The sequence below is a fragment of the Bradyrhizobium sp. UFLA05-112 genome (assembly GCF_053572325.1).
In genome coordinates this window covers 1-45,383 of sequence record NZ_JBANBK010000071.1, presented here as the reverse complement: position 1 = coordinate 45,383, position 45,383 = coordinate 1, and the positions used below count along the sequence as shown (strand labels likewise).

Sequence of the window (45,383 nt, the reverse complement as noted above, 5' to 3'; positions counted from 1 at the left end):
GATGGTCGCACCATACGCTACGATCTTGAATATCGCAGCGGAACATCGGCACCGAGAAATCTCATACCGGTTACCAACCCCATCGAAAGCACCTTCGCTACCGTGCGCCACCGCACGATCCGCTCAAAGGGCTGCCTGTCGAACAGGACAGCCCTCGCGATGGTCTTCAAACTGGTCGAAGGAGCCCAGAAAAGCTGGCGCCGTCTCGATGGTCACAACCAGTTGCCAAAACTCGTTCTCGGTGTGACATTCAACGATGGGGTCGAGGTCATCGCCAAACAGATCGACCGTCAGCCCGCAACCGCCGCCGCCTGACCGGCCCGGCCGTCACCAAAATTTGGCGATAGCTCGCATGTTAGCGAAAAAGACTACAAGCAATCTGACGGTGGCGGGCTTTTCATGCTCGCGACGAGCAGACTTGGATTCAGGGAGCGACCTCTGTTGGCGAGGTCGCGGACGAAAAATCCTCCTGTTCCGATTGCTCCCTGTCCTCTCTCCTGTGGCCTTGGAATGGACTGTCGGCCCGGCGGTCGGACTTTCTTGCCATCTTTCGATCCAGCCATGATGTTCGTATCCCATGATCAGGGGAGCGGCTTGTCGTCGGTTGGATCATATGCGGTTTCCCGACTCCTTGTTAGGCTACCAATAGGTTTTAGGCTCGTCACTTCATGATGTCGGCGTGACCGGGAGGCGATTCGTGCCGTTTTGCCGTGCTCGAATAAACACTACCGATTCGTCATAGTCCTGATGCCCCAATTGACGTCGCATCGTGGTGCCGGCGGCGGCTTTCGTTGAGCCAGGTCGATGCCGTTGAGCGGAAGCCCCGTAAAGGCGGCGGCGGCGAAATCACGCGCGCGTTGCGATGCATCGGTTGAATCTTTGTTCGGCGCCACGCGCAGGCCAGACTTTGGTGAAGGACGTTAGCTTGGATATGGCGGCGGCGCGAACAGCCGGCCAACGCCTACCCCACGAAGCCGCCGTTCCTTTCTTTGGCTACGCCAGACTACTCTTTTGATTTTCCTGGAATTGAAACAAGCAGCTGTCCTGCCCTTTGTGTCGTCCCATCATCGGTGGGGCAATCACTGTCATTTCGAACCGATTTCGTCGCGCTCAGCCATGGGCGCGCTGGGCCTTTTTTGTATCCGGGAGGAGCGGCATGAGCTTCGAAACAGCGTTCGTAGAAGCGAACGAGCCAAATTTGCAACAAGCCGATGCTGCCGAGGGAACGGAGCAACAAAGCCCTGCCGTAACGAGAAAGGTCAGCGTCCAGCTTTCCGACCAGATTTTCCGCCGTCTCGAAGTCGCAACGAGTCGGCCTGGAGTTGGCAAGAGCATGGTCGTGGAGGCTGCTCTTGAACGCTTTCTTGATCCAGCGCCGCCGATCGAAGGTCTCATTCATGAGGCGCTCGATCGGATAAACGGACAACTTGAACGTCTGGACAATGACGTCCGTATCATCGCCGAGACGGTTGCACTGCACGCCCGCTATCACCTCACCGTCACACCTCACATGCCGCAATCACAGCAGCGTGAAGCGTGTGCACTCGGCCAGGTGCGATTCAAGGCCCTGGCCGAACAGGTCGACCGGCGCGTGCGCTCGAACCGGCCCTTACTGCGAGAGACGATCGACCAAATCAATACCACTAATGCTTTCGGTTATGCGGATGACAATGTCTCGCAAGTCTTTGCGGATTCTGCCCAGGAACGCCCCGCGGCCACCATTCTAGCAACTGCCGATACGAGCGCTGCCGCCGAGGAGGGCGGCAGCAACCGTAACTTTCAAAATCTGCCAAACGCGTTCTGCTAAACCGGCCGATGATCGCGGAATCCGCAAACGAGAGGCAGCGAACGGCCCATCCAATCTCAATCCATCGCAATCCGATGGCAGCCGCCGACTTCCGACTTGGCGGCTGATCGGCTGTGTTTTTCTTCCTTTCGTCGCCGGCTATTACCTTTCCTATCTGTTCCGTACCATCAACACGCTGATTTCGGGACAGCTCTCAGCTGATCTGGGCCTCGATGCTGCCAATCTTGGCCTGCTGACGTCGATCTATTTCCTGGTCTTCGCAGGCGTCCAGATTCCGATCGGGGCACTGCTGGATCGTTTTGGCCCACGTCGGGTCCAGAGCGTGCTCCTATTGATTGCCGGCGGCGGGGCTGCTCTGTTTGGGGCGTCGACAGGATTTCTGGAGCTTCTGGTCGCGCGTGCGATGATCGGCATCGGTGTCTCGGCTGCAGCCATGGCTGGCCTGAAGGCCATTGTCACGTGGTTTCCAAGGGAACGTATTGCCCTGGTCAATGGCTACATGATGATGCTGGGTGCGCTGGGTGCGGTGACTGCAACAACGCCAGCCCAGTGGCTGTTGGAATATACGGGCTGGCGTGGGCTATTTGAGCTCTTGGCCCTTGCGACCTTCGCTTCGGCCCTCCTTATCTTTTGGACGGTTCCTGAGGTCGCGCGACCAACGGTGACCCAACCGACCGCCATAAAACTAAGTGCGATCTACAGAGATCGGCGCTTCTGGCGCATAGCACCGCTTTCGGCAAGCTGTATTGGGTCAGCCTGGTCATTGCAGGCCTTGTGGGCAGCACCTTGGATGACGAACGTCGAAGGGCTCAGCCGCGAATCCTCGATCACGCATCTCTTCATCATGGCACTCGGGATCAGCGGCGGCGCGTTGCTACTTGGTACGTTGGCTGATCGGCTACGCCGACGCGGGATAGGGTCGGAAGCTCTGTTCGCGGCAGTGACAGCGCTGTTTGTGGGGGCTGAGCTTGCATTGATCTTGCGGGTGCCATTGCCATCGCTATTGCCATGGATCGTCATCTCGATTGTCGGCGCAGCGACGGTCCTCAGCTATGCGATCGTAGCGGAATATTTCCCAAGAGAGCTCACCGCCAGAGCAAATGCCGGCTTGAATGTCCTTCACTTCGGCTGGTGTTTCATCGTCCAATATGGGACCGGACTCATCCTTGACCAATGGCCCGTTCAGGAAGGCAACTATCCGATCATTGCTTACCAGGTCGCGTTCGCAACCGCCGTTGGGGTGCAGGTTCTGGCGCTAGGCTGGTTCATGATCCCATGGTTTGGTGACTTGGGCCGACGGCTCGCCAAATTCTTTCTGTGCGCTCCCGAAACAAAGAGAGGCGCCGTTGAGTCATCCGTGACGTCAGAAGAGGCCGGCATACTCAAGCCTGAGGACGAGGAATGGTAGTGCGAGCCGCATGCGCTGCCACTCCTCGTCTAACCGTGAGACCATCAACGATTCCGGTGCGTCCAGACATTCCGATCGATCTTTCTTTTTCTACGCCAACGTACGATCACCCCGATCCGCTCGTTGCGCCAATGAAAGACCTGCTTTTCTAATCATACCCATCTGAGGCCGCTTGGGGTGCCTCAGCTCTTGGGACATCGATGACAATCCAGCCGTTTCAGCCGGAGGTGATCTCGCGTGGAGCACGTATGCTGCGCACTGCGCTTGGCCCTGCGATCGCACGATTCTTGGAAGATCCCTCGATTATCGAGGTGATGCTCAACCCCGACGGGCGGCTGTGGATCGATCGGCTGTCGGGTGGCCTGATCGAGACCGGCGAAGGCCTGTCCGCTCTTGACGGAGAACGGATCATTCGGCTGGTCGCTCACCACGTCGGCGCCGAGGTTCATGCGGGGGCGCCGCGCGTCTCGGCCGAGCTACCGGAGACTGGTGAGCGATTTGAAGGACTGCTGCCGCCCGTCGTTGCCGCCCCGGCATTCGCGATCCGCAAGCCGGCCGTTGCTGTGTTCTCTCTGGACGACTATGTCACCGCCGGGACGATGACCAAGGAGCAGGCTGGGACTCTTCGAACTGCCGTCGCCGATCGCCTCAACATTCTGGTCGCTGGCGGTACCTCCACCGGGAAAACTACCCTCACAAATGCGCTTCTCGCTGAGGTCGCCAAGACGTCGGACCGCGTGGTTCTCATTGAAGATACACGAGAGCTTCAATGCAAGGCACCGAACCTCGTTGCCTTGCGCACCCGGGACGGTGTGATCTCGTTATCCGATCTTGTCCGCGCCTCGCTGCGCCTGCGGCCCGATCGTATTCCGATCGGCGAGGTACGTGGGGCCGAAGCTCTTGACCTCCTCAAGGCCTGGGGGACGGGCCACCCCGGCGGCATCGGGACCATTCATGCTGGCACTGCACTTGGTGCGTTGCGCCGGCTTGAGCAACTCATCCAGGAGGCTGTGGTCTCGGTCCCACGCGCGCTCATTGCGGAAACGATCAACGTCATCGCTGTTCTTGTTGGCCGCGGCGCCGATCGCCGCCTGGCCGAGCTTGCTCGCGTCTCGGGGCTCGGACCCTCCGGTGACTACTGCCTTTCAGCGATAGGAGATGAACCATGAGTACTCGAGCGCCGAACAACGCGGGGATTATTGCGGTCGCGGCATTTGCCTTCAGTTTGAGCAACGCACCTCTCGCCTGGGCTGCTGGCTCGAACATGCCGTGGGAGCAGCCGCTCAATCAGATCCTGCAATCGGTTGAGGGGCCGGTCGCCAAGATCCTTGCAGTCATCATCATCATTGTGACCGGACTATCGCTCGCATTTGGCGATACCTCGGGCGGATTTCGGCGGCTGGTGCAGATCGTGTTCGGTCTATCAATCGCCTTTGCGGCCTCGAGCTTCTTCCTGTCGTTCTTCTCCTTCGGCGGCGGAGTGGTGATCTGATGGATGACGTTCCAGGATTTGTCGCACCGGTCCATCGCGCCTTGACGGAACCGATCCTCATGGGTGGTGCGCCGCGGTCGGTCGCGATCCTCAACGGTACCCTGGCGGCGGCGCTTGGCTTGGGCTTGCGGCTCTGGATCGCGGGTCTCCTGATCTGGTTCATCGGCCATATGGCCGCCGTCTGGGCCGCCAGGCGCGATCCCGATTTCGTCGAAGTCGTGCGCCGCCACGTCCGCATTCCCGGTCACCTCAACACGTGAATTGTCCCATGATGAATCTTAGCGAGTACCAGCGCTCAAACGCACGTCTTGCCGACTTTTTGCCCTGGGCGGCGCTCGTCGATGAAGGGGTGATCCTCAACAAGGATGGCTCGTTTCAGCGGACGGCGAGATTCCGGGGGCCAGATCTCGACAGTGCGGTGCCGGCCGAACTTGTCGCGGTTGCCGGCCGGTTGAACAATGCCCTGCGCCGTCTCGGATCCGGCTGGTCGGTGTTCGTCGAGGCCCAGCGCCATGCCGCAGGCGCCTATCCTCCGACCACCTTTCCCGATGTAGCATCCGCCCTCGTCGATGCCGAGCGAAAGGCGCAGTTCGAAGAAGAAGGCGCGCACTACGAGTCGAGCTACTATCTGACGTTCCTCTATTTGCCGCCGGCCGAGAGCGCCGCGGTCGCGGAACGGCTGCTGTATGAGGGCGGTCATCGGACGGCCGGTGCAGATTCGAAGGAAGTGCTGAGCGGCTTTCTCGATCGCACCGATCGCGTGCTTCAGCTCGTTGAAGGGTTCATGCCGGAATGCGGCTGGCTGGATGACGAGGCCACGCTGACCTACCTGCACTCCACCATTTCGACCAAACGGCATCGGGTCCGAGTGCCCGAAATACCCATGTATCTTGATGCCTTGCTCGCCGATCAACCGCTGACCGGCGGGCTCGAGCCGACGCTGGGCCACGCCCACATCCGTGTTCTGACCGTGGTGGGATTTCCAACTGTGACGACGCCGGGGATTCTGGACGATCTGAACCGCTTGGCGTTCCCATATCGCTGGTCGACCCGGGCCATCATGCTCGACAAGGCCGACGCGGCAAGGCTTCTCACAAAAATCCGGCGTCAGTGGTTTGCCAAGCGCAAGTCGATCGCGGCGATTCTCAAAGAGGTGATGACCAACGAGGCGTCGGCTCTCCTTGATACTGACGCGAACAACAAGGCGATCGATGCCGATGCGGCCCTCCAGGAATTGGGCTCGGATCAGATCGGAGAAGCCTTTGTCACCGCGACTGTTACCGTGTGGGATGCCAATCCGCGCGCAGCCGACGAAAAGCTGCGCTTGGTCGAAAAGGTCATCCAGGGCCGCGACTTCACCTGCATGATCGAAACCGTCAATGCAGTCGAGGCATGGCTCGGCAGCCTACCCGGACACGTCTATGCCAACGTCCGCCAGCCGCCGATTTCGACCCTTAACCTTGCTCATATGATCCCGCTATCAGCCGTGTGGGCTGGGGAGGTGAGGGATCATCACCTCAAGGCGCCGCCTCTGTCCTTTGGCAAGACGGAAGGATCGACGCCGTTCCGGTTTTGCCTGCATGTCGGGGATGTCGGGCACACTCTTGTTATAGGGCCGACCGGCGCCGGCAAGTCCGTTCTCCTGGCGCTGATGGCCTTGCAGTTCCGCCGCTACCCCGGGGCACAGATCTTTGCCTTTGACTTTGGCGCCTCGATCCGGGCCGCGGCCATCGCAATGGGCGGTGACTGGCATGACCTCGGTGGCGCAGTCGCCGGAGAATCCTCCGATGTCGTTGCGCTGCAGCCGCTAGCCAAGATCGACGAAGTCTCCGAACGCGGCTGGGCGGCCGAATGGATTGCCTCGATTCTCTCCCGCGAACGGATCGAGCTCACGCCTGAGCTCAGAGAGCACATATGGTCCGCGCTCAATTCCTTGGCTTCGGCTCCTGCCCCTGAGCGCACCCTTACAGGGTTATCGGTGCTTCTTCAGTCCAATATCCTAAAGCGCGCGCTGCAGCCTTATTGTCTGGGCGGTCCATATGATCGCCTGCTCGATGCGGAAAGCGAGCACCTCGGTGGCTCCTCAGTCCAGGTGTTTGAGACCGACGGCTTGATCGGGACCGCGGCTGCTCCTGCCGTCCTTTCCTATCTGTTTCACCGGATCGAGGAGCGGTTTGATGGCCGACCGACCCTACTCATCATCGATGAGGGCTGGCTCGCGCTCGATGACGCCCACTTTGCCGGGCAACTGCGCGAATGGCTAAAGACGCTTCGCAAGAAGAACGCCTCAGTTGTCTTTGCGACCCAGTCGCTTGCCGATATCGACGGCTCGGCCATTGCGCCGGCCATCATCGAAAGCTGTCCGACCCGGATCCTGCTGCCCAACGACCGCGCCATTGAACCGCAGATCACGGCAATCTACCGCCGCTTTGGGCTCAATGACCGGCAGATCGAGATTTTGGCCCGTGCGACACCCAAGCGGGACTACTACTGCCAGTCCCGTCGGGGCAATCGCCTGTTCGAGCTTGGTCTCGGCGAGGTCGCGCTCGCGTTCACAGCAAGCTCCTCCAAGGCCGACCACGCTCTGATTGACCGTGTCCTAGCCGAGCACGGCCGGGAGAATTTCGTGACAGGTTGGCTCAAGGCGCGCGAGCTCGCCTGGGCCTGCGACCTAATTCCGCAACTTGCAAAGATGGGGAGCCTCTGATGAGACGTCTAACTCAGCTCTTAGCAGCGGGCTTGATTGCTGCTGCCGCGGTCCAAATGCCACGCGAGGCACCGGCACAGTGGATCGTATTCGATCCCAACAATTACGCGCAGAACGTGCTGACGGCAGCCCGCGAATTGCAGCAGATCAATAACCAGATCACATCACTGCAAAATCAGTCGATGATGCTGATCAACCAGGCAAAAAACCTGGCCAGCCTGCCGTATTCCTCATTGCAGCAGCTCGAGCAGTCGATCCAGCGTACCCAGCAATTGTTCGGCGAGGCCCAGCGTATTGCCTATGATGTCGGGCAGATTGATCGCGCTTTTTCATCCACCTACGCACCGGCTTCTGGCGGTCAGTCCGGCCAGGCGCTGATCGCGAATGCGCAAACACGCTGGCAAAACGCTGTTGCCGGATTGCAGGACGCCATGCGCGTGCAGGCGACTGTGGTCGGCAATCTCGACACCAACCGTACCCAGATGTCGGCTCTCGTGAGTGCGAGCCAGGGCGCCTCCGGTGCGCTGCAGGCGAGCCAAGCCGGCAATCAACTGCTCGCGCTTCAAAACCAGCAGCTCACAGATCTCACTGCGGCAGTTGCAGCGCAGGGGCGTGCTCAGACTTTGGAGCAGGCGGGGCGCGCGGCCGCCCAGGATCAGGGTAGGGAGCAGCTTAGGCGCTTCCTGACGCAGGGGCGTGGCTACCAATCCACAACAGTGGAGATGTTCCACTAATGTCGACGAACAGACTTGAACGGCTCCCGATGGTACTGGCGGTGACGCTTGCTGTCCTGGTCGTTGTAGCTTGCGCGATCCGGCTGCACGGCGATCAAGATCAGGCTGTGTCCGAAGCGTCCATCGCGAAAGGGGCATCTGACTCGGTCGCCGCAAAGCTTGAGCAATGCCGGACGGTCCAATACGAGCAGAAAGATGCTCTGCTCGCGTGCCAGAAACTCTGGGCCGAGAAGCGCCGTCAATTCTTAGGCTTTGGCCGCGGATCCTCAGGAGCGAGTATTAGCCAAACTAATCCAGACGCATCATCGCCTTTGCGCGGCAAGGACGAGAGCCGTCTGCCATCCGGCTATCCCACCATTCCAGACAATGACGAGTGACCGATGGGTGGTACTGGCGTCATCGACCAATTCCTCGAAACCTTCACCCGCTACATCGACTCCGGATTCGGACTGGTCGGGGGAGAAGTCGGATATGTCGCGACCACGCTCGCCGCAATCGACATCACGCTCGCCGGCCTGTTCTGGTCCTGGGGCGCTGACGAGGAGATCATCGCCCGCCTTGTCCGAAAAACGCTCTTTGTCGGTGTCTTCGGGTACCTCATCGGCAATTGGAACAGCTTGGCTCGGATCGTGTTCGAGAGCTTCGCCGGTCTTGGACTGAAAGCATCCGGGACCGGCCTGTCATCGGCGGATTTTCTAAGGCCAGGAAAGATCGCTCAGGTTGGACTTGATGCCGGGCGGCCGATCCTTGCATCGATCTCGGGGCTGATGGGCTATGTCAGCTTCTTCGAAAACTTCGTACAGATCACGGTCCTGCTCTTTGCCTGGATCGCGGTGCTGCTCGCATTCTTTATCCTGGCGATCCAACTATTCGTCACCCTGATCGAGTTCAAGCTGACGACGCTCGCAGGTTTCGTGCTGATCCCATTTGGCTTGTTCGGAAAGACGGCATTTGCGGCCGAGCGGGTACTTGGCAACGTTATCTCCTCCGGCGTCAAGGTCCTGGTGCTCGCGGTCATCGTCGGCATCGGATCGACGCTGTTTGGGCAGTTCACCGCCGGCTTTGGAGGCAACCAGCCGACCGTCGAGGACGCCATGGCGCTGGTCCTTGCAGCATTGTCGCTGCTGGGGCTCGGGATTTTTGGCCCGAGCATTGCGAACGGCATCGTTTCCGGCGGTCCGCAGCTTGGTGCAGGGGCTGCCGCCGGCACGGGTCTCGCCGCAGGAGGAGTGGTTGCTGCCGGAGCTGGCCTTGCCGCAGGTGGAGTTGGACTTGCGGGCGGCGCCATCGCCACTGCGGCAAGAGGCGGGGCGGCCATCGCGAGCGGAACCTCTAGTGCTTTTCGCGCAGGAGGTCTGGCCGGTGTTGCTCAAGCCGGCGCCTCTGCCGCGGCAAGTCCTTTGCGTTTCCTCGCCGCGCGCCTTGGCGCAAGCGGCGGTTCGGCCCGCGACGTGAGTAACGAAAATGCGTCAGGCGCAGCATCCGAGAACGTGCCTGCCTGGGCGCGCCGGGCAAAGCGCGCACAAGCAATCCACCAGGGCGCGACAGCCGCCACAAATGCGGTTCGTGCCGGCGATCACGGAAGTGGTGGCGCATCGGTCGATCTCAAGGAGAAAGACTAGCGATGGCGGCGAAGACCTCTTTCATCCTTTCCGGCCGACGGCACTCAAGGCGGCGCTTTTAGCTTCAAGGAGATCACTTCATGTTCAAACGATCGGCCGTTCACTATGGCCGGACGCCCAAGCCGGTCACGCCCTATCAAAGGGCAGCCCAGGTTTGGGACGACCGTATTGGCTCGGCGCGGGTGCAGGCCAAGAATTGGCGACTGATGGCGTTTGGCTGTCTGTTCCTGTCCGCAGGATTTGCGGGCGCCCTCGTTTGGCAGTCGGCGCAGGGGACGATTACGCCTTGGGTCGTTGAAGTTGATCATCTGGGCGAGGCAAAAACCATCGCGCCGGCAAACGCCGCCTACCAGACGAGCGATCCGCAGATTGCCTTTCATCTGGCGCGTTTCATGGAGCATGTGCGCGGTCTTCCGCTGGATGCGATCATCCTGCGCCAGGATTGGCTACGTGCCTATGACTTCACCACCGACCGTGGTGCTGGCGCGCTGAATGACTATGCCCGCAACAACGATCCCTTCGCCAAGGTCGGGAAAACGCAAGTTGCCGTGGAGGTCTCGAGCGTCATACGAGCCTCACCGGACAGCTTCCGCGTAACCTGGACCGAGCGGCACTACGACAACGGGCAGTTAGCTGCAACCGAGCGCTGGAGCGCGATCCTCACAATCATCATTGAACCGCCCCGCGATATCGAGCGGCTGCGCAGAAATCCGCTCGGCATTTACGTCAACGCGATCAACTGGTCAAAGGAGTTCGGATCGTGATGCCGCAAGTTCTCGTGCCGGCACTTCGGAGCGTCCGACAAAGCGCCATGTCCGCACTCCTCATCAGTGTATGTATCCTTGGTGGCTGCACCACATTCAAGCCGCCGCAGATCAGCTATGATGAGGACATCCCGCCTCCTCCCGATCTGCCGGCATTGGGCGATGACCGACCAAAACCGCTCCACGTCCCGCCGGCCTGGACGCCGGCGCGCGGCGGCAAAAAGACCGAAGCCAAGGAACCGGTCGAGCGGATCGAAACTGCCAATGATGCTGCGCGCGTCGAGCCACGCAAGGCCGGGTATTTCAATGCAGTGCAGGTGTTTCCCTATAGTCCTGGCGCGCTTTACCAGATCTATGCGGCGCCGGGACAGATCACCGACATTGCGCTCGAGCCGGGTGAACAACTGATCGGCTCGGGTCCCGTGGCCGCCGGTGACACCGTGCGCTGGGTGGTGGGCGATACCGAGAGCGGCGGGGGCGATACGCGACGCGTCCACATCATGGTCAAACCAACACGCCCGGCGATCACGACCAATCTCGTCGTCAACACGGACCGCCGGACCTATCTGATTGAGCTCCGCTCTCGCGAAAAACCCTACATGCCTTCGGTTGCCTGGTTCTATCCGAAAGCTCGATCCGCTCCCGGCCAAACGATGTCGCCCACACCCTATATTCCGGATCCGGCCGAGCGTCGCTATCGCTATACGATCGGCGGAGACAGTCCGCCCTGGCGCCCGGTTAACGCCTATGATGATGGGCGCAAGGTCTACATCGAATTCTCGGTAGGGATCACTCAGGGCGAGATGCCGCCGTTGTTCGTCATTGGACCGGACGGTAAGAGCGAGATCGTCAACTACCGTGTCTACGGCAATATCCTCATCGTCGATCGGCTGTTTGCGGCCGCCGAACTGCGACTGGGCGGTGAAGGCCAGCAGAAGGTCCGTATCGCAAGAAGCGACGGGAGGCCGCTATGAGCGATACCGGAGAAGATCACGCCGCTCGCGAGCCGGCGAGGGCGGATGCACAAGGTGACATTGCCCAATCCTTGCGGCTGCGACCAGAGCGGCCGCGAGTAACGCGCCTCTCCCGCAGGGCGCTTCTTGTTGGCACCGCTTTGGCTCTGGCGGCTATCTCCGGTGCGGCCTTTTGGGCTTTGCAGAGAACTGAAAAGCGCAACCCCACCTCTGAAGAGCTCTATTCGACCGACCACCATAACGTGGCCGACCAACTTTCGACCCTACCAAAGGATTATGCCGGAATACCTCACGACGTGCCTCGGCTCGGACCACCCTTGCCGGGAGATCTGGGTCGGCCAATTCTCGCAGCTCAAAGCCGAACGGAATCAGGCTCGCTCGCGGCAGACGCCGAGCAGCAGCGCCTCAATCAGGAAACCGAGGCCGCCCGCACCAGCAAGGTCTTCGCCTCGACCAATGTCCGTCCACTGGCCGCAACAACCCCCTCCAGCGAGGCGTCTCCCAACACGACGACATCTTCCGATGAAGCATTTGCGCAGAATGGGCAGGATCGCAAGCTTGCGTTCGTCAATGCGGCAGTAGATCGTCGAATGACGAGCCCCGATCGCCTCGTCAAGCCGGCGTCCCCCTTTGTGGTCCAGGCAGGGACGGTCATTCCGGCGGCTCTCATTACCGGAATTCGCTCTGATCTGCCCGGCCAGATCACGGCACAAGTGACCGAAAACGTCTTCGATACTCCAACGGGTCGGGCGCGCCTGATCCCCCAGGGTGCGCGACTCATCGGGACCTACGACAGCCAGGTCGCATTTGGACAGTCGCGCGTACTTCTCGTCTGGACGCGTCTGATTATGCCCAATGGACGTTCCATCGTGCTTGAACGACAGCCGGGAGCGGACGCAGCCGGATACGCTGGCCTCGAGGATGAGGTCGACAACCATTGGAAGGAGCTATTGGGCGCCGCCGCACTATCGACATTGCTCGCCGTTGGGACTGAGGTGAATTCCGGGGCAGACGCCAATAGCTCCAACAGTGACATCATTGCGGCACTGCGCCGTGGCGCAGGGGACTCCCTCAATCAGGCCGGACAACAGGTGGTCCGGCGCAACCTCAACATTCAGCCGACATTGACCATCCGGCCGGGATTTCCGGTGAGGGTCATTGTGAACCGCGATCTCGTGCTCGAACCGTATAGAGGATGAAACGATGAGACTGAAGATCGGAGCGATTCCTGATGACAAGCCTGTTCGGATCGCCGTCGAATTGCCTGCTGGTGTGCATCGCGACCTGATATTGTACGCGGAAATTCTCTCGCGTGAAACCGGCCAGAAGATCAGCGATCCGAACAAACTGATCGCACCGATGGTGGCGCGCTTCATGGCAACGGACCGGGCCTTTGCTAAGGCGCGAAAGCGCCTTCACAGGACAGACGGCGAAGGGTAGCGTTCGGCCAACAATTTGAGGAAATTGGCCAAGGCTGGATTTTCGTTGTCATGGCGCCAAACCGCGGAAAAGCCAATGCGACTTGGTCCAATGCCGTCGCGCAATTCCCGATAGACCAAGCCAGAAACATTAGCGTCCACGTCGGATTCCAGCACGAGGCTGATGCCGAGGCCCATACTCACGAGATTTTTGATTTCTCCGCGGCTGACGTCGCGATGCTCGATCCACGGCCTCTCTGTCGAGGTAATGAACTTTGCACTGACCAACGTTTCGAGGTCGCACCCCGCGTCGTATTGGCTCGTCAGAATCATCTGGTTCTTCAAGTCGACCCATGAAATGCCGTCCTGCAGAGCCAGGGGATGACCGTGAGGAAGGGCAACCAAAACCCTCTCGCTCCAGAGGGGAGTGCTCCTGCTGCCGATATCGATTGGATCTCCTCCTGCGACATAGAGATCAATCATGCCATTGCGGAGCGCGGTGACCAATCGTGCTCTGGAGCGTTCGACCACTCCAAGCTCTACCTGAGGAAATCGCGATTGGTAATCAAGCAGTATTGCACGCAAATGACCATCGGTAAACGACGTGCAGAATCCGATGACCAGGCGGCCGCATTCCCCACGGCCGGCCGTCTTTATCCTCGCGACGAGCGTATCCATCTGTTCGAGGATGGAGCGGGCAGTTCGCAGAACATGATGTCCGGCCGGTGTGGCTCTTACCCCGGCGGTCGATCGCTCGAAAATGGTTACTCCAAGTGAATGTTCCAGTAGCCGGATAGAGCGACTGAGCGTTGATTGCGTGATTGAAAGACTGTCGGCGGCTCGACGAAAGCTTCCATAGTCCGCTGCAGTAACTGCCAACTGAAGTTGACCGAGATCCAATTTAAGGCGTCGAATTCCTGCCGTTAAACCAGCAAAGCTTGCGTGTCGCGCCATTGCAGCACCGTGGAAATCCGGAAAATGGAGTTAAGCTGGTGCATAGACAACTGCATCTATTGCAGCTTTGAGTGGCAATCACCGACCAGTGAGATCATTATCAGGGGGACGAAAGGCTTCGTGCGCTTGTCTCATGATCTTTGGTGATCCGCGTAGGTGGTCTGTTGCGTCGACATAATCATTTATCCGCTTGCAACTGACCAGCTCGCCGTGGTGATCATATGCACCCATGATGCTCCGTCTTCCGGCGATGCCCATGCGTGGCTCACGATGTCCTGGAGAGCAAAATATGAAACGCGTGCGAGCCGCGAGGACTTTGCTCTCGCTCAATGCGACTGATCTTGGACATGGGAGATCCGAAAATGACTTGGCGAGTTCAAAATGGGCGCAAGGACTGGGGTGCTCACGCGGCCTCCGACAAAACTGGTGCCCAGAGAACCGGTCCGAAGAGACCGCCAGAGTCGCGCTTCTTCTGAAGAGCATCCGCAGAAATTTCGAGATGTCCTGCTACATCGTGGGTGTTTGCGATGCTGCAGGGAACGGCGATACGGCGAAGGGCCCAGCCCGCGCGCTTCAGTATTCTCTCCATCCGAACGTCGGTAACCGCGACGATGTTGTTAAGTCTCGACAGTCCGAATTCGATCATCCCTGCGAAAAGCTGGTACGCCATCTTTGCCAGCCCATGCTCGCCCTTTGGAGCATCGGGAGAAGCATCAGCTGCGAACCGGCTGCTCTCCCAGACCAACGGGTCTGCCGGAGCAGGAAGTCCCCCAAGAACCACGGGAGACGTATCGCGCACCATCGTCGGCCCCACGGCCGGCAAAAGACGAACCGAACCTTCTACACGGCCGTCAAGAGACGTTTGGACCAGGTAGGCCTGATGCAGCGCATCGAAATTATCGATTTCCAGGTCGCCGCAGCTCTGAACGCTCCACTCCAACCGTTGCTTAAAAACTTGATAGCGTAACTTATACATAGATGCTAACGCGCAGAAAAATGCGTTGTACGACGACTCCGTAATAAGCTGAATCATAGCCCGCTCCCAAAGGAGGCCAGACTCTGGAGGAGTTGCCTGCCAACATCATCCCCCATAACTATGCGGGATCAGAGTCTTAATCTTGCCTATCTCGTTTGGCAGCGGCCAATCGCATGGCGGCCTGAACGACTTTACGAACTCCCAGCTTGTCTCTCGCGCTCCTTAAGTAATAAGCGACGGTATTGTGGGATATGCCGAGGATCTGGCCAATTTCCCAAACGCTTTTGCCCTTTGCGACCCAATCCAAACATTCGACTTCGCGGGGAGACAGCACGATTCCGTCGATCGTCAGTTGATGCAAGAGCTTGCTGCGCACCTGCGAATGGAAGCATCTCGCCATCAGCTGAAGGACAGGAGCATTGAGATTGATGCACTTCTCGAACTGCGGACGCCGTTGGTCAGCGGCAAAAGTCAGAGCAGCAACCGAGCCGTCTTCATCGTGAATTGGGATGGTGAAACCTAGCCGAATCCCGAATTCGCTAGCTTCCTCGAGAAATCGTCGTTGCGTCGGAGAGATTGGTCTCGAAGGTACGTCTAAACCCCATTGAAATGGATCGGTATTCTGCAACGAGCGCGAGATAATCGGATCCAGACGTTCGTAGTGACTGCGCACATAATGTGCGACCCAGTTGTGCGGATACGTTGATATTATTAATGGCTTCTTGCCAGCCAGCTGGGGCATCGCAAGATAAGCAAAGCTAGACAGATCAAGCGCAGTCGCTGTGATCGCCATCGTGTTTGAAAAGGCCTCCGCATGTTCAGCGGTCGACAGAAGATCAATGAATTTCTGAAAGGTGCGATGCATGGTCATATACGATCGTTGGGAGTTGCGTCAGCATAAGCGACAGTACCGAAATATCTCGACAGTTAAGTCAAAATCGACCAACAGGTCGAGAGTGAAGATCGGGCCAGCTTATAAACCTACTGCGTGATCCTATGAACCGCGCCGGGCTGTGGCGCCCGTGGTTGCGCTTGCCCATCTGCGAAGCCGTCGCCTATTTCCAGGTGTATGCTGAGCCGTTCGGTCCTTCCCCTTGGCTCAGCTGCCGTACAGCCAGGCCCAACCATCCTGACCGTAGCGCCCGGCGACGCCCTGAGTACGTTCATCGCCTGCGGGTCTACAGGCCAGCTCCCGACACGTCCTGTCAGGTCGCTTCGCCTCGGATGGTAGCCGCCAGCAGCTTCACTGAGGTGTGTGTCCCGAGCAAGCCAGTGATGATGCTCACGCTTTCGCTCCATCCGTTCGTGTCGTGCTCAGCAGAGATGGCATGCAATTGTCCGCGCTTAAATGCGCTGGCGGTCCCAGATCTGGAAGAGGCAAGCCGGTAAGAGGTGGCGCTAACTCGGAAGTCGTCGAGCTTATGTTGGTAAGCGGGAGGCAGAACTTTGAGCGAAAATATGAACGTGCTCGAAGTTCTCTACTTACGTGCCGGCAATGATGCTTCCGATGTGCTGCTCGGCACGAGCCGCCACGCCGGACTGCACGAACGTGTCGGCCACGTTGGACCTAGCGGGTCATGTCAAGATGACGCTTCTGGACGCGATCTCGCGGCTGATCCGCCCGCGAGCAGGGAATGTACGCTTCATGGGCAAGGCGATCGATCAGCTTGCATCCCATAGAGTCGTAGCGCGCGGCTTGATTCGCGCAGGGGAGTCTCTCTTCCTTGCTATGCAAATCATAGAAACACTCGAACTGCTGCATTCACCCAACGCGCAGGAGGCGCGGAAGACGAATCTCGACTACCTGCTCGAGCATTTTCCCCGCCTTGACAAACGCCGTCGGCGACAATGCAAGACGCTAGCGGCAGATGCTGGCAATCGATGTAGGGCTCATGGGCGCGCATACTGATGCTCGATAAACCGACCCTTGGGCCGTCGCCCAAGCTCAAGGACGAGCTTGCGGAAGTCAAGGAGCTGCATGTGATCGCCGTCATCTCTTGGATGGCGGGCATGCTTTATCTGCCGCGGCTGTTCGTTTATCGCTGCGAGGCTCCGAGCTCGGCTCAATGCACTCGGAAACCTGTCAAGGCGATCATCAACCCTGCGATGATCGTGACCTGGCTCGCCGGGCTCTATCTCGCGTGGTCGGCCATTGGTTCACCTCGCCCTGGTTGGACGTAAACTGGCACTGGTGCTGGCGATGTTAATCGCAGAGATGGCGCGGCATTCCGCTCGTCGAACAGGACATCGCCTTCATCCTCAATTGGTCCACCGCGTCGATTACGGCCAATTCAGCCGAGAAATCAAAACGCGGCACAGGCGTCGACCATGAGGAGATCATGGAATGTATTTTCGGGCCGGAACACGCGTGATCATGGCCGACATCTTTAGCGCCATTCTTGTCAACGGTGGCGTACTTGGCTCGTCCATCTGCTTTGATGGCGAGCGGACTGTCCCTGGTGTGGTCGACCGTATCGCTAGTGTTGAGCGTGGTACTCGTCGGTGGCACGTCTACCATCTATGGTCCCCTATTGCCGCGCTGCTCCTGACTTTTGTCTCCGAAGGCGTGGCCAATATCAAACAACTTTGCCGAAGCGCGCATGTTGATTGCGGTGGCGATGATCGTCGTTCTCCTGTTCTTCCCGAAAGGGCTTGCCTCTGCCTTACCAACTATCTGGGAGCGAAGGGGCAAGAAGCGCTGCCGCAGCCAGGAAGAGACTACAATGGAGCGCTGGTCGCGCGGAACGATAGGACGAATGGGACTGAGTTGGCTTATGTTATTATCGACGTGAAGAACTTCCCAAGCTGTTGATTAGGAGTCGATTTCCATGGGCACGCATATTTTAGATTGCAGACTTTGGAGTGTCAGACCTCAAGAGCTTGCAACTTCGCTTTCGACTTCTGACGAATCAGGCTTCGCAATTGCTTCGCTCGCATCAGTAGACGATGCGACCGAAGGCACAAAGCAACAGCGGACATAACGATCTCTTGCGCTCGCGCGTGGACACTATTGTAATTCGTCTCGGTCTCCGTCCGGCATGCTTTGTGTAATTTCCTCTATCAATAACGGCGCAGGCGACCAAAACGTCTATGACGTTCGGACTGGGATCACGGGCGTCTGATTGGATCTACGACAGCCAGGTCGCGTTCGGAAGTCGCAGTCCCAAGTCTAGCCTGATCATGCTCAATTGCGTTGGATCGTGGAAGGACAGCCTGGCGGGACTGGCCGGCGACGCAGGCCTCGAGGAAGAGGTCGACGAGTCATTGAAGGAGTTGCTGGGCGCTGCGGCACTTCGATGTAGCTCGCAGTTGGGACTGAAGTTAACTCCAGGGCAGACGCTAATAGCTCATCAGTGACATCATTTTGGGGGCAGTGCTTTGGCCTAATCTCAACATTCTGCCAACTTTGACCACGCGGTCGGGATTTCCGGTAAGGTCCTGCTCCTGTGCATCGCGATCTGATATCCTATGCGGAAATTCTTTCGCGTGAAGCCGGCTAGAAGATCAGAGATCGTAAGAACCGAGGTGCCGCGCTTCATGGCAACGGACAGGGCCTTTGCTAAGGCGGCGAAGCCGGCCAAACGCCACAGATGGCGAAGGGTAGCGTTCCGCCCACAACTTGACGAAATTGGCCGAGGCCGGATTGTCATCGCGCCAGACCGCGGAAAAGCCAATGCGACATGGTCCATGCCGTCGCGCAACACATAGACCAAGCCGGAAGCCGACGTCGGATTCCAGCACGAGACTGATCTCGAGGCCCATGTTAACCAGACTCTTGATTGCCCCGCGGCTAACCGGTGACAAGATTTACATTCCGCGACCCTTCAGGTTCGCGCCTCGGACCGGATTGGCAGCAAGACGGTCTAGCTCCTCAAATCAGTCCAGACGTCTTAGAAGTCAAGGATGATCGTGCGCGAGAACAGCAAAAACGGCTCGCTCCAGCGCCGAGTGCAACCTGCCATCCTATCGGCTCTCCTGAAGGGTAAAGGTCAATCACGCACTTGCGGAGCGCGGTTATCAATCGTGTTCCGGATCGTTCGACGTTCGACCTGCGGATCGCGGTTTGTAATCCAGCAGTGTCGCGCGAAGATTTCCGTCGGATAGTGAGGTGCAGAACCGAAGACGAAGCGGCCGCCCTCGCCATGGCATGGCCATGGCCCTATCGTCGCGATCAATGTATCATCTCGCTCAAGGATTGGAGGCGCTGCCAGAGAAAATGACGTCATGCTGCTATCGCCGCTCTTATCTCGTCGCTTGACCGCTTCAAGATTGCGAGGCGCAAGAAAGTGGGCCGCGAAATTCGGTCGGGTAGCACCTATCTCATATTCCGAAAGCGACGAAGTTGCCGCATGGCGTCCCGTCGTACCATCCGAGCAAAAACAACGCGCCCGCGGTGATAGGAATCGGTGGTGCGAAGCACGGGTAAGCCGCGGGGGTCAGCGCGGCGAACCCGCTCGAGTCGCTCGTGGTTTCGTCACCAAGTCCAAGGCTATTCAGGCGTACAACATGATTCCTGGTCAAGCTAACATTGACCGGCACCGACCCTCGTAACTGTTCAAGGCGGTGACCGGTCCGCTTAATCGGACGGCGAAATGGGAGTCTCTCAAGGCCTCGGGAATGAGGTTTGCCAAACGAATTGTAAGAAGATGAGGGTGGCCATCGACCAGAAGATGGCTCTGATCCACTGCGCAGACAGCGAGGCGAAGCCGGCCGCCTGGCCAAATCCTGAAAAGTATCTAGCTCGCTCCTCGACGGACCGCCGATGTCTCGCTGGGACAGTGATTGTCGGTCTATCGGCTGGTAGCAACTTATCCCACTCCGCTACACACATTGAAGCGATCCCGCCATTCTCATGAGGCGGCATCGAAAGGCAGATGACCAGTGCGATGGCATCAGGCGACCGTCGTTGTTTCATATACGTTGTTGTCGCGTTCCACTGTGGGCGGTTAAAGACGGCTATGTCTGGAGCCTGACACTAAGGTGTAACTATTCTGCCGGGGCGTCATGAAACACATGGATTTGCGGCTGTTTAAGCAAAAATCGCACTGCGTTTCTTGCGGCACACGGATTGCTGGGGAAAGAGTCGTTACCAGACTCGAGGCTTCGTAGTACGGCTCCCAGGAGGTCAAATGAAACGTCTCAATTTATCCGATCAATTCCATGGAGCAGCAATGTTGAGTGCGGTTCCGCCAATTGAAGTTGGCCACATCCATCGCGGCGAAACAGATGGACGAAACATGGGCCCAGAAGCGCCGATACCGTCACTACGACGACGGTTGAAAAGAGCCCGATCCGGAATCTCGAGATTTTCGGGTTCATGGTCGCGATATCCGGAATGACGCCCAAAAAACCGAAGACGTGTCAATGTACAATAGCCAGATCGACCTGCTTGCCATACTCGACCTCGAACCGATCGAGGAGAACCTGTTTCGCGCCTATAGTCCGAAGACGAGCCGCCAACGGGTCTTCGGCGGCCAGGTTGTCGGGCAGTCTATGGTCGCGGCTTGCCGCACCGTGGAAGCGCGGCTGCCGCATTCGCTGCATTGCTACTTCATCGAGCCTGGCGATCCGCAGGTGCCGATCATTTATCAGGTCGAACGGCTGCGAGATGGCAAGAGTTATTCAACGCGGCGCGTCACCGCGATCCAGCACGGCAATGCGATCTTCTCCATCATGGTGTCATTTCACGCCCAAGAGGAAGGTGCCATCGACCATCAGGACAAGATGCCCGACGTGCCGCCGCCGGAAAGATTCAAGCCGGAAGAATTGCCCAACCGGCAAATGTTCTCTGATACGCCGGAAGCTATCCGTTGCAATTATGCGATCGAGTTGCGCCCGATCGAGCTCGGCCGTTATTTCGGTCAAAAGATCGACGATGGCCGAATTCATATCTGGATCAAGACCGCCGCGAAGCTGCCCGACGATCCGGCGCTGCAAATGTGCGCGCTGGCTTATGTCTCCGATTTCTCTCTGTTTGATGCGGTGATGGCGCGCTATGGCCGCACTCCGTTCGATAAGCGGATGATCTCCGCAAGCCTCGATCATGCGATGTGGTTTCACCGCCCGTTCCGAGCCGACGACTGGCTGCTTTACGCGCATGATTCGCCGAGCGCACAGGACGGGCGCGGCCTCACGCGGGGACTGCTTTTCAAGTCCGACGGCGCGCTAGTGGCGTCCGTTGCGCAGGAAGGTTCGGTGCGCAAGCCACGCTAAACCGTCACGTACGCACAAATGCGTCTCGTAATCAGGGCCACATCGACAAACCGCGTTCGCGGTGGTCGACAGTCATCCTGTACTCGCAGGCATTGTGCAATCGCTTTTCCTAACCACAACCGACAGCGTAGTAACCAATCAAAAACTAGGCATTGCGAAGCACGTGCCGAATGCCAAGCGGCTGGAAAGTCTGGGTGCGCACTTATGGCCCGTACTCAGCGGGTATGAGGAAAAGGGCAAGGAAGCCGCAAAGCGCCGAGGGCTGATGCTGCATCAAGCGAACGTCTAGCTGCAGGGCTTGCAAGAGCTTGGAATCCGTACGAGGAGCCACCAGCCGTGCGCGCTGCGAACATCACTATCGGTCGAGCCTGATCGACGACGTGAAGATGGAGTACATCAAGGAACGCCAAGGAAAATCCGGCGTCCGGACGCGCTCAAGCCGCCCCAGACCGCCGTGCCGACGATGTGGGGCGGCCCTCTATCAGCAGTGCCAGCCGCTGAGTAATACCTAGGAATAAATAGCGCCGGTCTTCGTTCAGTACGAGCCAGACCGCATCATCCTTTCTGAAAGACGTTCACTTTTCCCTTAGATGGCGACCTTGGGACCCCGCAGAGCATGTTAGAAAAAAAGAGTACTACTATATTGATCCTGATCAATGGCTTTGCTCGGGTAATGTCCGTTGACCTGTGAGGGCTTGGTTACCGCTACGGCTCACCCGGACAGCTCTCATTCGATCGAAGTCCCGATACTCCTTCAAGCTCGAACGGGGGAGTGTGGTCGAGATCCCTAGCATCGAGCCGGACAGCCAGCTCTCGCGACAACGCTGCAAATTACAGCCGTTCGCGCGCAAACGACCGCTGATCCTTGTCCGATTTCCGACAGCGGTACAGCTGCTTGTCATGTTCAAAACACTCCGTCCGTTGCGGCGTCCGAACGCTTTGCAAAACGGATCAGACGCTTAATGTGCTTGGACGCCACTGGCACGGCCGTTGCTACGTTGTTAAGAGGCGGCAGGTGGAGGACCGAGTTGGGTTCGGATGCGCCAAGCGCGTGCCCATTTCCGGAAGAGAACGAGCGTGCGGGAACAGCTGCGCAAACGGTCGATGGAGAGCAAAATGCCTTCAGGGGAACGAATCACCTTTTTACCGCAAGGATGGCGTCAACAGGTCGAGTTCGTCGCAGAACATGTTAGCAGCCCTAAGCCGCCATGGACAGAAGGCGCGTTCGATGCTTTGCATCGTCCCGGAAAATGTTCGAAAATTCGGCGCATCCTGCCCCTCCAGCTCCGCCTATTCGTTTCCGGTTCGGTTTCGCGCTGTTGAGACCCGCACAGGCGTCCGCGGAGAGAGGTTGTCGGCTATCTAGGTACTGATTGTCGCGTGCGCCCCGGAAAAACGATCTCGATGCTTCACTACTGAATTTGCTCAAAGGAGAATCCGATGGATCTCACATTTACAACAGAGGAGGAGGCGTTCCGCGTAGAGGTGCGGCAGTTTCTACGCGACAAAGTACCTGCGGAGATGCGGGGCAAGGTACTCGAGGGCTGGCATCTATGCAAAGACGAGGTGGTTGCCTGGTGGCGTATCCTTAATAAGAAAGGCTGGGCCGTCGGCCACTGGCCGAAGGAATATGGCGGCAGGGGCTGGACCTCGGTGCAGCAGTACATCTTCACAGAAGAGCTGAAGACGTATCCAGCGCCGACGCCGCTTGACTTCGGCGTCTCCATGGTCGGGCCGGTCATCTACACCTTCGGCAATGAGGCCCAAAAGCAATACTATCTGCCGCGGATCGCCAACGTCGACGACTGGTGGTGCCAGGGCTTTTCGGAGCCGGGCTCAGGCTCCGACCTCGCGTCGCTGAAGACCAAAGCCGCGCGCAAGGGCGACAGATACATCATCAACGGTCAGAAGACATGGACCACGCTGGCGCAATATGCCGACATGATCTTCTGTCTCTGCCGCACCGATCCGGCTGCGAAGAAGCAGGCCGGCATCTCCTTCATCCTGGTTGACATGAAGAGCAAGGGCATAACGGTGCGCCCGATTCAGACCATCGACGGCGGCCATGAGATCAACGAGGTGTTCTTCGACGACGTCGAGGTGCCGGTCGAAAATCGCGTCGGCGAGGAGAACAGGGGTTGGGACTATGCAAAGTTTCTGCTCGGCAATGAGCGCACTGGCATTGCGCAGGTCGGCGCCTCGAAGGAGCGCATCCGCCGTATCAAGGAGCTGGCGTCGAGGGTCGAGTCCGGCGGCCGCCCCGTGATTGAAGACCCCGCTTTCCGCGAAAAGGTCGCGGCCTGCGAGGTCGAACTGAAAGCGCTGGAGCTGACGCAGCTGCGCGTCATCGCGGACGAAGGTAAGCACGGCAAGCGCCAGCCGAATCCGGCGTCTTCGCTGCTGAAGGTCAGGGGCTCGGAAATCGAGCAGACCACGACAGAGCTCCTAATAGAAGTGATCGGACCATTCGCCGCGCCTTATCGCCAGTATCCCGATGGTAGCAGTGAAGCGATGGGGTGGACCGTGCAGATCGCGCCGAGCTACTTCAACAACCGCAAGGTCTCGATCTACGGCGGGTCAAACGAGATCCAGCGTAACATCATCAGCAAGGCGGTGCTGGGGCTTTGAGCTGGTGTCGTCCCCCGCGCATGCGCGAGACCCAGTACGCCGAGGCGGTCGTAGTTCGCAATATCGCCCGCTGAGTATTGGAACCTGCTTTAGCGGCGATGACGATCAAGAGATCAGGGCAGGTGCCAGCGCGATTTTGGAGAGCAGATAAAATGGATTTTGATCTGTCCGAGGAGCAGCGGCTTCTCAAGGGAAGCCTTGATGGTCTCCTGGCTGATGCCTACGCCTTCGAGGCGCGCAAGAAGTACATGAAGGACGAGGGCGGCTGGAGCAAAGCCTTCTGGGGCAAGCTCGCCGAGCAGGGCCTGCTCGCTCTGCCCTTTGCGGAGGCCGATGGCGGCTCTGGCGCCAGCGCCGTCGAGACCATGATTGTGATGGAGGCGCTGGGTAAGGCGCTGGTGGTTGAGCCATATTTGGCTACCGTCGTGATCGCCGGCGGTTTCCTGCGGCATGGCGGTTCGGCTGAGCAGAAGGCCAAATTCATCCCAGGCATCATCGACGGCAGCAAGACCTTTGCCTTTGCGCAGCTCGAGAAGAACTCGCGCTACGATCTTCACGATGTCACCACCTCTGCAAAGAAGAAGGGCGACGGATGGGTGATCGAAGGCGAAAAATTCGTGGTCGTCAATGGCGAGAGCGCTGACACGCTGATTGTCACCGTGCGCTTCAAGGGCGGCCAGCGCGACAAGACGGGTATCGGCGTGTTACTGGTGCCGGGGAACGCAAAGGGTATCTCGAAAAAGACCTATCCGACCCAAGATGGCCTGCACGCCGCCGACATTACGTTTACTGGTGTCGCGGTTGACGTCAACGCCGTGCTCGGTGATCGCGAAAACGCGCTGCCGCTGATTGAGCGCGTGGTCGACGAAGCTCGCACCGCGCTTTGCGCGGAGGCTATCGGGTTGATGGATGAATCGCTCAAGACCACCGTCGAATATTTGAAGACGCGAAAGCAGTTCGGCGCGGCAATCGGTTCCTTCCAGAGCCTGCAGCATCGCGCTGCCGACATGTTCGTCATGCTCGAACAAGGGCGCTCAATGTCGATGTTCGCGACCATGGCGGCGGATTTCGATGATGCTGTCGAGCGCGCAAGGGCGATCGCAGCCGCCAAGGTGCAAATCGGCAAGTCTGGCAAATTTATCGGCCAGCAGTCCATCCAGCTCCATGGCGGCATTGGCATGACCATGGAGGCCAAAATCGGTCACTATTTCAAGCGGCTGACGATGATCGAGAGCACGTTTGGCGACACCGAGTATCACCTCCGCCGTGTCAGCGAGAGTGGCGAGCTCTTGTGATCTTTGGTGGTTACGAGGAAATAATCACGCAATGATCGTCACGCCGGCCTTGTTCGGTCTCCGCACTTCGGCCCGATCGACCCTACAACCGGTGACGCATTGGCGAAGATGGGTGCGGGGCATCCACATCTGGCCGCAAAAAGAACGCCAATGGCCGGGATCAAGTCCCGGTCCGAGGTGCAGAAGGTCCGCAAGCCCGCTTGCCCGTTGCGGAAATGCCCGTCGGCTGCTTCCGCCACCACGCCTCGTCGTCACTATCGCCCAGATGACTCGAGCCGATTGTGAGCAACGGCGATAGCCACAACCATCGGTCGAGGCCGTTCACGCAAAGCTTCGGTCCAGCTGCTTCCGACTCGCGAGCGTGCCTTTGGGTACCGAACGACGTTACGTGCTTCGATGACAAGAAAGTGCCTAAAATTGGGAATCGCCCCGTTTCGCTATCCGGCCGAGCCGATCGTTCACTGGTGGAATTCTGCTTAGGCGTCAAGCCAAGCCAGGCCGCAAACTGTCGTACGGAGCGAAACACGGCCGGCTCCGGCACGATCGCTGTGGCCATTATCGGACCAATGCCGGTTTCCTCTCTGGATGCCAGCCAGCTTACGCTGATGGCATCGACTTGCTGGTCCAATTCCTTCAGTTACTTCACAAGAACAGGGCTGGCAGGCGCCATTAGCTCCTCGTCATCGAGCAAGTCGCCCAGGCCATCCACACCTTTTGCCCAACCTGCCCGATAATGATCAGCAAAGTGGGCTCGGATAGCGCAACACCTCATGGTTCTCTGGCGAAGCGGCAGGCCTCTTGCGCGACGAAGCATCAATAAGCCCTGGTTTTCAACGCTTCTTGATTGGAACGACCGCATATTGGGTACGGGTGACCGCTTCGCAGATCGAGGGCCCGCGTCAGAGGCGTCGTTCTTGGCTCCTCGCCACACGCAAGGTTGAACGCGTTTCGAATCTGTTGCGACACGAAATATAGGAATTTCGCTGAAAACCTGCACCCTGTGCATGTTACAAGATGCGCAGATAGCGCACCTGGACTATCTACGACCGTTTCCGCCGCGCAGAGGAGGGAACGAAGAACGAGAAAAGATAGAGACAATGAAAATCGTCCAACCCCCTCTACTACCGCTCTCGCCCGAGCTGATTGCAAAATTCGCAGCGGTCGTTGGCGACAAATATGCGGTGACGGACCAATCCGACATTGCGTCCTATCTCACAGAGGGGCGCAACCTAACCCACGGGTTCAAGCAGGTATCATCGTGAGGTCATGATCTCCCTCAAGCGGATGGACAAGGTTCGCGAGGTTGATCTCGCCTCAACCACCTTAACGCGCGATGCCGGCGTGCTGCTGCAGGCTGCGCAGCAGCAAGCCGAGGAAGCCCACCGGCTCATCCTGCTATCATTCGGCCCTGAGGATAGCTGCACCATTGGCGGCAATCTCGGCCGACGCCAGCGGCACCACGGCGCTCGCCTATGGTTGCACCCGAGATGGCGGGGGGCTGGAGGTCGTGCTAACAGATGGCTGGGTGCTCAACCTGCTGTCAAAGCTGAAGCAAGACAATTGCGGAGGGGACGCTTGGCATTATCGCTATGGCGACGCTCAAGCTGTTTTCGAAACCGCGGACGATCGAAACGGGCATCCTCGGGCCAGAAGCGGCGCTGAAGCTGCTGTCGATCGAGCGGAGCGAAGCCACAGGCGCGCTGACGAGCTTCGGTCTCTTGAGCTGGGTTGGGTTCAACTTCTCGATCCGCAACGGTGGCCGACGGGGCTAGCACGATGTCAACGCGGCGGTGTTTGCGGTCTTGCTCAAACTTGGCGACTCAAGGTCAGCCGAGTGCGGCATCGGAGTGCTCAAGCGCGACAAATTGCCTAAAGTGAAGGACAAATGGCAATCGATCTCAGGCGCTCCGTGAAAGCAATGCTGGATCCACTACGACGGACGCGGCAAGCACGCCGCCGCGAAGAGTAAGGCGGTCCGATCTACCGGTAGGCACGGTATCTGCATGCAAATTGGCCTATTCGAAACTCAACAGAAGAACCCATTTTTTCATGGAAGGAGTTGATCCAATGGCAATGCCGAAGAGTTCGCAACCGTTCCCCCGGTCTGAATATCTGCGGAGATTGACCGCCGTTAAGTCGGAGATGAAGCGACGGGAAACTGAAGTACTTTTGGTCACGACCCCAGCCAACATTACATACCTGTCGGGATACACATCAAAATCCGGATATATACCTCAAGGCTTGGTCATTTCATTAAAGGATCAAGAACCGACCTTCATTACGCGCCGTATGGACGAACCAGCGGCAATCCATCAGATGTTTATCGATCGCAGTCATGTGATTGGCTACCCAGAAGCCCTCATCGCCAATCCCGACCGGGACGGATACGACACAATATTCGATTTCATTTTGGACCAGGGTCTTGGCCGTAAAGGGATCGGTCTTGAAGCGAAGTTCTTGCCGCCCTTGACCGTTGAGAAGTTTAAGTCTCGAGCCGTCCAAGCGAAAATTGTCGATTGCACGAACGCCGTTACCTGGATCAGAGGCCTAAAATCTGACCTGGAAATTGCGATGATGCGCGAAGCCGCCGCTATTTCTGACGCCGGAATGCTTAGGGCGAAGGAAGTTATTCGGCCCGGCGTGCGCGAAGCCGATGCATCCGCGGAGATCATTGCGACGCTGGTGCGCGGCGCTAACGGTAAGCCAGGGACCGATACCGCAAGCTTTTTTCTGTGCGCTACGCCGCGCACATCTACGTGCCACATTCGATGGACCGAGGACGTTTTCCAACACGGTTCACAGATCAACCTCGAATTTAGTGGCGTGCGCCACGGCTATACATCCCCGCTGATGCGTACGATGTCGATTGGTAAGCCGTCTAAACATATACGGCAGCTTCATGAAGGAGAGGTCGCTGGTTTGGAAGCCGCACTTGCCGCCGCAAAGACCGGGGGGACCTGTAGCGATGTCGCATTGGCATTCAACACCACGCTGAGAAAGCATGGTTTTGAGAAAGAATCGCGGTGTGGCTACGCCGTTGGGATCGATTGGACAGAACCTACAGCCAGTCTAAAGGAAGGCGATATGACGGTCCTGAGGCCAAACATGACTTTTCACCTCATGCTTGGAAACTGGATCGATGAAGATATTGGCTATGTGATCAGCGAAACGTTTCGCGTTACCGATGCCGGCGGTGAATCATTCACGAAGTTGCCGCGCGAATTGTTCGAGATTTGATTTCGTGACGCATTTTCGCAATTGGTCAGGCAGGCACTACGATCCCGACACTGCAGGCTTTGCATTGAAGATGGCTTAAATTCAAATACGGGAACGGGCTAGCTGCTTTCGTGCCTCACGTTTTCGGTCTGTTGAAAAGGTAACGTCGCCACGGCTTCTGTGGAGGCATCAGCATGATTGACGCTCGACAGAAGCAAGCTTCCGAAAGATGCGGTGCACGGTCATGCAGACAATCCGGGTAGTGGCAGATCAAGAGATGGGGAACGTTCGAAATCTGATCGTCAAGCCGAGGAGGAGTTCTGAAACACCGTGAACGGGATCGTGGTTGAGGCCAGATTGGTTCAGATCAAGGACTGCCTGAGCCAAAGTCCTAGTTGGTCTGCTCAAAGTCTGGCTCGGCTTAGCTGATCACCGTTGGTGCTCTTTGTCTGAGGGCTGACTTACCCATACTGTCTGGAATCCTGCGCTAAGCGCGAAAGATCGCTAAAAAACTGCGCTGTTTCAGCTTATTTGTACGGGCTCAGACGACTTTTGTGATTAGAAAAGAATAAGAATATTGAATCTGGAGATTGCAAATGAAGGTCGGAGTTCCCAAGGAGATCAAGACGCACGAATATCGCGTGGGTCTGACGCCAGGAGCCGTCCGCGAGTACGTCGCCACCGGCCATAGCGTAGTGGTCGAGACTAATGCCGGTGCTGGCATTGGGGTGACGGACGAGAATTATCGCAAGGCTGGCGCAAAGATTCTGGATACCGCTCGCGAGGTATTTGCCTCGAGCGAGATGATCGTAAAGGTTAAGGAACCTCAGCCTTCCGAATGGATCCAACTGCGAGAAAATCAGATCCTGTTCACTTATCTGCATCTGGCGCCAGACCCGGAGCAGGCCAAGGGCCTCATCAAAGCCGGATGCACGGCAATCGCCTATGAAACGGTGACTGATGCCCATGGCGGCCTTCCGCTGCTCGCGCCTATGAGTGAGGTCGCCGGCAGGCTTTCGATCGAGGCAGCCGGTGCGGCCCTGAAGCGATATGCGGGCGGTCGCGGCCTGTTGATCGGTGGTGTGCCGGGTGTTCAGCCAGCTCGCATTATCGTGATCGGAGGCGGTGTTGTTGGTACGCACGCAGCAAGAATGGCGGTGGGCTTGGGGGCCGAGGTCACAATACTTGATCGTTCGATTCCTCGCCTTCGCGAGCTGGATGAACTGTTTGAAGGGCGGGTTCGTACCAGGTTATCGACGATAGACGCCATTGAGGAAGAGGTATTTGCGGCGGACGTCGTAGTCGGGGCCGTGCTCGTTCCCGGCGCAAGCGCGCCGAGGCTGGTCAGTCGCGGCATGTTGAACTCGATGCGCAAAGGCTCAGTTATCGTTGACGTTGCGATCGACCAAGGTGGATGCTTCGAGACATCGCGTCCGACGACACACGCTGATCCGACCTACGAAGTAGACGGCGTGATTCACTATTGTGTCGCCAACATGCCGGGAGCTGTCCCGCTCACCTCAAGCCAAGCTTTAAATAACGCAACGCTGCCTTTTGGTTTGGCCCTGGCCAATAAAGGATTTGCAGCTGTGCTTGAGAACCCGCATCTCCGGGCAGGCCTCAACGTCTATCGGGGCCGGCTCACTTATAAGGCCGTGGCGGAGAGTCTCGGTTTGCCATACTCACCGATCGAACAGGCTGCGGCCTGATCCTAGAGGCTCTCTAGGGGAGCGTTTCCTTTCTGATCCGGGGGCCACTCGCTTGGGGGTGATCCCTTCTTTCGAAACTGGTACAAGCGAAATTCCAAAAATCGGCATTTCGCTCGCCGCTTCGAATTGTTCTTGCTCGTTGGGCTGCGGAGTAACTTGAGTTTTTTGACAAGCTTGAACGTCGATGCGCCATTCAGTATCCAATGTCTGCCGCGTCGCGGCTAAAAGTTCCGCGCCTCTTCAAATGTCTGAACCTTCTGCTATCCGAATCTTCTCGGATCGGCCTCAAACTGTGGCTCAGGCCCAGCCTGAAATCCCAGTTCTTCATGGAAGAAGTAAAGTTTTTCGTTCCAGCACTTTGCATGTCATATCGAGCGTGCTTCGATCAGGTCGTTAGCAGCAGTGAAACGAAGCTGGCCAACTTTAGAGAGCTCTTCCACGACAATACGGGCGTAATCCTGTTCGTGCTGATTCCAGTACCGGTGGCGGCCTTTATGCGGCCTAACTTTATCGCGCGGAAAACTCTGATCCTTTTTTGTCGCCCGGCGCGTCACTAGAATTGCAAATCGGATCGCAGTTGAATAGGTGTCATTCGTGGAGTGAGAAAGAGTGCCGCCATCGCTCGCCTGAACGGCGTCGTAGCGTCTACGACGAATGCCCAGGTGCTCGAGCTATCGCGATCACCCCATTTATGTGGGCTGCCCCTTAAGTGAGTGACACGATAATTCCTGTGATAGGCATTCGATCTGCATGCCACTGGGCGGTCGTCGCCCGGTACTCCAACCCGCCGCTGCGGGTGGCTGCATTACGCCGCAGTTCACGGGAGATTGTCGAGGCAGCTCGCCCGAGGCGGCGTCCAATCTCCTGTATGGAATGGCGCTGTACCTTGAGAAGCGCAATCTCCTCGCGCTCCACCAATGACAGGTATCGCCCAGAGAGCGGCTTTGCCGAAGAGCTGAACATCGCTGGTGGCATGCCGCCCGCCTTTCGGAACCATCTGGTTCCGGCAGGTTGCGATACTCCGGCTTCAAGCGCAGCATCTTCGCTGCTCAGGCCCGTGGCTATCGCCCGCCAGAACCTATTCTGTTCATCGCGCCCTGCAGCAAACGGCCGCCCTGGCGATGGCAATGGCACTCGTCCTGACCGAGCCGATCGCCGCTTTCGAACGTTCATCGCAACCTCCAACCTCAGAGTGTTGCGACGACCGTTTGAATCCGCCTTGCTTGCCGTGGTCGGAGTGATGGATCAAGCTGCCGGGCGCCGGCTTTCGAGCGTTGAGGGCTTTCTCCAGCGGCGATGGCTAGCGAGGCATCGAGCGTGTTTTCAAAGCCCAGCCGACGGCTTTGCGAGAGAACGCATCGAGAATGACCGCGCGATAGGCGAACGCCTTGGCGAGATGGACATAGGTAAAAGTCTGCGACCCAGATTTGATCGGGGGCGGCGGACGGCACCAGGCCGCGCACCAGACTGGGGACGACGAGAACGTCCGCTGGTCGCTCCGCAGGAGGCTTCAGAAACGGCGCCCTACGCTGCGTGAGAAGACTGTCCTCGCGCATAAGCCTGAGGACTTTCTTGGCATTTACTAACATGCCTTGGCGCCGGAGGGTGCTATTACCCGTCGATAGCGGTAGAGAGGGATGCTTGAGGCAAATGCGCTGCAGCTGGTCGCGCAGCTTGCAGTCCGCCGTTTCACGACAGCGTCTGTTGACATGGCAGAGGCGTTGCACGTCGGCGTGGGAATCGGTTGCCTCCGATGTCACGGCTTGGATAACTTCGATGATGCAGATGCCGGGTCGGCCTTGCGCTGTCGACCGCTCCAATGCGCACAAGGCTTTCCTAAAAAAACGATGTCCATCTGCTGGCAGCCCACCAGCCGTTCGAGTTCGGCGATGCGGGCATTCGCGCGCGTGAGCGCAGAGCGCTGTCGTTATACGTGTGTAGAGGATGTGTACGCAGGCGAGGCAAGGGCTTTGTCTCGCCGGAGATCATGATCAGTGAGCGCCCTGCTGAAGCGGCCGATCGAGCGGTGCCGGGACATTGGGAGGGAGACCTTATCCTCGGTCTTGGCAGCTCGGCAATCGGGACGCTTGTCGAGCGCACGACGCGCTTCACAATGCTATTGCACCTTCCCCGATTGGCGGGGCATGGCGAAGCTCCGCGCGCGAAGAACGGGCCTGCGCTCGCGGGACACGGGGGCGAAGCCGTGCGCGACGCGATCACGCGCACCATCATCACCTTGCCCGAAGAACTCCGTCGTTCGCTGACCTGGGATCAGGGAGCCGAAATGGCTCAGCACGATCGTCTCAAGGTCGATGTGGTATCCAGGTTTACTTCTGCGACCCGCAAAGCCCTTGGCAGCGCGGCACTAACGAGAACACCAATGGGTTGCTGCGGCAGTACTTCCCGAAAGGTACAGACCTGAGCATCCACAGCGCCGACGAGATATCCGCCGTGGCAGCGGCCCTCAATGCCCGGCCGAGAAAGACACTGGGCTGGAAAACGCCGGCGGAGGCGCTTGACGAGCTACTGTCATGAGTGAAAACATTTAGTGTTGCGACGACCGTTTGAATCCGCCCATCGCCTATCGCCAACCGCTGACAGATTGCGACATCACCATCAGCATGAGCGGACCCGATCCCTTCGACAACGCCAAGGCCGAAAGCTTCATCAAGACGCTCAAGGCCGAAGAGGTCAACGGCAAAGCATTCACCGACCTCAATGACGCTCGTCGCCCCATCGACAGCTTTGTCGCAGACGTCTACAATTAGGAGTGCCTGCACTCGGCGCTCGGATATCAGTCGCCCCTCGAGTTTGAGCCTGCATTCTCGCGGAACAAATCGCGATAACGACCGTGGCAACCGCACTGTCACAGGAATTATCGTGTCTCACTTTAAGGACTGCAGTGCTATTCAAATTCGTGGACTTCCGGCACTACCTCGAGATGCGCCGATAGCAAATTCAGAAATTGCGTCCTAAGTAGTAGTGCCATTGCAGACGGCGGCAATTGATCCGTACCTTCATCAAACTGCACAACAACAACCCGAAGCCCTTCAAATGGACCAAGTCGCAGACGAGATCTTGCCTTCTGTCAAACGCTTCTGTCACAAAGCTCAGCAGACATTATGTGGCGAACTTTAGATTAACGTGACTAGGTTTTGCTGGCCGAAGTTTCATCAAGCATAGCATGTGCGAGAACGGCCGTAATCCGTCAAAGAGCGTGATCGGGCTTCTGGGTGCTGGCGACTAGTCCTCGTGCGGCATCTCTACTGGAATCGCAAAGCCCGCCTTCACCCGGTCCATCACGACCATTGTCTTGAACCCCTTAATGTCCGAGTTCTCATAGAAGAAACGTCGAGTGAACTGCTCGTAGTCTTCCATCGTGCGCGAGGTAATGTAAAGGACAAAGTCAGCATCGCCGGTGACGTAAAATCCATTCACGACCTCAGCAGAGGATTTGATTGCTTTCTTGAACTTGTCGATTATGTCTGAACGCTCGCGCTCGAGCGTCACTAGCACAAGCATTTGAATGGGGCGTCCTACCGCCTTCGCGGAAACGATAGAGACATCGGCCTCGATGATGCCTTCCGAGCGAAGCCTCTTCAGCCGTCGCTGGCACGCCGTAGCAGAAAGCCCAGCCAGTTCGCCGATCACCTCGGAAGTCAGACGGTTGTTCTTCTGCACGATCTCCAGAATGCGAGCGTCAGTCCGGTCGTAATGCATAATTCAACTCCAGGTGTATTTCGTCGCGAAATGGCTAAGCGATGCAGGAAACCATCCGAACGATAGCAAATGCGATGCAAATCTGTTCGCAACATTAGTATCCTGAATGCTGAACGGATTTCAACAAGCGACCGTGTGGGACTTTCAGATGGACTTTCAAACCCCTCGCTACCAAGAACAGCATTTGGTCGGTCTTGCTGCGAGGTACCTGCAGGGCTTGACTCGCCGCGATTTTGTGACGGGGGAGGCATTCATAGGTGGTTGCTGGGTTGCAAGCGAGCAGCAAGACGTTGTGATTGATCCTGCCAGTGGGGAAGAAATTGCACATGTTGCTCGTTGCGGTGCTGCGGAGATGAATCTGGCGATTGCCGCAGCTGAGCGATCTTTTCGTGCATGGCGAGAATTGTTGCCAGCGGGGCGGGGCGCAATTCTGAGGGGGTGGGCATCGTTGATGCTCGCCCATGCGGAAGAGCTTGCTGTCGTGGTGACGAGCGAGCAGGGCAAACCGCTCGCCGAGGCGCGACACGAGATTGCGTACGGTGCAGGATTTCTCGAGTGGTTTGCTGCGGAGGGGGAGCGTGCATACGGAGAGACCATCCCTAGCCATAAGGTTGGAAGTCTGCTTCAGGTGAGAATGCAGCCAATCGGTGTCGCGGCGGCAATTACTCCGTGGAACTTTCCTGTCGCCATGATCGCGCGAAAGGCTGGTGCCGCTCTTGCGGCCGGATGTCCGATCATTGTGAAGCCAGCTCCGGAGACGCCGCTCTCTGCTCTTGCTCTGGGAAGGTTGGCCGAGGAGGCCGGGGTCCCGCCGGGTGTATTTCAGGTGGTCGTCGGTGATCCGATCGAGCTTTCGGCGCCTCTGTTGCGCGACTCAAAAATACGGGCTCTTTCTTTCACGGGTTCGACCCAAGTCGGACGTCTGCTTCTGGAGGGGGCGGCCGAAACAGTAAAGAAGGTGTCGCTCGAACTTGGGGGGCATGCGCCCTTTCTCGTCTTTGACGACGTGGATGTTGATAAAGCCGTCAAGGGGGTAATGGCCGCAAAATTTGCTACGTCGGGACAAGATTGCTTGGCGGCCAACCGAATCTACGTACAAAGGGGCATCTATGGTGCCTTCGTCGAAGCATTTGCTGCAGCAGTGGCCCGACTAAAGGTTGGCCACGGCCTGAAACCTGAAACGGATATTGGGCCAATGACGAAGTTGTCGGTGGCCAACAAATGCAGGGCCCAAATCGATGATGCGCGAACAAAAGGCGCGCAGGCCTTTTCCGCAGGACAGGAACACGGCCTCGGGCGGAACTTCATCCTTCCAACCCTGATAAGTGATGTCACGGATGACATGCTCATCGCCCGTGAGGAAACGTTTGGACCGGTGGCTGCGGTCTTGCCGTTCGATTCTGAAGAAGAGGTCGTCGCTCGCGCTAATGCAAGTGAAATGGGGCTGGCTGGGTACATTTACACGGACAGCCTGCGCCGAGCGCTCCGACTTTCTGAGCAAATCGAGTGCGGAATGATCGGTGTCAATACGGCGTCATTCACGGGCGCGCCTGTTCCGTTTGGTGGATGGAAGCAATCCGGACTTGGTCGCGAGGGGTCGCGGTACGGTTTGGCCGAATATATGGAATTGAAATACGTTTGCTTCGGCGATCTGGGGGTTTAGGTGAAACATATGAACGATATTAAGACAATCGCTGAACGGGATCGCTCGAGCGTTCTGCATCCTTTCACCCAACTCAAAGACTTTGCCACTGGTAAGATTGGTGATCCAACGATCGTCACTGGAGGAAAAGGTATCCGCATCGATGACGCGCAGGGACGTAGTTACATCGACGGCTTCGCTGGTCTCTATTGTGTAAATATTGGATATGGTCGGACAGAAGTGGCTGAGGCCATCGCGCGGCAGGCGTACCAGCTTGCATATTATCATACGTATGCAGCGCACACGACCGAAGAGCTGGCCACACTGTCGGGTCGTCTCGTGCGCATGGCGCCGGGTAAGCCGAGCAAAGTGTTCTTTGGGTTGTCCGGATCAGACGCGAACGAAACTCAAGCGAAGCTCGTTTGGTATTACAATAACCTGCGCGGTCAACCTAAAAAGAAGAAGATTATCTCACGTGAGCGCGGTTATCATGGCTGCTCGGTAGTTGCCGGTTCGATGACCGGTATGTCCTTCTATCATGATTACATGGACCTTCCTTTTCCGGGCATTTTACACACAGGTACGCCCCACCACTATTGGGGCGCTGAACCAGGCGAGACGGAAGAGTCCTTCTCCCGCCGGCGTGCAGCCGAACTTGACGAGCTGATCGTGCGAGAAGGGCCAGAAACCATCGGTGCTTTTATTGCTGAGCCAGTTCTGGGTACGGGTGGTATCACACCGCCTCCGTCCGGCTACTGGCGCGAAGTGCAAGCTGTACTCAGGCGCTACGACGTTCTTCTGATCGCCGACGAGGTGATTTGTGGATTCGGTCGGACCGGCGCTGACTTCGGTAGCACGATATATGGCATCGAGCCCGACTTGGTGACAGTCGCCAAAGGTTTGACCTCCGGTTACGTGCCGCTCTCGGCAGCAATCGTTGGTGAGAGAGTTTACGCGGTTATGGAGGAGGCCGCCGATCGTGTGGGAGCATTTTCGCATGGGTACACCTATTCCGGTCACCCGATTGCAGCAGCTGCTGCTAATGCGGTTCTGGATATTGTCGAAAAGGAGCGGCTAAGCGACCGCGCCAGGATCGTTGGTTCGCATTTCCTGAAACGGCTGAAGGAGAGGTTTGCACAGCTTGAGATCGTCGGCGAAGTTAGAGGCGTCGGCTTGCTCTGTGCCGTGGAGTTCGTTGCCGATCGCCAGGCGAAACGACGGTTTGATCCGCAGCTCAAGATCGGCGCTCGCATCTCGAAGGCTGCTCGCGATCGGGGGCTTATTGTGCGAGCAATGCCGCACGGTGATATCCTTGGTTTTGCGCCGCCGCTCATTGTATCCGAAAGTGAGGTAGACGAGATCGTTGAGCTGGCGTATCGAGCGACTAAACAGGTGATGGACGAGCTTGCGAAAGAATCGGCAATCACGTAAATTCCATTCGATCCCGCTGTGGTGGACGAGCATCTTCGTTAGCCGGAGCATGGCAATGGTGTGCTGTCGGCGTCGATGTTTGATCCGAAGAATCCTACGGTCCATCTCGATGCTATTCAGGATGACCGGAGAAGGCTCTCTTCGGCAACGCGACTTGCAGCCCGAGGCCATGCGCGAAGCGATGGCCATGACCGATCTGGCTGCCCAGACCTTTCGCGTTCGCTGCGGGACGGCATCATCGAGGCGGAAGTGGCCGCGGTGATCGAGGTGGAAGCGAAGAAGGCTGAAGTATCTCATCCGGCTATCCGCCCAAGGCGATCGCCTGCAGACTTGTGATTCGACGGCCGAAAGACGGAAAGTAATGGCTCGAGCAAAATGAGTAGGCTGGCGCGTTCAGATTCGAATCCAACTTCGCCAACGACGTTTGCCCCGCTCAGAAATCGAACGTTTCGTTCGATCTGGCTGGCCACGCAAGTTTCGAATCTCGCTACTCTGATGCAGACTGTTGCCATCGCTTGGCTCATGGCGACGATTGCGACTAACGATCTTATGGTCGCATTGGTTCAGGCTTCATCGGCGCTGCCGGGGTTCATTTTATCTGCCTTTGTCGGGGCCATTGCTGACAACTTCAACCGCCGCAGAGTCATGATCGCCGCTCAGTGTCTCATGGCCGTAGCATCGGCGATCTTCACCGCTCTGGTAGCGCTGGGCCTTGTTGATCCGTGGAGCATCCTTGGCTTCAGTTTTTTGCTCGGATGCAGCACCGCTCTCAACAATCCCGCTCGGCAAGCGTCAATTGGCGACATTGTAGACAGACGCGACCTCCCGGCTGCCGTGATGCTCCACAGCGTGGGGTTCAATACTGCCCGCAGCGTGGGACCGGCGCTCGGGGGCATCATCCTTGCCTCCTTTGGACCTCTGACGGCTGTTGCTCTGAACACGCTTAGCTATGTGGCGCCGTTATGCGCCATATGGCGCTGCAAGTGGAAGGTTCCCTCGTCGCCTTTCCCGCCCGAGCCGATGACCATGGCGATCTATGACGGGATGCGCTTCACGGTGATGTCTTCCGATATCAAGGCAGCTGTCGCGCGTGGATTCCTGTTTGGCTTCGCTGGCATCTCTCTACTCGCGCTGCTCCCTCTAGTTGTTCGCGACCAATTGACGAGAGGGCCGATCGCATATGGCATTCTGATGGCTGGCTTCGGGACCGGCGCTTTCTTCGGGGGCATATCGACCGGCCACTTCAGACGGATCATGTCGCAAGAACAATTAATAGTACTCGCGTGCCTGGCCTGCGCGGCATGCTCCATTTGCCTCGCTTTGAGGCCTCCACTCGCAATAGCGGCGACCGCCATGGGGCTAGGTGGTGCGGGTTGGGTCATCGCCTGGTCTGGACTCGATGTCTGTGTGCAATTGGCGAGCCCGCGGTGGATCGTAGGTCGCATCCTCTCGATTCATTACGCGTTAACGTACGGCGGTATCGCTGCCGGCAGTTGGATGTGGGGCGTGATGGTCCAGAACTACTCCCTAAGTTGGGCACAGGCGTGCTCCGCTGGAGCTCTGTTGCTGGTTGCTGCTGCCGGCTTCCTGTTGCCTGTCCGTGACTCCCGAAATCCAAACCTCGATCCGTTGGAGGAGTCCCCCCCTGCAGTTGCGCTTGCTCTGAAACCGCGAAGCGGTCCCATCGTCGTCAACATTGAATATTTAATATCAGAGAGTAATGTTGACAATTTCCTGGGCCTCATGCGGGAACGCAGGCGCATGCGGAGTCGTGTCGGCGCTCGCTATTGGGCCTTGCTACGTGATCTTCAAATCTCTTCGCAATGGACGGAGACATTCCGCACACCGACCTGGACAGATTATCTCCGTCTAAATCATCGCCTCACCACCGCGGACAAGCAGTTGGACGAGCGACTCCTCGAATTGCACACAGGACCGCATCCACCTCAAACGAGACTTTCGATCGAGCGCCCCATAGGTCCAGTTCGCAACCCTGTTCAGTCCACACCTTTTCTCTCCCATCATTGATCTCTGCACCAGCTCGCCAAATTCGCGTCGCCCCGGGGAGCCGAAGACACAGACAAGGAGGCACCGGCTGTTACCAGTGCCGCTCCCCAATCAGAACTTCGCTGTCCGCCTCCCCGGCACCATTGCCGAGCACAAGATCACCGAATGCGGCCGCCGATCGGGCGCCATCACGTCGGGGCGCGACTGCTCGCCGGAAAGACGTTCGGCAACTTCGGATTCGAGGCCGTGCCGTTATCTCCAAGGTGTAGGTGAAGGCACTCGCCGCCAGCGACGGCTGGCCGAGCAACGGCGCCAAGCTTTGGTCCGTCCGGCAGCGACGAGAGACACCTAGCGGCAGCCATCAGGCCTGGTCGCCAATGAAAACAGACCGCGCGTCCTCTTCACCCGGACCAACGATGCGGTCCGGCTGTCGATCCATCCTGCGCTACCGTCAGGAAATTGGAGCGGCTGCTTGCTGACTCATTATCTTTCGGCCCGCTTATTCGTTAGCTTTTTCCAGCCCTCGTGCAAATTGATACGAAGGGAGCACGAGGGACCTGCGGCGCCACCGATTGAATAGCTTGTGTCGAGCTTGCGAATAGAGTGGAAAGAAGGAGCGGGATGCTGACCGCAGCCCAGCTGCAAAGCCGAAGAGAGCGATTTCCCGATCCGCTCGTCAAAGCCTCGCCGCAGTTGGGCGAATTGGTTCGAGGTCTAGCCGTGGCGCGCCAGCAGCGAGCTCCTGTCCAAGATTCGCCGAGTAAAGTTCTCCGAACTCATCAACGTCGTCCAAAACTGTGGATTAGCGAGCAAGCAAGCGCACTGCTATTTTGGGCTCAGGCCACAAGAGCGTGTGCTCGTCACATCACTGGAAAGAAAGCCCACCACTGCTCGACGGAGGAATGGTCTAGGAGGTGAGCCCGATAATTGACCGTGCTCACGGCTGGTGCGACCATCGTGCATTCGGCCGAGCGCAGCGTGCGCCATGACCTATTCCCATCGGGCCCTTCTTTCTGCTCGCGACTTGAAAGAGTACAAATTCATTCTGGTGCGACGAATTTGTGCGATTTTTAGCCAATTTTCGCAGGCTTTGAGCGCGAGCTGCTTCTATCATTGGAGTCTAGGGAAGGGGACTTATTTATGAATGTGAAAGTGGATGTCTCATCCGACATCAATAATGCCGGGAACGGCATGCCAAAATCGTACAAATAAACCCAGATGCTCTGGTTGCTCCGCCTTCCTTGGCCGCGGACCGCGCGAGTCTAAGCGCGTGGTCCAGCCATAACAAGCCCTTGATCCCATCGCGTCGCGGCAGTGATTAACAAAAACGTTAAATCCTAGGGGAGGAACACTATGAAATCTTTCGGAAGTGTCTCACGCCGCTCCGTTTTGAGGGGTGGAGCAGGTATGCTTGCTGCGCCGTTGCTGGCTAGAATGTCTTATGCGGCAGGATCGATAACCATGGCCGCGCCTTTAGGCTCGTTCGGTGATGCTATCAGAAAAAAGCTGGCTGACCCGTTCACCAAAGAGACAGGAATAGTGGTCAACATTGTTCCCGGATCTGCAGATTTGGCGAAGGTAAAAGCTCAACTGACCACAGGAAATGTTGAGCTGGATATTTTTACCGGAACGCCGGCAGATGCTGCGTATGGCTCGAAGCATGGCTACTGGGAGCAACTGGACCTTTCGGTATTTGACGCTAACGACCTATCGGTCCAACCAAAAAAAGACGTGGTAGCGTATGAGATCTACACGTCTGGCATCGCATGGGATCCGGAAAAATACTCGGCTGGAAAGCACCCCGAAATCTTCCGAGACATGTTTGACCCAAATAAGTTCCCAGGTCGCCGCGCGTTTCGCAATACCGCTGACGGCACGATGGAGGCCGCACTGCTGGCAGATGGCGTCGATCCAAAAGACATGTATCCCCTTGATGTGGAGCGAGCATTCAAGGTTCTCGATCGCATCAAGTCTAGCGTTTCAGCTTGGACGACGACGAGCCCCCAAACCGTGTCGCTGCTGCAAACGGGGGAAGTCGACTTCAGCTACACCTTCGCCGGGCGGGTCTTGCCGACCAACCGGCCAGGTGGCGGCAAACCGTTGGCATTCTCCTTCAAGCAGAACATATTTTTCGCCGACCCACTGATGATCGTGAAAGGGGCGCCGAACAAGGAAAGCGCCATGAAGTTTTTGAGTTTTATCCTTCGCCCGGAAGCTCAGGCAGGCTTCGCTGAGGCCACGGGTACGGCGCCAATCTCCAACAAGGCCATGTCGGCGATGTCTCCGGAAAGCCGCAAATGGTTGCCGGACCTTAACACGCCGGGCAGCCTCTTCTTCGACCCGGCCTACTGGACTGATGCGTACGAAACAGTTCAGTCGCGATTCAAGGAATGGATTCTGAGTTAAGTCAGCGCCTTTTTGAGTGGACGGCCTTCAAGAGGCCCTTCCACTCACTACGCAAGCAGGCTGTACGGACCAATACGACTATGAAGCTGATCACAAGCACGAGCGCCCAGGCTCTATTCATGTCACCCGCCGTGGTGCTCGCGACTGGAATTGTCCTACCGCCGCTCCTCTATGTCGGCTATACCAGCTTGAACGGGGAGGCGTTCTCGTTGGCCGCTTACAGAGCGGTACTTCAAAGCTCGCTATTCAGGCAGACGCTCACTACGACCCTTGTGATCGCAGCCTTGTCATCTTTCTTCGCCTTGCTGCTGGGGTTTGTGGCTGCCTTGCACCTAGCGCGTCAACAACCCCGCCGCAGAGCGATCCTGACTCTGCTTGTCCTCCTCCCCTTCTGGACCAGCGTACTAGTCAAATGCTTCGCATTCACAATCATACTAGGCCGCGACGGGATGATCAACAGCTTCCTGAGTTGGATTCTTGGCACGCCGATCCACTTGCCTCTTATGCTAAATTTGGTCGGCCTTCTTGTCGGCATGACAAATTTCCTGACGCCATTTATCGTGTTGCCCATCCTTGCAAGCTTGCTATCGATTGACAGCTCCATCTACCGGGCAGCCAATATTATGGGTGCAACCCCAGCGCGTATCTTCTTGACTGTGACCCTGCCCATGAGCTGGTCGGGAATCTTCGTAGGTCTGCTTAGTGTGTTCGTGATGTCGCTCGGTGCTTTTGTTGTGCCGGCGCAGCTCGGCGGCCCCAAGCATCAGATGCTCTCAAATCTGGTTGATTTCTATAACCGCCAAATTCTGGACTGGCCCAAGGCTGCCGCTATCAGTGTCATTTTGCTGGTTCTGGTTGCCACCTTTGCAATTCCTTTGGCGCTCTGGCGCCGGCCTAAAATTTAGGAGCACGCATGACGATAACGATCAAAGATCCGCTCCTTCAACGCTACCAGGCGATAGGCGCGAGTCTGGCAACTATGGTTTACTTTGTGATCATGGCACCTATTGTGGTCATCATTCCGATGGCCTTTGGGTCCGTGACTGCACTCACCTTTCCGCCGGAGAGTTATTCGCTCGAACTTTTCAAGATTTTCTTCACCTCGCCGAGCTGGCAGAATCCTCTCATCGAGAGCGTCAAAGTGGCAATAGCCTCGATGGCGGTGGCTATGCTGGCCGGGGTTCCTGCTGGTTACTGGATCATCCGCCATGAATTCGTTGGCAAATGGCTTATCACCGGCATCATCATGAGCCCTCTCATTATACCAGCGATCGTATCGGCGCTTGGTCTGTATCTGTATTTCTCATATTTCAGGATTGCGTCGACCACCTACGCGCTCGTGCTCGGACACGTGATGTATACGCTCCCATACGTCATCCTCATGATCGGAGCGGGAGTGCAAAAGCTCGATCGAAATCTCGAGTTTGGTGCGGAACTCATGGGCGCAGGCCCCGTCCGGATGTTTTTCGCGGTGGTCCTGCCGCAACTTGTGCCGTCGCTTGTTGCGTCCGCCCTGTTCGCCTTCTTGCTGTCTTTCGATGAAGTCGTCATCGCCTGGTTCTTGGCCGGCGGGACTGATCACATGACACTGCCAGTCAGAATGTACAGTGCCATCGAGTACGAAGTCTCGCCGGTATTGGCCGCCGTATCGACACTTCTAACCCTTCTGTCATTGCTGATTAGCATCGTTGCAATCTCACTCCAAAAGTTCACGCCAAATGATGGTGGCTAAAGTTCGCCGAACTCACCGGCTTCGCCAGATACAATGAAACAGTTTTGAATTGGAAAGACGACGCGGTTGAACACGTTGATTAACGATAGCCTTATGCCGAATAAAAAGTATCCACCTGCCGATCTTTCTTTGTCGGTTACAAGCGACAAACGCGAACGGCTACGGCGGGACAGCAACCCAACCGGTGCGGGGCCCCTTGCCATTGAGTTAAGGGGCCTTTCAATGAAGTTTGGCCCGATAACGGCTCTACACTCTACGGATCTCGGCATTCGGAAGGGCGAATTCATGACCTTGCTCGGTCCCTCGGGGTCGGGCAAGACCACGCTTCTCAACCTGATCGCCGGAGCGTTTGCGGCGTCATCCGGCACCATCCTGCTGGATGGTCGTGACATAACTCTGCTCCCTGCTCGGAGGAGGGGGGTCGGCATGGTTTTCCAAAATTACGCTCTGATGCCGCACATGTCGGTATTCGACAACGTTGCCTATCCACTTCGCGTGCGCCGTGAATCCGCAGCAATCATCCAGGCCAAGGTAACCGAAGCCCTCGAGCGTGTCGGATTGCGGGGCTTTGAAAAACGTAAGCCTCGGCAGCTGTCCGGCGGTCAACAGCAACGTGTCGGGATAGCCCGATGCATCGTGTACTCGCCGGCGATCATTATGATGGACGAGCCGCTTGGAGCCTTGGACAAAAATCTGCGCGAACAGATGCAGGGCGAGATTAAGCGCCTCCACAAAGACATTGGCACGACCTTTATCTACGTAACTCATGATCAGGAGGAAGCGCTGAATATGTCCGATCGCATCTGCCTGATGAGCGGCGGCGAAATCGCGCAACTGGGCACGCCCGACGAACTCTATTTCAAACCCAAGAATCGCTTTGTGGCGGAATTTATTGGAGAATCCAACTTAATCTGTGGTCAGTATCGCCAGAGCGGGATCAGGACAAATGGTGGTGAATCAATCGCCACACCGGCTGTGATCGGGCGTGAAGGAGCTGACGTTGTGTTTATGATTCGACCCGAAAAGGTCACCATCGGCGAACGCGGCCAATCCAACCCCGATGTCGCTAACAGCCTGGACGGTGTAATCACTGCCACTTCCTTCGTTGGTGGATTGACGCGCGTGGCCGTCGCCACTCCGAGTGGCCTCACGATAACGGCCAAGATGATGTCTGTGCGCGCTCAGGCACGGTTCGCAGCGGGAGCACCGGTTCGAGTTTCCTGGTCAGTCGACGATATGGTCGCGCTGGAGGAGTAGTGAAGCTCGCCTGTCTAGCATACCTCACTCCTCCCGAGAGCTATCGGAGACAACTCCGACCAGCCTTAGCATTTTTCGCTGCGCGGGCGCAGACCGCCAGTATCAAACCCCCGGCACGGCCGCGGCGTTGTTGACGCGCTCCATGGCGCGTCATTGAGCGACCGACAAAGTCGAAAGTGTTCCGCCACCGCACCAATATCAGACTGGGTATCAAATGGACTCTCAGTGTCAAACATTGGCCTAGAACTTGGCGCGCGGCGCCGAAGTCGAGAATGACATTCCGCTTCCCGCCGATCTGGTTCGGGAGAAGGCATGATCAAAACCTGAAGCCTCGCTCGCTATCTGTCGGCTTGACCGTATTCGCCCCAGTGACGCGCAGATTGCGGAGGCTTCCGCGGGATCGCGAAGCCTAGATGCCTGTGATGGTGGGTTGCGGAGCTCTTTCGACCGACGCCCCGCGAGACCGCGGGACTTGCTGCTCTTACAACGAATATGGGGAATGGCGCCGTCAGCGATTTCCATCCTTCGTCTTGCGAGTACTGGGGTCGCCAGTGGAGCCGACGATAGCTGACGTCACTTCAGCCAAGAACCCAGATTCATACAGATCGAGATCGACTCTTTGAAACGGTGAGAGCCCTTGATTGAGAGGGGAATAAGCCCGATGAGGCCGGAGCACGTTCCTTCCGAGTTTCAAAAAAAGCGCTCACGTCGGAAATGATCGTTGTGGCCGATGCGAGCGTTTCGTCAATAGGGGGCAGTTGCGCGCGAAGCAGACCGGCTCGCCTTTCCTGACTCGACGGGAGTCTTGCCGCCTTTCAGCTAGTGTCCCGAGTCACAAGTTCGCAATCGTAGATTCGCAGTAGATTCGTGTTGCTGTGCCAAGGATGGAGGCAAACAGCGACGGAGTCTCCAATGGCGGTCCGGCAACTTGCCCCCCTGATACTGAGCGATGATGAGCGTGCCGAACTAACATCGCTGACGATGCGGCGGAAGACGGTAAGCGCTTAGCCGCAACCCTATTGAGGCTGGCTTGACGTTTTGCGGAATCGCCACGGCATGAGGTCTTCGATGCGGCTATGGGGATGGCCGTCGATGATCGTCTCGAGTGTTTCGGCGATGTAGGCGGCCGGGTTGATGTCGTTCTTGCAGGTGGCGACGATCGACGCGAGCAGGGCCCAGTTTTCCGCGCCGACTTCCGGGCCGGGGCCATAGTGCCGGGTTTCTGACATTCGAAGCCGTGATCACCTATCCGTTCCACCCGCTGGCTGGCC

The 45,383-nt window shown here is 57.6% G+C and carries 37 protein-coding genes and 5 pseudogenes; 35 read left to right on the top strand and 7 right to left on the bottom strand.

Annotated elements, in window-relative coordinates; translation table 11 throughout:
- From SO180_RS31715 to SO180_RS31650, 14 genes and pseudogenes are all read left to right on the top strand, one after another.
- Positions 1-315: pseudogene (locus SO180_RS31715) on the top strand (hypothetical protein); the annotation flags it as partial.
- Positions 316-1,156: 841 nt separating this feature from the next.
- Complete coding sequence (locus tag SO180_RS31710) at positions 1,157-1,807, top strand: hypothetical protein (RefSeq protein ID WP_449382753.1); 651 nt, start codon at positions 1,157-1,159, stop codon at positions 1,805-1,807.
- 19 nt (positions 1,808-1,826) lie between these two features.
- Positions 1,827-3,215: an MFS transporter gene (locus SO180_RS31705; RefSeq protein WP_449382757.1), complete on the top strand. Its 1,389-nt coding sequence runs from the start codon at positions 1,827-1,829 to the stop codon at positions 3,213-3,215.
- A gap of 200 nt (positions 3,216-3,415) precedes the next feature.
- Positions 3,416-4,384, top strand: coding sequence for a P-type conjugative transfer ATPase TrbB (trbB, locus tag SO180_RS31700; protein ID WP_449382752.1), 969 nt, complete (start codon positions 3,416-3,418; stop codon positions 4,382-4,384).
- Positions 4,381-4,707: a TrbC/VirB2 family type IV secretion system protein gene (locus SO180_RS31695; RefSeq protein WP_449382751.1), complete on the top strand. Its 327-nt coding sequence runs from the start codon at positions 4,381-4,383 to the stop codon at positions 4,705-4,707. The genes trbB and SO180_RS31695 overlap by 4 nt, the downstream gene beginning before the upstream one ends.
- Positions 4,707-4,967, top strand: a complete 261-nt coding sequence (locus tag SO180_RS31690; RefSeq protein ID WP_449382750.1) for a VirB3 family type IV secretion system protein — start codon at positions 4,707-4,709, stop codon at positions 4,965-4,967. Before SO180_RS31695 ends, SO180_RS31690 begins: the two co-directional genes overlap by 1 nt.
- 8 nt (positions 4,968-4,975) lie before the next feature.
- A complete protein-coding gene (gene trbE / locus SO180_RS31685) occupies positions 4,976-7,414 on the top strand; it encodes a conjugal transfer protein TrbE (protein ID WP_449382749.1) in 2,439 nt (812 codons plus the stop codon).
- A complete protein-coding gene (gene trbJ / locus SO180_RS31680; RefSeq protein ID WP_449382748.1) occupies positions 7,414-8,148 on the top strand; it encodes a P-type conjugative transfer protein TrbJ in 735 nt (244 codons plus the stop codon). Before trbE ends, trbJ begins: the two co-directional genes overlap by 1 nt.
- Positions 8,148-8,525: a putative entry exclusion protein TrbK-alt gene (gene trbK-alt / locus SO180_RS31675; protein WP_449382747.1), complete on the top strand. Its 378-nt coding sequence runs from the start codon at positions 8,148-8,150 to the stop codon at positions 8,523-8,525. Before trbJ ends, trbK-alt begins: the two co-directional genes overlap by 1 nt.
- Before the next feature lie 3 nt (positions 8,526-8,528).
- Positions 8,529-9,770, top strand: coding sequence for a P-type conjugative transfer protein TrbL (trbL, locus tag SO180_RS31670; protein ID WP_449382746.1), 1,242 nt, complete (start codon positions 8,529-8,531; stop codon positions 9,768-9,770).
- A gap of 80 nt (positions 9,771-9,850) precedes the next feature.
- Positions 9,851-10,534 (top strand): conjugal transfer protein TrbF, encoded by a 684-nt coding sequence (gene trbF / locus SO180_RS31665; RefSeq protein ID WP_449382745.1) that lies wholly within the window; start codon positions 9,851-9,853, stop codon positions 10,532-10,534.
- Positions 10,534-11,508, top strand: coding sequence for a P-type conjugative transfer protein TrbG (gene trbG / locus SO180_RS31660; protein ID WP_449382756.1), 975 nt, complete (start codon positions 10,534-10,536; stop codon positions 11,506-11,508). The genes trbF and trbG overlap by 1 nt, the downstream gene beginning before the upstream one ends.
- Positions 11,505-12,707, top strand: a complete 1,203-nt coding sequence (locus tag SO180_RS31655; RefSeq protein ID WP_449382744.1) for a TraB/TrbI/VirB10 family type IV secretion system protein — start codon at positions 11,505-11,507, stop codon at positions 12,705-12,707. The genes trbG and SO180_RS31655 overlap by 4 nt, the downstream gene beginning before the upstream one ends.
- Positions 12,708-12,711: 4 nt before the next feature.
- Positions 12,712-12,948: a DUF2274 domain-containing protein gene (locus tag SO180_RS31650; protein WP_449382743.1), complete on the top strand. Its 237-nt coding sequence runs from the start codon at positions 12,712-12,714 to the stop codon at positions 12,946-12,948.
- Here SO180_RS31650 and SO180_RS31645 read toward each other — a convergent pair.
- The 3 genes from SO180_RS31645 to SO180_RS31635 all read right to left on the bottom strand — a co-directional run bounded on the left by SO180_RS31645 (position 12,924) and on the right by SO180_RS31635 (position 15,727).
- Positions 12,924-13,880 (bottom strand): LysR family transcriptional regulator, encoded by a 957-nt coding sequence (locus SO180_RS31645; RefSeq protein ID WP_449382742.1) that lies wholly within the window; start codon positions 13,878-13,880, stop codon positions 12,924-12,926. The genes SO180_RS31650 and SO180_RS31645 overlap by 25 nt on opposite strands.
- 403 nt (positions 13,881-14,283) lie before the next feature.
- Entirely contained in the window at positions 14,284-14,913 is a 630-nt protein-coding gene (locus tag SO180_RS31640; protein WP_449382741.1) for an acyl-homoserine-lactone synthase, read from the bottom strand.
- 79 nt (positions 14,914-14,992) lie between these two features.
- Positions 14,993-15,727, bottom strand: coding sequence for a LuxR family transcriptional regulator (locus SO180_RS31635; RefSeq protein ID WP_449382740.1), 735 nt, complete (start codon positions 15,725-15,727; stop codon positions 14,993-14,995).
- A 714-nt stretch (positions 15,728-16,441) separates the two neighbouring features.
- Here SO180_RS31635 and SO180_RS31630 point away from each other — a divergent pair.
- From SO180_RS31630 to pimD, 6 genes and pseudogenes are all read left to right on the top strand, one after another.
- A complete protein-coding gene (locus SO180_RS31630) occupies positions 16,442-16,765 on the top strand; it encodes a P-loop NTPase family protein (RefSeq protein ID WP_449382739.1) in 324 nt (107 codons plus the stop codon).
- A pseudogene (locus SO180_RS31625) lies at positions 16,765-17,059 on the top strand (CopD family protein); the annotation flags it as partial. The gene SO180_RS31630 and the pseudogene SO180_RS31625, both read left to right, overlap by 1 nt.
- Positions 17,060-17,200: 141 nt before the next feature.
- Positions 17,201-17,668, top strand: a complete 468-nt coding sequence (locus SO180_RS31620) for a hypothetical protein (RefSeq protein WP_449382738.1) — start codon at positions 17,201-17,203, stop codon at positions 17,666-17,668.
- A gap of 2,552 nt (positions 17,669-20,220) precedes the next feature.
- Positions 20,221-21,069, top strand: a complete 849-nt coding sequence (gene tesB / locus SO180_RS31615; protein WP_449382737.1) for an acyl-CoA thioesterase II — start codon at positions 20,221-20,223, stop codon at positions 21,067-21,069.
- Between the two features lie 1,440 nt (positions 21,070-22,509).
- The gene (gene pimC, locus SO180_RS31610; protein WP_449382736.1) at positions 22,510-23,697 is read left to right on the top strand and encodes a pimeloyl-CoA dehydrogenase large subunit; all 1,188 of its coding nucleotides are present in this window, start codon (positions 22,510-22,512) and stop codon (positions 23,695-23,697) included.
- Positions 23,698-23,849: 152 nt separating this feature from the next.
- Entirely contained in the window at positions 23,850-24,992 is a 1,143-nt protein-coding gene (gene pimD / locus SO180_RS31605; protein WP_449382735.1) for a pimeloyl-CoA dehydrogenase small subunit, read from the top strand.
- 160 nt (positions 24,993-25,152) lie between these two features.
- Here pimD and SO180_RS31600 read toward each other — a convergent pair whose 3' ends face one another.
- Entirely contained in the window at positions 25,153-25,548 is a 396-nt protein-coding gene (locus SO180_RS31600) for a transposase (protein WP_449382755.1), read from the bottom strand.
- Between the two features lie 541 nt (positions 25,549-26,089).
- Here SO180_RS31600 and SO180_RS31595 point away from each other — a divergent pair.
- The 5 genes from SO180_RS31595 (at position 26,090) to ald (ending at position 29,917) form a co-directional block, all read left to right on the top strand.
- Positions 26,090-26,254, top strand: a complete 165-nt coding sequence (locus tag SO180_RS31595; RefSeq protein ID WP_449382734.1) for a hypothetical protein — start codon at positions 26,090-26,092, stop codon at positions 26,252-26,254.
- A 4-nt stretch (positions 26,255-26,258) separates the two neighbouring features.
- Positions 26,259-26,654 (top strand): FAD-binding protein, encoded by a 396-nt coding sequence (locus SO180_RS31590; protein WP_449382733.1) that lies wholly within the window; start codon positions 26,259-26,261, stop codon positions 26,652-26,654.
- Positions 26,582-26,764: a hypothetical protein gene (locus SO180_RS31585; RefSeq protein WP_449382758.1), complete on the top strand. Its 183-nt coding sequence runs from the start codon at positions 26,582-26,584 to the stop codon at positions 26,762-26,764. Before SO180_RS31590 ends, SO180_RS31585 begins: the two co-directional genes overlap by 73 nt.
- A gap of 295 nt (positions 26,765-27,059) precedes the next feature.
- Positions 27,060-28,229, top strand: coding sequence for a M24 family metallopeptidase (locus tag SO180_RS31580; RefSeq protein ID WP_449382732.1), 1,170 nt, complete (start codon positions 27,060-27,062; stop codon positions 28,227-28,229).
- Between the two features lie 575 nt (positions 28,230-28,804).
- The gene (gene ald / locus SO180_RS31575) at positions 28,805-29,917 is read left to right on the top strand and encodes an alanine dehydrogenase (protein ID WP_449382731.1); all 1,113 of its coding nucleotides are present in this window, start codon (positions 28,805-28,807) and stop codon (positions 29,915-29,917) included.
- A 741-nt stretch (positions 29,918-30,658) separates the two neighbouring features.
- Here the strand turns inward: ald and SO180_RS31570 are convergent.
- Positions 30,659-31,090 (bottom strand): annotated as a pseudogene (locus tag SO180_RS31570) (helix-turn-helix domain-containing protein); the annotation flags it as partial.
- Between the two features lie 778 nt (positions 31,091-31,868).
- On the opposite strand from SO180_RS31570, the pseudogene SO180_RS31565 reads away from it, so the two are divergent.
- The 3 genes and pseudogenes from SO180_RS31565 to SO180_RS31555 all read left to right on the top strand — a co-directional run.
- A pseudogene (locus SO180_RS31565) lies at positions 31,869-32,452 on the top strand (IS30 family transposase); the annotation flags it as partial.
- 29 nt (positions 32,453-32,481) lie between these two features.
- On the top strand, positions 32,482-32,685 hold the full coding sequence (locus SO180_RS31560) for an integrase core domain-containing protein (protein WP_449382730.1): 204 nt from the start codon (positions 32,482-32,484) through the stop codon (positions 32,683-32,685).
- A 218-nt stretch (positions 32,686-32,903) separates the two neighbouring features.
- Positions 32,904-33,055, top strand: a pseudogene (locus SO180_RS31555) (IS630 family transposase); the annotation flags it as partial.
- A 105-nt stretch (positions 33,056-33,160) separates the two neighbouring features.
- On the opposite strand, the gene SO180_RS31550 reads toward SO180_RS31555, so the two are convergent.
- Positions 33,161-33,637 (bottom strand): Lrp/AsnC family transcriptional regulator, encoded by a 477-nt coding sequence (locus SO180_RS31550; protein ID WP_449382729.1) that lies wholly within the window; start codon positions 33,635-33,637, stop codon positions 33,161-33,163.
- Positions 33,638-33,821: 184 nt separating this feature from the next.
- On the opposite strand from SO180_RS31550, the gene SO180_RS31545 reads away from it, so the two are divergent.
- From SO180_RS31545 to SO180_RS31515, 7 genes are all read left to right on the top strand, one after another.
- Positions 33,822-35,300, top strand: coding sequence for an NAD-dependent succinate-semialdehyde dehydrogenase (locus tag SO180_RS31545; protein WP_449382754.1), 1,479 nt, complete (start codon positions 33,822-33,824; stop codon positions 35,298-35,300).
- A 9-nt stretch (positions 35,301-35,309) separates the two neighbouring features.
- A complete protein-coding gene (locus tag SO180_RS31540; RefSeq protein ID WP_449382728.1) occupies positions 35,310-36,710 on the top strand; it encodes an aminotransferase in 1,401 nt (466 codons plus the stop codon).
- Positions 36,711-37,085: 375 nt separating this feature from the next.
- On the top strand, positions 37,086-38,738 hold the full coding sequence (locus SO180_RS31535; protein WP_449382727.1) for an MFS transporter: 1,653 nt from the start codon (positions 37,086-37,088) through the stop codon (positions 38,736-38,738).
- 1,386 nt (positions 38,739-40,124) lie between these two features.
- Entirely contained in the window at positions 40,125-41,123 is a 999-nt protein-coding gene (locus SO180_RS31530) for an ABC transporter substrate-binding protein (protein WP_449382726.1), read from the top strand.
- Between the two features lie 80 nt (positions 41,124-41,203).
- Positions 41,204-42,028: an ABC transporter permease gene (locus SO180_RS31525; RefSeq protein ID WP_449382725.1), complete on the top strand. Its 825-nt coding sequence runs from the start codon at positions 41,204-41,206 to the stop codon at positions 42,026-42,028.
- An 8-nt stretch (positions 42,029-42,036) separates the two neighbouring features.
- A complete protein-coding gene (locus SO180_RS31520) occupies positions 42,037-42,855 on the top strand; it encodes an ABC transporter permease (RefSeq protein ID WP_449382724.1) in 819 nt (272 codons plus the stop codon).
- 66 nt (positions 42,856-42,921) lie between these two features.
- Positions 42,922-44,112, top strand: coding sequence for an ABC transporter ATP-binding protein (locus SO180_RS31515; protein ID WP_449382723.1), 1,191 nt, complete (start codon positions 42,922-42,924; stop codon positions 44,110-44,112).
- A gap of 1,016 nt (positions 44,113-45,128) precedes the next feature.
- Here SO180_RS31515 and SO180_RS31510 read toward each other — a convergent pair.
- Complete coding sequence (locus tag SO180_RS31510; RefSeq protein WP_449382722.1) at positions 45,129-45,341, bottom strand: transposase domain-containing protein; 213 nt, start codon at positions 45,339-45,341, stop codon at positions 45,129-45,131.
- Positions 45,342-45,383: the final 42 nt, after the last annotated feature.

Bases quoted from the DNA above. Each gene is read 5' to 3' on its own strand.
- SO180_RS31650 (WP_449382743.1), top strand. From the start codon at position 12,712: ATGAGACTGAAGATCGGAGCGATTCCTGATGACAAGCCTGTTCGGATC.
- trbF (WP_449382745.1), top strand. From the start codon at position 9,851: ATGTTCAAACGATCGGCCGTTCACTATGGCCGGACGCCCAAGCCGGTC.
- SO180_RS31590 (WP_449382733.1), top strand. From the start codon at position 26,259: ATGATCTCCCTCAAGCGGATGGACAAGGTTCGCGAGGTTGATCTCGCC.
- SO180_RS31595 (WP_449382734.1), top strand. From the start codon at position 26,090: ATGAAAATCGTCCAACCCCCTCTACTACCGCTCTCGCCCGAGCTGATT.
- SO180_RS31550 (WP_449382729.1), bottom strand. From the start codon at position 33,637: ATGCATTACGACCGGACTGACGCTCGCATTCTGGAGATCGTGCAGAAG.
- SO180_RS31525 (WP_449382725.1), top strand. From the start codon at position 41,204: ATGAAGCTGATCACAAGCACGAGCGCCCAGGCTCTATTCATGTCACCC.
- SO180_RS31690 (WP_449382750.1), top strand. From the start codon at position 4,707: ATGGATGACGTTCCAGGATTTGTCGCACCGGTCCATCGCGCCTTGACG.
- SO180_RS31535 (WP_449382727.1), top strand. From the start codon at position 37,086: ATGAGTAGGCTGGCGCGTTCAGATTCGAATCCAACTTCGCCAACGACG.
- SO180_RS31620 (WP_449382738.1), top strand. From the start codon at position 17,201: ATGTATTTTCGGGCCGGAACACGCGTGATCATGGCCGACATCTTTAGC.
- trbK-alt (WP_449382747.1), top strand. From the start codon at position 8,148: ATGTCGACGAACAGACTTGAACGGCTCCCGATGGTACTGGCGGTGACG.
- trbJ (WP_449382748.1), top strand. From the start codon at position 7,414: ATGAGACGTCTAACTCAGCTCTTAGCAGCGGGCTTGATTGCTGCTGCC.
- SO180_RS31520 (WP_449382724.1), top strand. From the start codon at position 42,037: ATGACGATAACGATCAAAGATCCGCTCCTTCAACGCTACCAGGCGATA.
- trbE (WP_449382749.1), top strand. From the start codon at position 4,976: ATGATGAATCTTAGCGAGTACCAGCGCTCAAACGCACGTCTTGCCGAC.
- SO180_RS31640 (WP_449382741.1), bottom strand. From the start codon at position 14,913: ATGATTCAGCTTATTACGGAGTCGTCGTACAACGCATTTTTCTGCGCG.
- SO180_RS31655 (WP_449382744.1), top strand. From the start codon at position 11,505: ATGAGCGATACCGGAGAAGATCACGCCGCTCGCGAGCCGGCGAGGGCG.
- SO180_RS31695 (WP_449382751.1), top strand. From the start codon at position 4,381: ATGAGTACTCGAGCGCCGAACAACGCGGGGATTATTGCGGTCGCGGCA.
- SO180_RS31540 (WP_449382728.1), top strand. From the start codon at position 35,310: ATGAACGATATTAAGACAATCGCTGAACGGGATCGCTCGAGCGTTCTG.
- SO180_RS31580 (WP_449382732.1), top strand. From the start codon at position 27,060: ATGGCAATGCCGAAGAGTTCGCAACCGTTCCCCCGGTCTGAATATCTG.
- SO180_RS31600 (WP_449382755.1), bottom strand. From the start codon at position 25,548: ATGGCCACAGCGATCGTGCCGGAGCCGGCCGTGTTTCGCTCCGTACGA.
- SO180_RS31530 (WP_449382726.1), top strand. From the start codon at position 40,125: ATGCTTGCTGCGCCGTTGCTGGCTAGAATGTCTTATGCGGCAGGATCG.
- SO180_RS31635 (WP_449382740.1), bottom strand. From the start codon at position 15,727: ATGACCATGCATCGCACCTTTCAGAAATTCATTGATCTTCTGTCGACC.
- tesB (WP_449382737.1), top strand. From the start codon at position 20,221: ATGTACAATAGCCAGATCGACCTGCTTGCCATACTCGACCTCGAACCG.
- pimC (WP_449382736.1), top strand. From the start codon at position 22,510: ATGGATCTCACATTTACAACAGAGGAGGAGGCGTTCCGCGTAGAGGTG.
- trbG (WP_449382756.1), top strand. From the start codon at position 10,534: ATGCCGCAAGTTCTCGTGCCGGCACTTCGGAGCGTCCGACAAAGCGCC.
- SO180_RS31645 (WP_449382742.1), bottom strand. From the start codon at position 13,880: ATGGCGCGACACGCAAGCTTTGCTGGTTTAACGGCAGGAATTCGACGC.
- SO180_RS31585 (WP_449382758.1), top strand. From the start codon at position 26,582: ATGGCGACGCTCAAGCTGTTTTCGAAACCGCGGACGATCGAAACGGGC.
- SO180_RS31510 (WP_449382722.1), bottom strand. From the start codon at position 45,341: ATGTCAGAAACCCGGCACTATGGCCCCGGCCCGGAAGTCGGCGCGGAA.
- trbB (WP_449382752.1), top strand. From the start codon at position 3,416: ATGACAATCCAGCCGTTTCAGCCGGAGGTGATCTCGCGTGGAGCACGT.
- ald (WP_449382731.1), top strand. From the start codon at position 28,805: ATGAAGGTCGGAGTTCCCAAGGAGATCAAGACGCACGAATATCGCGTG.
- trbL (WP_449382746.1), top strand. From the start codon at position 8,529: ATGGGTGGTACTGGCGTCATCGACCAATTCCTCGAAACCTTCACCCGC.
- SO180_RS31630 (WP_449382739.1), top strand. From the start codon at position 16,442: ATGACGCTTCTGGACGCGATCTCGCGGCTGATCCGCCCGCGAGCAGGG.
- SO180_RS31710 (WP_449382753.1), top strand. From the start codon at position 1,157: ATGAGCTTCGAAACAGCGTTCGTAGAAGCGAACGAGCCAAATTTGCAA.
- pimD (WP_449382735.1), top strand. From the start codon at position 23,850: ATGGATTTTGATCTGTCCGAGGAGCAGCGGCTTCTCAAGGGAAGCCTT.